43 protein-coding genes and 1 pseudogene (2 of these 44 running past the window's edge) are annotated in these 57,671 nt (G+C 47.3%); 22 read left to right on the top strand and 22 right to left on the bottom strand.

Translation table 11 applies throughout. The features are described from left to right. The 3 genes from H6F56_RS09075 to H6F56_RS09065 all read right to left on the bottom strand — a co-directional run. A protein-coding gene (locus H6F56_RS09075; RefSeq protein WP_190667000.1) for a glycosyltransferase crosses the window boundary here: on the bottom strand, positions 1-92 show its beginning. It extends 1,150 nt beyond the left edge of the window; 92 of the gene's 1,242 nt are visible here — the first part of the coding sequence; its start codon is at positions 90-92; its stop codon lies beyond the left edge, outside the window. Positions 93-229: 137 nt separating this feature from the next. Next, the gene (locus tag H6F56_RS09070) at positions 230-1,939 is read right to left on the bottom strand and encodes a glycosyltransferase family 39 protein (protein WP_190666998.1); all 1,710 of its coding nucleotides are present in this window, start codon (positions 1,937-1,939) and stop codon (positions 230-232) included. A 20-nt stretch (positions 1,940-1,959) separates the two neighbouring features. After that, on the bottom strand, positions 1,960-3,171 hold the full coding sequence (locus H6F56_RS09065) for an acyltransferase family protein (RefSeq protein ID WP_190666996.1): 1,212 nt from the start codon (positions 3,169-3,171) through the stop codon (positions 1,960-1,962). Between the two features lie 127 nt (positions 3,172-3,298). Between H6F56_RS09065 and cofH the strand changes: the two genes are divergently transcribed. The 5 genes from cofH to H6F56_RS09040 all read left to right on the top strand — a co-directional run bounded on the left by cofH (position 3,299) and on the right by H6F56_RS09040 (position 9,536). Further along, on the top strand, positions 3,299-4,453 hold the full coding sequence (gene cofH / locus H6F56_RS09060; protein WP_190666994.1) for a 7,8-didemethyl-8-hydroxy-5-deazariboflavin synthase subunit CofH: 1,155 nt from the start codon (positions 3,299-3,301) through the stop codon (positions 4,451-4,453). A 254-nt stretch (positions 4,454-4,707) separates the two neighbouring features. After that, a complete protein-coding gene (locus H6F56_RS09055; RefSeq protein ID WP_190666992.1) occupies positions 4,708-6,525 on the top strand; it encodes a DUF3352 domain-containing protein in 1,818 nt (605 codons plus the stop codon). Positions 6,526-6,658: 133 nt separating this feature from the next. Further along, complete coding sequence (locus H6F56_RS09050; protein WP_190666990.1) at positions 6,659-7,543, top strand: ABC transporter permease; 885 nt, start codon at positions 6,659-6,661, stop codon at positions 7,541-7,543. 126 nt (positions 7,544-7,669) lie between these two features. Further along, entirely contained in the window at positions 7,670-8,230 is a 561-nt protein-coding gene (locus tag H6F56_RS09045) for a hypothetical protein (RefSeq protein ID WP_190666988.1), read from the top strand. 373 nt (positions 8,231-8,603) lie between these two features. Next, positions 8,604-9,536: an ROK family protein gene (locus H6F56_RS09040; RefSeq protein ID WP_190666986.1), complete on the top strand. Its 933-nt coding sequence runs from the start codon at positions 8,604-8,606 to the stop codon at positions 9,534-9,536. An 11-nt stretch (positions 9,537-9,547) separates the two neighbouring features. Here the strand turns inward: H6F56_RS09040 and H6F56_RS09035 are convergent, their stop codons facing one another. The 4 genes from H6F56_RS09035 to H6F56_RS09020 form a co-directional block, all read right to left on the bottom strand. Further along, positions 9,548-10,306: an ABC transporter ATP-binding protein gene (locus tag H6F56_RS09035; protein WP_190666985.1), complete on the bottom strand. Its 759-nt coding sequence runs from the start codon at positions 10,304-10,306 to the stop codon at positions 9,548-9,550. Between the two features lie 58 nt (positions 10,307-10,364). Beyond that, a complete protein-coding gene (locus tag H6F56_RS09030; RefSeq protein ID WP_190666983.1) occupies positions 10,365-10,919 on the bottom strand; it encodes a hypothetical protein in 555 nt (184 codons plus the stop codon). Positions 10,920-11,014: 95 nt separating this feature from the next. Continuing rightward, complete coding sequence (locus H6F56_RS09025) at positions 11,015-11,452, bottom strand: DUF4079 domain-containing protein (RefSeq protein WP_190666981.1); 438 nt, start codon at positions 11,450-11,452, stop codon at positions 11,015-11,017. Between the two features lie 87 nt (positions 11,453-11,539). Further along, positions 11,540-11,932: a DUF1830 domain-containing protein gene (locus H6F56_RS09020; protein WP_190667168.1), complete on the bottom strand. Its 393-nt coding sequence runs from the start codon at positions 11,930-11,932 to the stop codon at positions 11,540-11,542. Between the two features lie 365 nt (positions 11,933-12,297). Between H6F56_RS09020 and H6F56_RS09015 the strand changes: the two genes are divergently transcribed. After that, positions 12,298-13,866: a photosystem II high light acclimation radical SAM protein gene (locus H6F56_RS09015; protein WP_190667166.1), complete on the top strand. Its 1,569-nt coding sequence runs from the start codon at positions 12,298-12,300 to the stop codon at positions 13,864-13,866. A gap of 117 nt (positions 13,867-13,983) precedes the next feature. Here H6F56_RS09015 and argC read toward each other — a convergent pair whose 3' ends face one another. Further along, the gene (argC, locus tag H6F56_RS09010) at positions 13,984-15,042 is read right to left on the bottom strand and encodes an N-acetyl-gamma-glutamyl-phosphate reductase (protein WP_190666979.1); all 1,059 of its coding nucleotides are present in this window, start codon (positions 15,040-15,042) and stop codon (positions 13,984-13,986) included. A 471-nt stretch (positions 15,043-15,513) separates the two neighbouring features. Between argC and H6F56_RS09005 the strand changes: the two genes are divergently transcribed. Beyond that, positions 15,514-15,750 carry a hypothetical protein gene (locus tag H6F56_RS09005; protein WP_190666977.1) on the top strand — a complete coding sequence of 79 codons (237 nt, stop codon included), beginning with the start codon at positions 15,514-15,516 and terminating at the stop codon, positions 15,748-15,750. Here the strand turns inward: H6F56_RS09005 and H6F56_RS27300 are convergent. Beyond that, positions 15,685-15,915 (bottom strand): annotated as a pseudogene (locus tag H6F56_RS27300) (DNA methyltransferase); the annotation flags it as partial. The gene H6F56_RS09005 and the pseudogene H6F56_RS27300 overlap by 66 nt on opposite strands. Positions 15,916-16,689: 774 nt before the next feature. Here H6F56_RS27300 and ribBA point away from each other — a divergent pair. Continuing rightward, complete coding sequence (ribBA, locus tag H6F56_RS08995; RefSeq protein WP_190666976.1) at positions 16,690-18,384, top strand: bifunctional 3,4-dihydroxy-2-butanone-4-phosphate synthase/GTP cyclohydrolase II; 1,695 nt, start codon at positions 16,690-16,692, stop codon at positions 18,382-18,384. 41 nt (positions 18,385-18,425) lie between these two features. On the opposite strand, the gene H6F56_RS08990 is transcribed toward ribBA, so the two are convergent. From H6F56_RS08990 to H6F56_RS08980, 3 genes are all read right to left on the bottom strand, one after another. Next, positions 18,426-18,743 carry a glutathione S-transferase gene (locus H6F56_RS08990; RefSeq protein WP_242031922.1) on the bottom strand — a complete coding sequence of 106 codons (318 nt, stop codon included), beginning with the start codon at positions 18,741-18,743 and terminating at the stop codon, positions 18,426-18,428. Between the two features lie 29 nt (positions 18,744-18,772). Beyond that, on the bottom strand, positions 18,773-19,441 hold the full coding sequence (locus H6F56_RS08985; protein WP_190666974.1) for a glutathione S-transferase family protein: 669 nt from the start codon (positions 19,439-19,441) through the stop codon (positions 18,773-18,775). Between the two features lie 363 nt (positions 19,442-19,804). Next, complete coding sequence (locus H6F56_RS08980; protein ID WP_190666972.1) at positions 19,805-20,008, bottom strand: hypothetical protein; 204 nt, start codon at positions 20,006-20,008, stop codon at positions 19,805-19,807. A 415-nt stretch (positions 20,009-20,423) separates the two neighbouring features. Here H6F56_RS08980 and H6F56_RS08975 point away from each other — a divergent pair, with 415 nt between their 5' ends. The 3 genes from H6F56_RS08975 to H6F56_RS08970 are packed head-to-tail and all read left to right on the top strand — an operon-like array spanning position 20,424 to position 23,122. Next, the gene (locus tag H6F56_RS08975; protein ID WP_190666970.1) at positions 20,424-20,990 is read left to right on the top strand and encodes a hypothetical protein; all 567 of its coding nucleotides are present in this window, start codon (positions 20,424-20,426) and stop codon (positions 20,988-20,990) included. Positions 20,991-21,000: 10 nt separating this feature from the next. Further along, entirely contained in the window at positions 21,001-21,132 is a 132-nt protein-coding gene (locus H6F56_RS26810; RefSeq protein WP_255513700.1) for a hypothetical protein, read from the top strand. 43 nt (positions 21,133-21,175) lie between these two features. Further along, positions 21,176-23,122 (top strand): peptidoglycan D,D-transpeptidase FtsI family protein, encoded by a 1,947-nt coding sequence (locus H6F56_RS08970; RefSeq protein WP_242031921.1) that lies wholly within the window; start codon positions 21,176-21,178, stop codon positions 23,120-23,122. Between the two features lie 86 nt (positions 23,123-23,208). On the opposite strand, the gene H6F56_RS08965 is transcribed toward H6F56_RS08970, so the two are convergent. Both H6F56_RS08965 and H6F56_RS08960 read right to left on the bottom strand, forming a co-directional pair. Then, positions 23,209-23,913: a cobalt-precorrin-8X methylmutase gene (locus tag H6F56_RS08965; RefSeq protein ID WP_323798033.1), complete on the bottom strand. Its 705-nt coding sequence runs from the start codon at positions 23,911-23,913 to the stop codon at positions 23,209-23,211. 48 nt (positions 23,914-23,961) lie between these two features. Further along, positions 23,962-24,705 carry a DUF1868 domain-containing protein gene (locus tag H6F56_RS08960; RefSeq protein WP_199312686.1) on the bottom strand — a complete coding sequence of 248 codons (744 nt, stop codon included), beginning with the start codon at positions 24,703-24,705 and terminating at the stop codon, positions 23,962-23,964. Positions 24,706-24,779: 74 nt separating this feature from the next. Here H6F56_RS08960 and holA point away from each other — a divergent pair, with 74 nt between their 5' ends. The 4 genes from holA (at position 24,780) to H6F56_RS08940 (ending at position 28,812) form a co-directional block, all read left to right on the top strand. Next, on the top strand, positions 24,780-25,766 hold the full coding sequence (gene holA, locus H6F56_RS08955; protein WP_190666967.1) for a DNA polymerase III subunit delta: 987 nt from the start codon (positions 24,780-24,782) through the stop codon (positions 25,764-25,766). 345 nt (positions 25,767-26,111) lie between these two features. Continuing rightward, positions 26,112-26,597, top strand: a complete 486-nt coding sequence (locus H6F56_RS08950; RefSeq protein ID WP_190666965.1) for a DUF4168 domain-containing protein — start codon at positions 26,112-26,114, stop codon at positions 26,595-26,597. A gap of 493 nt (positions 26,598-27,090) precedes the next feature. Then, positions 27,091-27,765, top strand: a complete 675-nt coding sequence (gene surE, locus H6F56_RS08945; protein WP_190666963.1) for a 5'/3'-nucleotidase SurE — start codon at positions 27,091-27,093, stop codon at positions 27,763-27,765. A gap of 111 nt (positions 27,766-27,876) precedes the next feature. Next, complete coding sequence (locus H6F56_RS08940) at positions 27,877-28,812, top strand: NAD-dependent epimerase/dehydratase family protein (protein WP_190666961.1); 936 nt, start codon at positions 27,877-27,879, stop codon at positions 28,810-28,812. A gap of 111 nt (positions 28,813-28,923) precedes the next feature. Here H6F56_RS08940 and H6F56_RS08935 read toward each other — a convergent pair whose 3' ends face one another. Further along, positions 28,924-29,955 carry an S-layer homology domain-containing protein gene (locus tag H6F56_RS08935; RefSeq protein WP_190666959.1) on the bottom strand — a complete coding sequence of 344 codons (1,032 nt, stop codon included), beginning with the start codon at positions 29,953-29,955 and terminating at the stop codon, positions 28,924-28,926. Between the two features lie 397 nt (positions 29,956-30,352). Continuing rightward, complete coding sequence (locus H6F56_RS08930; RefSeq protein WP_190666957.1) at positions 30,353-31,303, bottom strand: DUF2382 domain-containing protein; 951 nt, start codon at positions 31,301-31,303, stop codon at positions 30,353-30,355. A 744-nt stretch (positions 31,304-32,047) separates the two neighbouring features. On the opposite strand from H6F56_RS08930, the gene H6F56_RS08925 reads away from it, so the two are divergent. After that, positions 32,048-32,662 carry a hypothetical protein gene (locus H6F56_RS08925; protein ID WP_190666955.1) on the top strand — a complete coding sequence of 205 codons (615 nt, stop codon included), beginning with the start codon at positions 32,048-32,050 and terminating at the stop codon, positions 32,660-32,662. 69 nt (positions 32,663-32,731) lie between these two features. Here H6F56_RS08925 and pgsA read toward each other — a convergent pair whose 3' ends face one another. From pgsA to H6F56_RS08905, 4 genes are all read right to left on the bottom strand, one after another. Then, positions 32,732-33,274: a CDP-diacylglycerol--glycerol-3-phosphate 3-phosphatidyltransferase gene (pgsA, locus tag H6F56_RS08920; RefSeq protein WP_190666953.1), complete on the bottom strand. Its 543-nt coding sequence runs from the start codon at positions 33,272-33,274 to the stop codon at positions 32,732-32,734. Between the two features lie 227 nt (positions 33,275-33,501). After that, the gene (locus tag H6F56_RS08915) at positions 33,502-34,128 is read right to left on the bottom strand and encodes a sugar transferase (RefSeq protein ID WP_190666951.1); all 627 of its coding nucleotides are present in this window, start codon (positions 34,126-34,128) and stop codon (positions 33,502-33,504) included. A gap of 602 nt (positions 34,129-34,730) precedes the next feature. Beyond that, positions 34,731-39,803, bottom strand: coding sequence for a hypothetical protein (locus H6F56_RS08910; RefSeq protein ID WP_190666949.1), 5,073 nt, complete (start codon positions 39,801-39,803; stop codon positions 34,731-34,733). An 831-nt stretch (positions 39,804-40,634) separates the two neighbouring features. Then, the gene (locus H6F56_RS08905) at positions 40,635-45,584 is read right to left on the bottom strand and encodes an eIF2A-related protein (RefSeq protein ID WP_190666947.1); all 4,950 of its coding nucleotides are present in this window, start codon (positions 45,582-45,584) and stop codon (positions 40,635-40,637) included. 191 nt (positions 45,585-45,775) lie between these two features. Between H6F56_RS08905 and H6F56_RS08900 the strand changes: the two genes are divergently transcribed. Beyond that, positions 45,776-45,964, top strand: a complete 189-nt coding sequence (locus H6F56_RS08900) for a hypothetical protein (protein ID WP_190666945.1) — start codon at positions 45,776-45,778, stop codon at positions 45,962-45,964. Positions 45,965-47,250: 1,286 nt separating this feature from the next. Continuing rightward, a complete protein-coding gene (locus H6F56_RS08895; protein WP_190666943.1) occupies positions 47,251-47,394 on the top strand; it encodes a hypothetical protein in 144 nt (47 codons plus the stop codon). A 90-nt stretch (positions 47,395-47,484) separates the two neighbouring features. Here the strand turns inward: H6F56_RS08895 and H6F56_RS08890 are convergent, their stop codons facing one another. Together H6F56_RS08890 and H6F56_RS08885 are read right to left on the bottom strand one after the other, a co-directional pair. Continuing rightward, entirely contained in the window at positions 47,485-52,251 is a 4,767-nt protein-coding gene (locus H6F56_RS08890; RefSeq protein WP_190666941.1) for a hypothetical protein, read from the bottom strand. After that, entirely contained in the window at positions 52,248-53,606 is a 1,359-nt protein-coding gene (locus H6F56_RS08885; RefSeq protein WP_190666939.1) for an AAA family ATPase, read from the bottom strand. Before H6F56_RS08885 ends, H6F56_RS08890 begins: the two co-directional genes overlap by 4 nt. 598 nt (positions 53,607-54,204) lie before the next feature. On the opposite strand from H6F56_RS08885, the gene H6F56_RS08880 reads away from it, so the two are divergent. From H6F56_RS08880 to H6F56_RS08865, 4 genes are all read left to right on the top strand, one after another. Continuing rightward, complete coding sequence (locus H6F56_RS08880; RefSeq protein WP_309236478.1) at positions 54,205-54,708, top strand: GbsR/MarR family transcriptional regulator; 504 nt, start codon at positions 54,205-54,207, stop codon at positions 54,706-54,708. A gap of 5 nt (positions 54,709-54,713) precedes the next feature. Beyond that, the gene (locus H6F56_RS08875; RefSeq protein ID WP_190666938.1) at positions 54,714-54,854 is read left to right on the top strand and encodes a hypothetical protein; all 141 of its coding nucleotides are present in this window, start codon (positions 54,714-54,716) and stop codon (positions 54,852-54,854) included. Between the two features lie 141 nt (positions 54,855-54,995). After that, positions 54,996-56,570: an efflux RND transporter periplasmic adaptor subunit gene (locus H6F56_RS08870; protein ID WP_190666936.1), complete on the top strand. Its 1,575-nt coding sequence runs from the start codon at positions 54,996-54,998 to the stop codon at positions 56,568-56,570. A gap of 246 nt (positions 56,571-56,816) precedes the next feature. Further along, positions 56,817-57,671, top strand: partial view of an ABC transporter permease gene (locus tag H6F56_RS08865; protein WP_190666934.1) — the 5' portion only. 363 nt of this gene lie beyond the right edge of the window; 855 of the gene's 1,218 nt are visible here — the first part of the coding sequence; it begins with the start codon at positions 56,817-56,819; its stop codon lies off the right edge, out of view.

Raw genomic sequence — 57,671 nt, 5'->3', positions numbered from 1 at the left:
TCGCTGTTATCAGTGAGCCTTGATGCCATTTGAGGAACTTCTAAAGATCCTGCCGGCATAGGTAAAAGAAACTTGGATTTGCTGGCACTCATGTCGATTTTACATTTTAGATTTTAGATCGCCGCTCAATAGAAAAACAAAAAAAATTATAATTTTCTCGACTTTTAGATCAAGAGAAAATCAATTTTTGAAAAAGCAATTAACCAAAGATGATAACATTAAAGAAGCTTTAATGATCGGCAGAACGAGTGTAAAGGCTGAGTCTGAATTCATCAAGATCCATCGTCCCTGAGAGAGACTGCTGCTGAATCAGTTGAAACCGGCTGTTTAACACCTGTTTAACTTGCTGTCTTTCAGCCTCAGTTGCCGGCTTCGACCATACCGGCATCGCACTTTCTAGCCAGACAATACGAGAATATCGCGAACCCTCAGACTTGAGAACCTTTTCTAATGTATTGGGCAACTGGTTAGATTCTTGCGCCAACAGATTCACCGGCATTGTCGGCGAAATATAATAAGCCAAACGCATCACATGACCCCAAGCTTGAGAGTTCATCGCAATTAAGGTAGGCGTAGTGGGTTGCTGTGCGATAACATCGGCAATTTTATGGAAGACCCAGCGCTGCCGCAAACTATAATCGCCAATACTGACGCTCAAATACAATAGCAATAACACTGCCACTGCTGGTTTGCGCCAGCGCGAGGCAGCCTTTTCCACCCACACAGCCAGCAACAGCAAGCAGCCTGGTAAAACCCAAATCATACTGCGTCCCCAGCCAAAACCCACGGTAAACTTGCCGGTGACGATATCAACTGCCAGCGCCAGCAATAGGGGCAGCAAGCTTAATAATAGTGAAAGTTGAACGATGGGAATTCTCCCTCTCTCTCCCCTTGCCTGACGCCACAGACTCACGATCACCCCAGCAAGCACCCCCATTACACCCACTCCCACGATCACACGGCTTGCCGGTGGCAAACTTGTTACCCAGTCTCCTAAGAGTAGGTGAGTCCCCAAGGTTTGGGCGACATCCTGAAAATGCTGTATGATGCGGGCAATCAATCCTGCCGGTGCGTTAAACCGCTGAAAGTCGGCGTTGCGGAGTTGCTGGCGCGTGCCCCAAAGTATCCAGGGGACGGATAATAGAATGCCGGCGGCTAAATTTAATGCGTGTTGCCACCACCGGCATCTATCTAAATAAATCGCGATGATTGCTAAAGTAATGATCCAGTAAATATATAAATAAAATGTCAATATTCCTGCGGTGACTGAGGCAATTAACAAGATATCCCAGAAAAATATAGGAAATTTTGTTGCCGGCATTCCGGAATTTTGAGATTTTTGATTAATTTGAATTTTAATTCGTTGAAGCAACGCCCATGTGCTGAGGGAAATCCACAAAACGAGTGGTGCATACATTCGCACGTTTAGGGAGTGAAATAAATAAAACGGATTTGTTGCTAAAAGCGCAGCGAGTAAAAGTCCGCCACGATGTCCTAAAATCGTTTTCCCCAATCCATAAGTGCATCCAATTGCGGCAATACTTAACAAAGCATTCAGGCTACGCATAGCGATTTCACTGTTTCCAACAAGGCGTAACCAAAAATGCTGACTGAGAAAAAATAGAGGTGGGTGAGGTTCTCCGCCAACTAATCCTCTTAGCAGGCTAATGAGAGTTTTTAGGGCCTCTGGAATTGTAATTTCTGCCGGCAACTTTAATAATGAACTATACTTCGATAAAATAACCGGCGTCTCTTCTGGGGATTGATAAGCAAGTTTTTGTCCTGTGGATAGCATTAAAGATAGAATTTCATCATACCAAAATTCACGAGTTCCTAAATTAATCAAGCGCAGCATAATCCCAATGGCAATGGCTGCGATGAGTAAATGTTCGAGTGACGGGTGAAACGGCTGTTTATATAGAGAGCGACTTTGATTCATCACGGCTTTTAAAGGTAAATTTAACTGCTGATTTTCAGCGATGTTTTTTGGCTAAGCAATCGGTAACTATAATCAAATAATCCTCCTAAACCGCAGGTAATTGCTACAACGATAAAAAATCGCAGCCAGTAAAACGAGAGTAGAGGAGTTAAAATTGCCCACAGCGCAACCATAAAGTTCATATGGGAGAGATAAATACCATAAGAAAGGTTCCCAAGCGTTGCTAAACCGGCTTTCCCCCACGGAATTAGACTCATCGTTTGAAACAATAAGCAAAATTCTCCAACGCCTATCAAAATATCTGCGGGAATTCTGAGAACCATCCAACCTTCAGAGGAAGCCCAATCAAAACCCACACCCACAACCCACATAAGTGCAGTTAGCCAAATCCAGCGTTTTTCCAGTAGTAATTTTTGACTCCACCGGCACACCCCCTGAAAATTTTTCGCCGCCGGTTCTAAAAGAGTTACCGCAAGTACAATTCCAAAGACAAATCCAAAGAGACGCGTCGGAAAAAAAGCGCCACGCAATAAAACATCTGTCGCTATTTCATTTAGGGAAAGCCCAATAATTAACGTCCGGTATAATAAAGTGATTACCAAAGAAATAATAAGTAAACTTGACCATCCCCAACGTTTTCCAACCCAAACCAGTAGCGGAAAAATTAAATACAATTGAACCGCTAGTCCTACATACCACCAAGCTGCATTCAGAAAGAAATAGTAATCTAAACTAAAATTTCGCAAAGTTGTGAAACTCGCAAAACTTGCCAAGATTGGATCAAATCCCCCTCGATTTAATACCTCACGCCCAAAGGGAACCCAAGCCGGCTGCACCCACGCCAAAATCAGCGCCAAACCATGCGCCAACCAATAAAGCGGAAATAATCGCCAAAGTCTGCGTCGCCAAAATTTTAAAATATCAAATATGCGAAACGTGTTGCCGGCACCTTTCCCCCCTCGCCACCAAGAAGACGCCAACCCAAAACCACTGGCAATAATAAAAATATGAACCCCATACTCTCCCAGCAAGCAAAAAATATTTAAGACTGCCTCTAATAACCCCTTGATCCCCTGATTTAAAGATGCCGTATAAACCTGAGAAAAGAGCAACCAGCCTTTAGAATAGCCCCATAAATGATAAGTAACAATTGTAAAAATTGCCCATCCCTTAAATGCCGGTAGCAGTTGGCTTAGACGCTGGTAATTTGGCGGCAACGTTTGACTGATCATAGTAACAAAAACGTTTTATCCTAACAAGTTATAACGAATTCTAAATTTTGCAATTCCCTAACCTCCGCCTCACCCACAGAATAGCCTGCCAAAATAAAAGAAATCATTGGCTATTTTCTAAAACGCTGTGAAAACTCAAACTGTTGATGCAATTCTAAACCGTGCCTTAACCGGCACCGATATTTCCCCCGAAGAAGGAGTCGCACTCCTGAAACAAACAGAACCGGCAGCCATCGCAGCCATTCGCCAAACCGCCGACGAACTCCGGCGCAGACAAGCCGGTGAAACTGTCACCTACATCATCAACCGCAATATTAACTTTACAAATATCTGCGAACAGCACTGTAGCTTCTGCGCCTTTCGCCGCGATGACGCAGAGGAAGGCGCGTTTTGGCTGGATGCCGGCAAAATCCTCGAAAAAGCGACAGATGCAGTGCGACAGGATGCCACAGAAATTTGTATGCAGGGGGGATTAAACCCTCAAGCAAAGGTTGCCGGTTCCTCTTTGTCGTTTTACCTGCAATTGGTGAAAATAATCAAAGATGAATTTCCCCAACTGCATTTGCACGCCTTCTCTCCCCAAGAAGTGCAATTCATTGCCAGAGAAGATGGGCTGAGTTATGCAGATGTCATCGTAGCGCTGCGGGATGCCGGTGTTGGTTCAATGCCAGGAACCGCTGCAGAAGTGCTGGAAGATCGGGTGCGGCGCATTATCTGTCCAGAAAAACTCGATAGCAACACCTGGCTAGAAATTGTAGAAACAGCTCACCGCTTGGGTTTGCCGACAACAAGCACCATGCTATGCGGACATATTGAAACCCCAGAGGAGCAAATCAGCCATTTAGAAAAATTGCGTCTACTTCAGCAAACCGCCATAGACCGGCAATATCCCGTCCGCATCAGTGAATTTATTCTCCTGCCTTTCGTGGGAGAAATGGCACCGGCACCTTTGCGGCGTCGGGTGGGACGCGATCAGCCGCTTCTTGCCGATACACTCCTACTCACAGCCGTGTCTAGAATCTTTTTAGGAAATTGGATAGCCAACCATCAACCCAGCTGGGTTAAACTCGGTCTTGCCGGCGCGACAGAAGCCCTTAAATGGGGTTGTAACGACATTGGCGGCACCTTAATGGAAGAACACATTACCACAATGGCCGGTGCCCAAGGCGGCAGTTGTCAGACAGCAGAAGCCTTACAGGCAGCGATCCACTCCTTGGGACGTCCTGACCGGCAGCGGGATACATTGTATCGTCCTCTGTCAGTTTTGAGTGCTGGATGCTGAGAGCTGAGTCCTGAGTTCTGAGTGCTAAGTGAGGTAAAGAAAGACTTTAGTCGCACAACTGATGTTGTGAGTGGTTCGTTTAAAAGCGGTGTTGGCTTCAACACCGCACGCCTCTTATCTTCTCCCCACAGCGTTTATTGAACCAACTGTATTAAGGGTTGGAACCGGGCGAGATTGATCGCCATCAATTCCGCAGACCCTGGTAAATTGACAATTGCACCGGCTACCCTGTCTGAGCGACCATTTCTGACTCTATGATTGACAAAATAAAAACTGCATTTGAGAAACCCAACTCTGCCCGCCTGCTGACGGTGGGGGCTGCCGTCTTGTTAATTGGTGGCGGGATCGCAGCTTATTGGGCATTGGTTCAAAAAACCCCTTTAGGAAATACCCCTGTCGGTTCCACCATTGTCCCCCAAGACGCATTTGCCGCCGTTTCCCTAAGTACCAATCCCGGTCAGTGGCAGCAGTTGCGACAGTACGGCACCCCAGAAAGCCGAGCACTTCTTGATGGACAACTGGCCCAGTGGCGCGATAACTTGTTGAGCGTCAATGGCTACAACTATGAGAAAGATATCCAGCCTTGGGTAGGGCGAGAGGTAATGATTGCTTGGTTATCGCCTCAACTCGTCGCCTCAGCCACCTCTCCTGCCCCCAATGCCGCAGCCTCCATCGAAAATGCCCTCATGATCGTGCTACCCATTAGCAACGCAGGGCGGGCGAAACAACTGTTAGAAAAACCTAAACCCCCAGCCCAGGGTCAGTGGGTTGAGCGCACTTACAACAACATCAAAATAAGGGAAATACAAGGCGCGCAGGCTCAAAGATACTCAGCCGCGATACTTGATGATCGCTTCCTCGTCGTTACCACCAACCCAAGAGCAACAGAACTGGCAATTGATAGCTATAAAGGCGGCCCCTCCCTAGCTAGAACCCCTGGATACCGTGAAGCGTTAAATCAAATCGAGACATCTGGGCCATTCGCCAGAGTTTATATCAATGTGCCGGCGGCTGCGGATGTTGCCGCCATTCATTCCGTGCGAACGATTCCTCCGCAAGCTAGGGCGCAACTGCAACAAAATCAGGGAGTCGCCACAACAGTTAACCTGCAGCCTGAAGGCATAAATCTTAAAGCGGTTTCTTGGCTAAAACCAGATAGTGAGAAAAAGCAAGCCGTAGAAAATAAAGCCCAGGGAATGCTCAGCCGGCTGCCGACAGACACCTTAATGATGGCCTCGGGCAGCAATTTGCAGCGGATGTGGCAAGATTACACCGAAGGTGCCGAAGCCAACCCCCTGACACCCTTCGACCCTCAATGGCTGCAAAAAGCCATCACATCTAACACCGGCTTGAATTTAGAAAAAGACTTGCTGGCATGGATGGCCGGGGAATTTTCCTTTTCCCTAATTCCCGCCGCTCAAGGAACGACGACACAGTTTCCGGCTGGGCTAGTCTTCATGGTGCGTTCAAGCGACCGCCGCGCCGCAGAGAATGCCCTCAAACAGCTAGATCGGGTGATGAGTGATCGATACAAATTTAAGGTTGAAGAGGCGAAAATTGGCAATCAGCCGGTCGTCAATTGGACTTCCCAATTTGGTGCCTTGACACTTACTCACGGTTGGTTAAATGGCAATGTTGCTTTCTTGACAATGTTTGCGCCGGTTGCCGGTGGCATCGTTCCCAAACCGCCAACCCCTCTAGCAGCTTCTGAACAATTCCAAAAAGCTGTTCCCACAGAACTTGAATCCACCACCGGCAACTTTTTCATTGATGTAGATCGCCTGGTAAACAATAAACAATTTTTCTTCCCAGAACTGCCGCCGGCGCAACAAGCCGTCGTGAATGGGATTCGCACCGTTGGGCTAACAGCAGCCATTAGCAACGCACGCAGCACTCGCTACGATATCTTTATGATGCTGAAACAGCAAGGCAAACCAGGCCCATTTCCCAGCCCTTCCAAAGCTATCCCCTCTCCAACGCGCATCAGTCCGCCCAAACAGCAGATAAAACCCAGTCCATCGCCCACCACTTTGCCGGCAACGCCCCAAGCGTCTCCGAAGCCGTCTCCTTAATTGAGAGGGTGATGGGGTAAGGGGGTGAGAAGTAAAATTTCTGACTTCTTTAACTTGTGGCGAAATCTTGCTGAAGACTGATTCAGAATTCTGTCAAAATAAGCAGCGTATCTTGCTGAGAGTGAATATCTAGATGGCTCCTAACAGACTGCCCCTGCCTCAATTCTTGCGTCGTGCCGGTAAATCCAGCCTTTCGATGCAAATGATGGGGGTGGGTATTGTGCTGACACTTCTATTTGTCTTTATTGCCCTCTTAGCACCGGCTTTCCAGAGTTGGGGGTGGCTGCAAAACCCAACAGAATTTCTCAGTAACCCCATCCACCAACCTCCCTCTCCCGGCCATTGGTTTGGCACCAGCAGGCAAGGTTATGATGTGTTTTCACGCACCCTATTCGGCAGCCAAGCAGCGTGGCAAGTCGTAATTTTGGCAACAGCACTCAGTTTAATTATTGGCGTCCCCCTTGGCTTAGTCAGCGGTTATTTAGGGGGAAAAGTGGATCGGGTGTTGCTATTTTTTATGGATACAATTTACACCTTACCCGGACTGCTGCTATCAATTACCTTGGCGTTTGTTGTCGGGCGTGGAGTATTGAATGCAGCGATTGCTTTGAGTATTTCTTACATTCCCCAATACTATCGCGTTGTGAGAAATCACACCCACAGTGTCAGAACCGAACTGTTTGTTGAAGCTGCCCAAGCAATGGGCGCATCTACCTGGACAGTTCTCACGCGTTACTTATTTCTTAACGTCATTCAAAGCGTGCCGGTGTTATTCACCCTCAACGCTGCTGATGCCATTCTGACATTAGGAGGCTTAGGATTTCTCGGTTTAGGTTTACCCGAAGAAACAGCAGAGTGGGGACACGATTTGCGGCAGGCGCTAGAAGCACTTCCCACTGGCATCTGGTGGACGGCTTTATTTCCAGGTTTAGCAATGACACTCATGGTTGTCGGGTTGTCTCTGGTGGGTGAAGGGTTGAACGAGTTCGTCAATCCTAAATTGCGGCAGCAAAGTTAAGACAGACAAAATTAAATGGGGCAGGGGGTAAGGCTGCGTCAACCTCTAGCCTCTACCCCGGAAATATCACACCGGCTGTTGTATCTCTATCTAGCCTCAGAGTGATAATTTCTTAGGAATATGTCAATGCAAATTAATCGATCTCTCCTAAAAGCCGCTATTTTTTTAGCCCTGGTTCCTGTCGCAGTGGCAGGAATGTTATGGTCTTTTAAAGAACAGCAAACTCGCCAGCAACTCAGTCCCAATTCCAACACCAGCACCGCCAATTCCTCTTCAAACCCAGTCAAACAGTCGGTTCATCCAGACGAACCAATTGATGATACGCTCAATCAAAGATTTACATTTGAAAATTCCTTAACCAGAACTCAACAAATTAAGGAAGCCCTAGAAAGCTTTCGGCAATTAACAGATACCAGTAAAGCAAAACTGGGAAAATCTGCGATTGCCACAGTCAAAAACACAGATCCAGAAACGCAAACTTTGGGATTTTACAATTGGGTTGGCTCAGTTGAAGGAACCCTGATAAAACAAAACTACCAACTCAAAAAACTAGAATTTGAACTCGCACAAAAACAATATCAAGACAAAGAAATTAGCCAAACAGAACTAGACAAGAAATCAGCCGATTACCGCAAAGCCGAACAAGAATTTCAAACATTTTTGAAAAGCTTCACTATTGCCGATTAAATATACCCCTTCAAAAACAAAAAAAATGCCTTCAAAACAGCCAACTCTAAACCTCATCTGCGTTTAATCAAAAAACCCAAACCTCAGCAACCAATCCTAAACCCATCTGCGTTTATCTGCGGTTAAAAAATCTTAATTCCAAAATCTCTGCCACTCACCCTAAACCCATCTGTGTATGCCTGACGGCACGCTACGCTATCATCTGCTGTAAAAAAAATAAACCTTGACATTTTAATAAGCTTACTATCTCATCCAACAAACTAAACCCCTAATCCCAGCTTCAACCCGTTATCTGAAAACCCACTCAAAAAAGCCAGATAAATCTAAAATCTAAAATCGTACAATAAGGCAAAAGCGATTACAGGTTGCACTTATGAGCGCAGACGCCGGCGTTGTAATAAAAAAGGGCATCAGCCCAGAAGTCATTGGCATAGATTTAGGGGGCACAGCCATTAAATTGGGGCGATTTAGCCCAGATGGTAAATGCCATCATTCCTTAAGCGTGGAAACACCCCAGCCGGCAACACCTGAAGCAGTTTTAGGCGTCATGGTGGACGCAATTGGGGAACTAGATCCAAAGGGCAAATGCGTGGCCATCGGCGTTGGGACACCAGGGCCAGTCGATATCGGCTCTCGCGTGGCCAAAGTCGCAATTAACTTAGCCGGCTGGGAAGATGTCCCCTTAGCTGACTGGTTAGAAGACAAAACCGGCAAACCGACAATTTTAGCCAACGACGCCAACTGTGCCGGTTTGGGAGAAGCTTGGTTAGGTGCCGGTCGCCAGTTTGACAACCTCATCGTCCTGACTTTAGGCACTGGCGTTGGCGGTGCCATTATCCTTAATGGTGAGCTATTTGTGGGCCGCACCGGCGCTGCCGGAGAGTTGGGTTTAATTACCCTAGACCTTTACGGCCCAGAATGCCACAGCGGCAACCGGGGTTCTTTAGAGCAATTTGTTTCAGTTCAAGCCATTCGCCGGCGCACAGGGCAAGAACCGGCAGAACTTGGCCACATGGCAAAAGCTGGCAACCGGCAAGCATTAGATTTTTGGGAAACTTACGGACATCATCTGGGTGCCGGTTTAGCTAGTCTCATCTACGTGCTCACCCCAGAAGCGATTATTATTGGCGGCGGCATCAGTGCCAGTGCTGAATTTTTCCTGCCGGCAACCCTATCAGAAATTGAGCGGCGAGTTCTGCCGGTGTGCCGCCCAGGTTTACAGCTATTAACGGCTGAATTGGGGAACCAAGCCGGTATTGCCGGTGCCGCGAAATTGGCTTGGCAGGTGGTTGGGGCTAAGGGTTAGCCCTTCAATGATTAACTCCACTCTTGAGCTTCTCTGGCTTCTGCTTGGATGAGGGTTTGGCGCAGCTGAACCCAGTCAATTTGCTGCGCCGGCATATCTTGAATGAGTTCCCCCTGTTGCAGGTAGAGGATGCGAGTGCAAAATTCTTTGGCCAAATCCAGCTGGTGATTGGCCATTAAAATTGTTGTTTGTGTGGTTTCCGCCAGTTCAGTGAGAGTCGTGATCAACTTCGCCCCCCTGCCGGCATCAAGGGCGGAAGTTGGCTCATCCAGTAATAAAATTTTCGGTTGCAACGTCAGCGCCCTGGCGATGGCAACGATCTGTCGCTGCCCTGCCGATAGCTGCACTTCTGTGCGCCCCAGCCACTCATTGGGAATATGCAGACGCTCAACCCAAGTTAAGATGCGTTCGGTAATCGCTTGTGCGCTCATGCCTTGCAACTTCAAAGGATACTCTAGGGCATCTCGCACCGGCATCCCTAAAAGTTTGGACTCTTGCAAAACCAGCGTCACCTGCCGACGCAACTCGATTGTAGGGATTTGCCGATAAGCTCGATCTTCCAGATAAATCGCTCCCTGAGTGGGTTCGCTGAGCCGGTTGAGCAGCCGTAACAAGGTAGTTTTCCCGGCCCCAGATGGCCCAATCAGCGCCACTCGTTCTCCTGGTTTAATTTCAAAGGAAATGTCTTTGAGCAAATAGTGCAAACCCACGGAAGCAGTCACGCTGACTTGATCAAGCCGCAATTGGGCGCTTGGGACAGTTGATACCATGAAGGGTTAGGTTGAAGGAGAGAAACTTCTAAAGTAACTTGTCAAACCTTAAAACTTATTAATGTATCTGGGTTTGTGCTGTCCAAATTGTCCAGATATCTACTAGCAAGAGCAGCAATGTAAATCCTAACAAAATTAAATACATCCAAGGCTGCGCTAAGGGACGAACATCTTTTGTATCAATGCCGGTTTTTGCTTCGACTAGCTGAACTAATTTAGCAAATCCCACGACACGAGCCGGCAATAAATAGCCTTGACCTGATTTACTCAAGAAATAGTAAACCAATCCACCTTGGCCGGTTGTTCGCGGTTTTAGTGCCTGTACGCCTGCCCAGGGTAATGACCAACCTTTGCGAAAAATTTTGGGCACCCAAGTAGGATAAGTTACTTGAATGCCTTGCTCATCTAATATTACGCGCTCACTTAAGGCACCATATAAAACAACGCCACCGAAACCTAACGCTACCCACAAAAGTGCCGGCGGGACGGGTGCACCTGTGAGTTGAGATAAAAACGGTAAGGGAATTGTCAGGGCAATATATAAACTTAAAAGGGTCAGCCGAATTAAGGGAGAGATGCGGAAGATTGTCGGCTGAGATTGTTCGCTGTTCATGATTAACTGTTCATCATTTATTCTATTAAAAATTGGGCGTGAGGTTAAGCGCATGGAAAAAATTCCAATGACTCATTCTTCACACCCAATTTGCATTAAGGTAAATATTTTTGCACCACAGTCCAGCCTGTCCATGTAACCCACGCAAACGCAATAAACAAGACTGCATTTGCGCTGATGTGAACTGTTCTAGCCCAAGGACGCCCTGGGCTAATTTGTGTTGCGCTCCAGGCAGATATTAAAACTAAACCCACTACCGTTAAACCGGCTCCAAAGTGAGCTGAGTGGTTTAAAGTGCCATAATGCCCTAGAGTGCCGACAAGGCCAATCCCTAGTAGTAAAAGCACCAAAGCCACCATGATGCCACCAATGATGTAATGCCCAGATCTCAGCCAACGCGGACGCCGGTTCCGAGTTTGCCGCGCCTGAAACATCCAAGTGCCGGTCATGGCAAGTAGCAAATAGGCAAGTATGGAAAATCCCATAGACCAAGCCGCTATTTTCCACAACCAGATAAAGGAAGGCAGGTTCAAAGCGTTACACCCATCAAATCAGCCCTCGCATCATAGCAAGTCATGAGTGAGCGAGTCAGCCCTCGCGGGGAATATAAAAGTTAGATTTTAATCCACTGAAGTTAAAGCAGCAGCGATTAAAGGTTTTGCAGCCCCTTTAGCTTTATTGGGAGATTCGAGGCTGGGTGAAAACTTTTTTTCAGTGTTTTTCGCTTCCTGAGTAGTTTCGACAACGACATCAGTATTTTCACGTATACACAAACGATTACATGGTATCTTATCGGATAGAATGGCACTAGCCATCATACCTGTATGAATTTCTAATACTGCTTCGGGAAAAGATTCAAATACTAAACGCTGTCCGGGAAAGACAACTCGCTCAAAGTACCAGTTGGGAATATTTGTGATTCGGGCAATTTGAATCTTGCTGGTAGCATTGACATAGCAGCAAAGAATGTGGCCGACTTGGCCTGAAGGAATCGGGTCGAGAATTTGTGCCATAACGACTGAAGGGTTTTGCACCACAGCGACTTACTTTCAAACATTAACACTGCGCGATCCCCGGGAGTTGTAAATGCGGCTACCAACTGAACTGTATCGAAGGATTTCTTCCTTTTGGAATAATAATTTTATATTGTCTTTAGACTCATTTATCTTGACATATTTGATTAAATATGCACCTATGGATCATGAGGTGAGTGTGAGTTAGAGAAAATCCCCACCGGCAGTCAGTTTCCAGCGAAGTCTGTTGAAAAGAAGTTGACGATCCAAGTCAGGACAGTGATTCGCCCACATAAGGGGACAGTAAGTGGTATTGTAAAGTTATATGAAAAAAACTTTCATAAATGCTTAACCCCCAAGCCGGTATGGAAAATCGCATTCTCTACGTCCGCCTGCCTTGCAATCCCATCTTCCCCATTGGGGTTGTTTACCTGGCTGATCACGTCCACAAGCTGTTTCCAGAAGCCGAACAGCGAATTTTTGACTTGGGAACAGTACCGCCTTTAGATTTCGCCGGCGCGTTAGATGCTTGCGTCGATGAATTTCAGCCGACGCTGCTGGTATTTTCTTGGCGAGATATTCAGATTTATGCGCCAGTGGGTGGACGAGGCGGCAATCCTTTGCAGAATGCTTTTGAGTTCTACTACGCCAAAAATCCTTTTGTGAAACTGCGAGGGGCGTTAGGAGGACTGCGGATCACCACGGCTTACTATACTGAACTATGGCGCAACCAAGGCTTAATTAAGCGGGGGCTGCAACGCGCTCAAAAATACCGCTCAAATGCCCGTGCGGTTGTCGGTGGAGGTGCGGTAAGCGTATTCTATGAACAGTTGGGGCGTAGTCTGCCGGCGGGAACCATTATCTCAGTCGGAGAAGGTGAAGCGCTGCTGGAAAAACTGCTTGCCAATCGAGATCTTAGTGATGAACGCTGTTATGTGGTGGGAGAAACCAAACCGCGTGATCGCATGATTCACGAACAACCAACTAATATTGAGAAAACGGCCTGTAATTACAACTATATCGAGAAAATTTGGCCGGAATTTCAATATTACTTGCACGACGAAGATTTTTACGTTGGGGTGCAAACCAAGCGCGGTTGTCCCCATAACTGCTGCTATTGCATTTACACGGTAATTGAAGGCAAGCAGGTGCGAATTAATCCAGCCGATGAAGTGGTGGCAGAGATTCGCCAGCTTTATGATCGCGGAATTCGTAATTTTTGGTTCACCGATGCTCAGTTTATTCCGGCGCGTAAATTTATTGATGATGCCGTTGAACTGTTGCAAAAAATTATTGATGCCGGCATGGATGATATTCACTGGGCAGCGTATATTCGCGCGGATAACTTAACGCCCGAATTGTGCGATCTGATGGTGAAAACCGGCATGAATTATTTTGAAATTGGCATCACTAGCGGTTCCCAAGAACTTGTGCGGAAAATGCGAATGGGTTACAACCTTCGCACCGTATTGGAAAACTGCCGCGATTTAAAAGCTGCCGGTTTCAATGATTTAGTTTCAGTCAACTATTCGTTTAATGTCATAGACGAAACTTATGAAACGATTCGTCAGACAATTGCCTACCATCGGGAATTAGAGCGTATTTTTGGGCCGGATAAAGTTGAACCGGCCATTTTCTTCATCGGCTTGCAACCCCACACCCATTTAGAAGAATATGCCTTTAAGAAGGATATTCTCAAACCGGGTTACGATCCGATGAGTATCATGCCCTGGACAGCTCGAAAATTGCTTTGGAATCCTGAACCATTCGGATCGTTTTTTGGGGAAGTTTGCCTGCAAGCTTGGCGTCAAAATCCTAACGATTTTGGACGGGAAGTGATGAAGATTTTAGAGGAAAAGCTGGGTTGTGCGGATTTGGAAGAAGCTTTATCTGCGCCGGTTGATGTGAAGGAGAAACAGTTGTTGCCGGCTTAATTTGCTGACAAAATTTTAACGATAAAGTCGTAGGGGCATAGCATTCGGAGAATAAAACCTGGGACTTAACTCAAAATTTATAATCCAAATGCTATGCCCTTCGGGCTGCAAATTGCGCTACGGATAAAAACCCATTTGGGGCAATCCGAGGGTTTCTTCCCAGCCCATCATTAAGTTAAGACATTGCAGCGCTTGACCGGCTTGTCCTTTGATTAAATTATCAATCGCTGACATAACAATCACCCGATCTGTGCGGGGATCAACTTCAACACCGATGTAACACAAATTTGTGCCGGCAGCCCACTTGGTTTGAGGATAAACACCATTGGGCAGTATCTTCACCCAAGGAGAAGATCGGTAAAAAGCGGTGTAAATGGTAATTAAATCTTCTCGCACTAGCCCAGGATCACGTAGTGTGGCGTAGACGGTAGACAAAATCCCGCGCACCATTGGAATTAGGTGAGGGGTAAATTGTACCAAAACTTCGTGGCCGGCGAGATCACTACAAATTTGTTCAATTTCTGGAGTATGCCGGTGACGCGCCACTCCATAAGCCCCTAAAGAATTATCAGCTTCAGCGAGCAACATACTTGTTTTCGCTTGTCTGCCACCGCCAGAGGTGCCAGATTTTGCATCAATGATCACCGTTTCGCTTAAAACTAATCCTTGCTTTAGAAGGGGTGAAATCGCCAACAAACTAGCCGTGGGATAGCAACCGGGACAACCGACTAATTGAGCTTCTTTGATACGTTCGCGGTAAAGTTCAGGTAAACCATATACAGCGTTGACAGCAGTTTCCCCATCTGTGCGATCTCCGCCATACCATGTCTTATAAGTGTCTAAATTAGAAAATCGGTAATCAGCAGAAAGATCGAGAACTTTGCACCCTTTCTCAATAAGTGCCGGTGCCATTTTCCACGCTAAACCATTTGGCAGGGAGAGAAAGACAACTTTACAGCGTTCCGCAATGGTTTCTACATCCACTGACTCGATCGCCTGGTTCACAAAATTACCGAAATGGGGATACAGATCGGAGAAAGATTTGCCGGCGCTGCTGTCACCTCCCAAATAAGCCAGTTTAAGTTTTGGGTGATCCATCAGCAAGCGCACCAACTGCACTCCCCCATAGCCTGACGCGCCTACAATGCCAACCGGCAGCCGTTCTAAATCATCCATAATCCTTTCTCCTTATAGCGTTTTCCTAAACGAGAGTTTAGCTTTTGCTGAATTTTATACCAGGTTGACTTCTCAAAAGCGTTTTACAGAAGCTTTTGCTTCTACTGCGACAAAGAGTAACACTTAAGTCTGTGGATTTGCAGTTATCATAGCCCGTATATTTTTGGGGTGAGAGTACGTCCTGAGCTTAAAGCATTTAGCAGTCAAGGTCATGAATTGGACATACGAGGTGTTTGTAGCGAGAAAAGTTATCTCAACTAGCCGGCGTGCGCCTTAACTACATTGTTAGTGTTGCACACAGCCAGAAAAATGCTACATTCTTGAATTTTGTGCCCTAACCAAAAGCACTAAGAGTGCCCTCCTATTTTAGATTTTAGAGGCTCAGATTGGTCGGTAAATTCGTCTCCCACAACAGAATTTATAACTTTTGGGTGAGCATTCCCCCCCCTAGGGATGCAACCGCAACAGAAAATGATATCACTCAGTGAACGATTGAAGGAACTTTGGAGAAAGGTATCTTTTTTTACAGGATTTCAGCAGCAAGTTTGCTTAGGTAGCAGCAACCAGCAGCCACAAGCAAGCACACCCGGATATCAAGCATTCTCAATGGCGGGAATTATCGCCTTTACAAATATTGCCGGTTTAAAAATCAAGATTATTGGGATGGCTGAATTTGCTTTTGTCGTAAAAAATTCTCAAGTCAGTTAGGGTAATCTCGCAGTCGTCTTGGCAAAGCTCAACGCCAAGGGCCAGAAGTGATAGCATTAACGCAGCAATAGCAATCGTTCCAGATTCCATAAATGAATCAAAAATAAGCTCTTTACGGTTATAAGTGGCTTGAATTATGCGTGCTATAAAAGCCGATGGAAATTGATTGGGGTAAAATGTTCTTTTTTTTTAGGGTTTGTTTTTCTATAAAGTGATTTTAGGAAATTACCAACATCTGTAAGATTTTTCTTTTAAGGTGAATTTAAAAAAATTATTATAATGTTTTTCCTGAAATCCTAGCGCTTGTCAAGATAAAAATGCAAAGCTTTAGAATGTCAAATTACTTTTGATTTTAGAGTAAATAACTTATTGTCGGCAACTTCAACGTCTTAAAGCCAAAACATCTCCTGATTAGATTAAAAAATCTACTGCCAAAAAGGTAAGTTATTAAAATTGCCGGAGCATACTGGGGAAGGGAGAGAGCATTCAAGTTACGCTAAAAAGCGCCTTGGTGAGAAGTGAGTTGGCAGATTTTTGCAATGTAACCCTCACACCCATTTAAATACGCATCAAGGGGCAGGGGCTATTTATAGGCTTTCACAATGTTAGACGGGAAGCTAGTTACAGTTAAACCGAGAAAATTATTAGGCAGTTTTGACATTGCCACTAAGCAAGTAATGTGATAAATCAGGCAATTAGGAGCTGGAAAAAAAGGGTTGCTCAAAAGCTTAACGATATCAGTCAAAATGAGGAAAAGCCCCCGGCCCAAAAAGTTTATCCGTTCCAACACACAAAGTATTCCATATAATAACTAGCATCCGGTCGCCAGCCCCAAAAAGCTGTTAAACAAGCGTTTAATGTTTACAGAGCCGGTAAAAGGGCTACAATCAAAACATTAGGCTATAGAAAACTTTACGACTAATTGGCTGGAACGTCTCTGTGGAATCGCCGCAACATCCCTCAACGCAATTTGTGAAATTTGACTCGATAGACGCCGCCTTGGCAGACCTGAAGGCCGGCAGGTCGATTGTAGTAGTCGATGACGAAAACCGGGAAAACGAAGGCGACTTAATTTGCGCCGCCCAGTTTGCCACACCGGACATGATTAATTTCATGGCGGTGGAAGCACGGGGTTTGATCTGTTTGTCCATGACCGGCGATCGCCTGGATGAACTAGATTTGCCCTTAATGGTCACCAAGAACACCGCGCAAGATCAAACCGCTTTCACCGTCAGCATTGACGCCGCACCCAACCTGGGCGTGACCACCGGCATCTCAGCGGAAGACCGCGCCCGCACCATCCAAGTGGCCATCAACCCAACCACGAAGTCTGAAGACTTGCGAAGACCGGGCCATATTTTTCCCCTACGGGCGCAAGACGGGGGCGTATTAAAACGGGCCGGTCACACAGAAGCTGCTGTGGACTTGGCAAGACTCGCGGGTTTATATCCTGCCGGTGTCATTTGCGAAATCCAAAATCCTGACGGTTCGATGGCGCGGCTGTTGGAGTTAGTCGAATATGCAAAAAACCGCCAACTGAAAATCATTAGCATCGCTGACTTGATCAGTTATCGGCTGGAACACGACCGATTTATTCGCCGCGAGACGGTGGCACTTCTGCCAACCGAGTTCGGTCAGTTTCAGATTTACGCCTATCGCAACCTGCTGGATAATACCGAACACGTCGCCATTGTTAAAGGAGATCCTAAAGAGTTTCAAGACACCGGCGTCATGGTGCGGGTACATTCCGAATGCCTCACCGGCGACGCCTTGGGTTCCCTGCGCTGTGACTGCCGGATGCAGCTACAAGCGACACTGAAAATGATTGAGAATGCCGGTAATGGCATTGTCGTCTACTTGCGCCAAGAAGGACGCGGCATTGGGCTGGTCAATAAGTTGAAAGCCTACTCATTGCAAGATATGGGGCTGGATACGGTGGAAGCAAACGAACGCCTCGGTTTCCCCGCAGACTTGCGTAATTACGGCGTAGGGGCGCAAATGCTCAACGATCTGGGCGTCAAGAAAATCCGCTTGATTACAAACAACCCGCGCAAAATTGCCGGCCTGAAAGGCTATGGTTTAGAAGTGGTAGACCGGCTGCCGTTGTTAATTGAAGCGAACCCATACAACTGCACCTATCTCAACACAAAAGCCGAAAAATTAGGGCATCTACTGTTGCAGACTTATCTGGTGACAGTCGCTATTCACTGGCAAGATGAGTTGCTGCCGGCAACCGAACGTTATCAACTATTGGAAAAACTGCGGCATTTAGGCAATGTTCATAACCTGTTGCTGCAAGAAGAAGCGCGTCCTGTCACTATTGCCTTGTTTGGTGAGCCGGCGCTGACGTTCCATTTAGGCTTTGATCAAGCAGATCTGGCTGCATCAGATTGGTATGAGCAACCCGGACACCCTTACGTGCAAGCGATTGCCCAAATTCTCGACAGCCTAGCCGGCTGGCCGCAAATCCAGCAATTAGAATTTTTGGTGTCTGCCGGTGGCGATCCCCTAACCAGTTTAGGTGTGCAATTAGACCGTCAGATGTTTCCCCACAACCATTTGCCTTCCTCTGTTTGTGAGCATCTAGAACTGCAAAAGATTTACACGTTTACTCAAGAAAAAACTGCCGAGTAGCAAGTTTTAGGGCGCGTGAGTCACGCTCCCTAAAATGCGGTCTAAGGCACGATGTTAAACGGAATAATCGTACGAATCAGTCGGCGAACACGCAGCTGGAAAATGACGTGCCGCACTTCAGAACTTAAGCGAGGTGTTGGCCCAGTTTCTAACTGAGCTTTTAGTTCCGCATACTCAGCCGCCGTGAGGGGTTTGCCGTCTATCGGCGAACGTGCTTCGGTAAAAATTTCTGTCCGTAAGATTTCTTCTGGTATTTCTTCTACCGGCGGCAAAGAAAATGCCGGCTCAACCCTTCCCAGCGTTAGCCCTAGCAAAACACCAACACCGGCACCAAATTTAAGTAATGGGATGCGCTTCATTGTTGTCCCTTCACTCGTTACCTTTTCTTTTATAATCCAGGCGGCAGCGGTTCGCCGCAGATTTGATGGATTTGGCTGATCCGCTCAAACAGCCAGGGATAATCTTGCCGGTATTGGGGAATCAGCGCTAAGGGGCTTAGCAGCGCGGCGGCTGCGATATCTGCAACACTCAATTGATCCCCAACTAAATAAGGACTGTTCTGCCACCGGCTAGAGAGTTCTTCCATTGCGCCGGCAAGGCGATCAGTTGCTCGCTGCACAGATGCAGGCTTAATGGCATACTGCCGGCGCACCACCCCAATTACTAGCTGGCTAAATAACGAGGGGTCAATCTGCTTGCCGGCACCCGCCCGAAAATCGTAATAAACAAAGCGAGTAGCTGTGCCGATGCTTTCGTCAAGCCAATCTTCCAACATCAATGCTTCTGTTTGCTGCCGGTGATCACTTAACGAAAGGGGCGGATCAGGACAGTAACCTTCCAGAAACTTCAATATTTGCGTCGAGTCTCCAATTGCTGCCGGTGCGCCCTCAACTTCCGGCAACAAGACCGGCAGCGTCGTCAACCCTGTCAATGGCTTGAGCTTAAGGGCGTGTGCTCCAGGGGTTAAATTTTCAACTCGGTAAGCTATCTTTTTGTAACCCAGAGCTAAGCGAGCCTTGCGGCAGTAATGAGAGGTACTAAATTGCAGTAAAAGCATTCAAAAAGTTTAACAGCCAACCCAGTTGTCTATCCTATTGTCTTTTAAGCCGGCATTTGCCAATCAATTCATTAAACTCTTTTAACTAGCAATTGATGGCGATGATTTTTTTATGTAAAAAAAGCGAAAATAGCTAGGCTTGATTCAGGCGAATACAAGACTAGCTGATCTTAGCTGCTGAGTTAACAGACTGTTATTCAACAATTAGGTAACTTTAAACCGTTAGATGCAAAATACTGGCCATCCTGCAACTAAGCCAAAGGAAATAGTGAGGAGCGATTGCCAGCCTATTACCTTTCAAACTTCCATGCCAAAGCTGCTACCAAACTTAGACGCTGGAAGTTTAAATCAGCCTGTCTCCAACTAGGGAGTTTTTGCGGGAGGCTTAGCCGGCGAGGTTGTCGCCGCTGGAGACGGAGACGTAGCCGGTGTAGTGGCTGCAGGAGAAGAAGTTCCTCCAGCAGGAGTTGTCGTCGTGGCATCTGGTGTATCAGCTCCCTCACCGCAAGCTCCGAGAGCGGCGGCCAAGGTAAGAACTAAAGCGAAACTAAAGAATTTTTTGTTCATAACACTCTCACACGCCGATCACCCCATCCTCAGGGATGGAAGAGGCGTTTCCTCCTAACTAAGGTTTACAACGCGCAGTTTTCGAGCGCTTCTCAGCCTGGAACCCGGCAAAACCGTCATGTTCCACTCATCAAGCGCTTGCGGCAATAATTGAAATCCGCTAGATGAATAAGATACTCTATTTAACCAAAAATTTCACATAAATTCATTTATTTTCCCTGAGATGCCCTCTCTTACCCGAAGAAATGATCTTGTTTAGTGCAAAAACAGCCGGGTGCTAGGATGGTTGTGATTAATTTTTGAGGTGTTGTGGAGAAAACTAGCCAAACGGTGCTGTGATTGGGTGATATAGGATAATTGTCATCAATTCTGTACCCCTGGGTGGGAAAATCTCTACTTGATATAGGTGAAGTCTATGTCTGTTGCAATGATCTCGACGAATTCTACCCGACGATTTCGGTCTATAAAATCAGATATTACCGGCTCGAGTGCGAAAATTACGCCCATTACTCAAACAAAACTAACAAGCGTAGCGCCTTTAACCGGCAACCAAAGCGTAGCGCCTTTAACCGGCAACCAAAGCGTTAAAATTCTGCCGACTCCAGGCAATACCCCGTTATGGTTGAGCTGGCTCGTTCGCGTACAGCAGAGTTCCTCACTTTTAACGTTAATCTCAGTGGCCGCGTGCTTAAGCGTTTATGGATGGACAGTTTATTGCCAGCAGGTGTCGGGAAACGAGTCCCGCAAGCTCAATAATCTGCGCCGGCAAGAGCAACAGCTAGCAGCCGCCAATGCCGTTATCAAACATCAAATTGCCCAGCAGGCAGAACTGCCGGGGAGCGAATTAGTCCCGCCAGATCCGAGCCAAATCATTTTTCTAGAGCCAGCACCACCCCGCACGAAGCCGGCAATCCCTCCTGTACCTGATCCACAGTCGTCTGCCGGTTCAAAAGAGGCAGTCAAAACCCCATTGGGTTACTAAAATCGTCAGTGTGCTTTGTCCTGTATCAAGCGCCCCCATCACTGTCTGGGAAAACTCAAACCAGCAGTTGCCGGCTGAAAACGCAGCCGTCGTAAATTCGAGTGCTAAGGGTGCTTGGAGTGCGGCACTGTTCCACCTGTAAAGGACAAATGTGCAGCAAGAAACCGTGAGTGAGTGAGCGAACTATGGACTCTACAACGCCACCGTCCTCAGAAGGTGTGGGCCGGCACAAACGCCGATCCAAGAAACGCCAGCAGACACAACCCGATCGCAAACCCTTCCAAGAGCGCATCGGCGTAAGCGTTCGCCTCTCTGATCCCAAAACCCGCCACCGTCAAGAAGCAGCGCCAAGCTCAAAACGAAAGCAGCGCCGCTCCTCAACCAAGGCAAAAAATCAGGGGGAAATGTCCCTACCCGCCTCCTCCCAGCTGGCCAACCGCTTTAGATTGATGGTGGTTGGGGGAGTTTTGCTCGTCGGCGGACTGGGGTTAGGGCTGAATTTGTTTAAGTTGCAAATTATTCAGGGACAGGAGTTAGGAGAACGCGCCCAGCAACAGCAAAAAGTCGCTCCACCCGCGCCAATCCCGCGACGCCCAATTACTGACCGCAATGGCAATTTATTAGCCATTGATCGGCCCGTCTACACGCTCTATGCCCACCCCCAAATGTTTAAAAAGCCGGCGGCACAGATCGCAGATCAACTGGGTCGGATTTTAGATCGCCCAGCCGGCGAATTAGAGGGGCTGTTCAAAAGTGGAGATACCGGCATTCGCGTTGCTGATTTCCTCGCGCAAGAAGTGGGAGATCGCATCGCTACAGAAAGCATCGATGGTTTAGAACTGATTCAAAATTTCACCCGGCTGTACCCTCAGCAAGACGTGGCAGCGGAAATCGTGGGCTACATAGATGTTGACAAACAAGCTCAAGCCGGCGTGGAATATAGCCAGCAAAACTTGTTAGAACGCTCGGTTCCAGAAGAGGATCTCGAGGAGACAAGCGATGAAGAAAAGACACCGCAAGCAACCGATTCTTTGCAGCCGGTGGATGACCTACACTTGCAGGTAACAATTGACACTCGCTTGCAACGGGCCGTTCGCTCAGCCCTCAAGCAGCAGATGGAACAGTACCGCGCCCCACGCGGAACCGTGATGGTGATGGATGCGCGGGATGGTTCGCTGCTTTCCCTGGTTTCAGAGCCTTCCTACGACCCCAATAAATACTACAACTTCGATTTGGCACGGTTTAAAAATTGGGCGCTCACAGATATTTATGAGCCTGGATCAACCTTCAAACCGATCACCGTTGCCATTGCCCTAGAAGCCGGTGCCGTCCAGCCCAATAGCGTGTTTAATGACGAGGGCTTAGTCTACGTGGATGAATGGCCTATTGCCAATGCGGATTACGAGTATGCCGGGGGTCGGGGAAGTTTGACCCTCACAGAAATTGTGCAGTATTCCAGCAACGTCGGCATGGTACACGTTGCGGCTCAAATGCAGCCGGAGGTTTTCTATAGCTGGCTAGAACGTCTGGGGCTGGGCCAACCAGTCGGCATTGACTTGCCTTTCGCCGTCCCCAGTCAGATCAAAAGTCAAGTTGAGTTTACCGCCTCGCCAGTGAACTCAGCGACCACCGCGTTTGGCCAGGGGTTTGCGCTGACTCCTCTGCAATTACTACAGTTGCATGGCACTCTGGCGAATGGGGGCAAACTGGTGACACCCCACGTTGTGCGTGGACTTTATAACACTGCCGGTGAAGCGTTCTGGCAGCCTGAGTTACCGCTTCCCCGCCAAGTTTTTTCCTCTAAAACGACGAAGACGGTGTTAGCGATGATGGAGGAAGCTGTTGTTGATGGAACCGGCAAAGCCGCACAAATTTCTGGCTATCGCATTGCCGGCAAAACAGGAACAGCTCAAAAGTCAGACGGTTATGGCTACTCTGACTATGCCAAAGTGGTTAGCTTTGTGGGCATCTTTCCGGCTGAGGCACCCCGTTACGTTGTTTTAGCTGTGGTTGATGAACCGGATGGAGGGAGTGGCGGCGCTGTGGCGGCACCTATTGTGAAATTAGTGATAGACGCTTTAATTGCCATCGAAGGCATTCCGCCTTCGCAAGTGGAACGAACCCAGAATTAAAAGAAGCCTCTGGGCATCTGTGATCCCAAAGCCGGTTTTCAGAAGCTACTAATAATCCTTGCCTGTTTCTCACCCTCTTGTCCCACTCAGCACTCAGCACTCCCCTTCTGCCCCTCTCCCCAAGCTAAAACGATTAAAGCGTTGAGGATGGCGGCAGCAACCGGCGAGCCACCTTTACGCCCCTCTACGCGAATCTGGGGCACCGGCAACTGGGCAAGCGCTGCTTTGGACTCGATGACTGAAATAAACCCAACAGGTGCTCCAATGATTAATGCCGGCAGGGTTGGGGCGGTGGTGAAATGGGCGCAAAGGGCGAGTAAGGCAGTGGGCGCATTCCCAATCACAAAAATAGCATCTGGCCATTGTTCCAAACATTTCAGCATTCCGGTTTCGGTACGCGTTTTACCGGCAAGCGCCAACTGTGCCTGTTCAACGGCACTGATCAGCGGGTTGCCAAAGCTTTGATTGACAGAACTTATCACCCCCTGTTTCACCATGCTGACATCTGTGACGATGGGAACCTGCCGGCGCAGTGCTGTGACTGCCCCCTCGATTGATCCCGGACTGAAGTGAATCAGTTGTTTAAATTCAAAATCTGCTGTGCTGTGAATTACCCGCCGCACAATTGCATACTCAGCGGGGCTAAAGTTGTGTTCGCCAATTTCTCGGTCAATCGCGGCGAAGCTTTGTTCCATGATCGGATGGATGGGCAACATATTGTTGGGAATGGGAAGGGAAAATAAAAAATGGGGAATGGGGCATTGTTCTTTTTTCCATGCCTCATTCCCCATTGCTTAGATATGGCGAGATCCTACATCAAAAGTCCCATGACTCATGACTTAGAACTCTACAGCCGGCCAATCAGACTCACGATAGTAGCGCGTCATGTCGTCAAACTTCCGAAGTTCGGCGCGGCGCACCCGGAGTTCGTGGGGTTCCTCGTCAATCCAGTGCTGGTTGTACTCATGTAGGAGGACACTGAGGCGTTCGCGATCCAGATCGGGACTCACTTCACCAAAGTAGCCCAAGGTGACATGAGGGGTGAAATGATACTGTTGCTCAATCCCCAAACCAATTAAACCGGCATTTTGATACATTGCTCGGCGCAACTTGACAATCCGATCATAGGAGTCCTCGTCTCTGGGCACTAAACAAACGGCTATGGCGCGGGTTCTCACCATTAGCCCTAGTATCTGCCAGCGGATCTGAGCGTTCCCCCCAACTTCAGATTCGTACTGCTTAAAGCTTTGAGCGATCTGATCACGTAGTTGCTCTTCAAATTCCGGATTTTTATTGGCGTGCCGGTAGGCACTGTCCCAAATCAAGTCTCCTAAGGTCAAATGAAAGCTTTCAGGAGGCACCGGCACCAATAAGCCGGTGTCTAACTGCTGCAACAGATGTTGTTGACAGCTGTGCAAGTTAGTGTAAAATTCAGTGTTCTCCGAGTCATCTTCCCACGGTGGTGCTGTCACTGTATAGCCTGGAAACGGCACGGGTTGCCTGTCTCCAGCTGATGTGGGTTGAAACTTCGGAGACTCCTGAATGTGCTGTAGCCCGGATAGATATGTTTCTAGCTGCATCATCCGCGCTACCCGATTTAAGTAAATCTGATAGGTATCGTCCAATCTCGATCGCCTCACGATCTAAGGTACTCTTTATGCCAATTTACCTCTATTGGGGAGAAGATGACTTTGCGATTGCTAAAGCTGTTGACGTTCTCCGGGATCGCGTCCTTGACTCTAATTGGGTGAGTTTTAACTATGATAAAATTCCACCCGACCAATCGGATGCTGCGATTGTGGCACTTAACCAAGCTATGACACCGGCGTTTGGTGCTGGCGATCGTTTGGTTTGGTTGGTTGATACGACGCTGTGCCAACAGTGTTCTCCTGAGTTGCTGGCGCAGTTGGAACGGACGCTGCCGGTGATTCCAGAGTCTTGTGTGCTGCTGCTGACGACGCGCAACAAACCTGATGGACGCCTCAAATCGACAAAGCTGCTGCAAAAATGTGCCGGCAAGAATGTGCGGGAATTTGCGACAATTCCCCCGTGGAAGACGGATGAGCTGGTGAGACACGTGCGTGAGGCTGCCGATGATGTTGGGGTGAAATTGACGGGGGACGGGGCAGAAATGCTGGCGCAAGCGGTGGGGAATGATACGAGACAACTTTATGCGGAGTTGGGGAAGTTGCGGCTTTATGCTGCCGGCAGAAGTAATCCAGTAATTGGTGCGCAAGATGTGGCGTCGCTGACGATTTCTAGTACCCAAAATAGCTTGCAACTGGCGGCTGCGATTCGCACGGGAGATGCTGCAACGGCTGTGGCAATTGTGTCAGACTTAATCAATCGCAATGAACCCGGTTTGCGGATTGTAGCGACGCTGATCGGTCAGTTTCGGACGTGGTTGTGGGTGCGGCTGATGATGGATGCCGGTGAGGCTGATGAGCGAATCGCACAAGCGGCAGAGGTGGGCAATCCCAAACGTATTTATTTTCTGCGTCAAGAGGTTAAAAATCTCAGGTTTGAACAATTGCAAAAAGCTCTGCCGGTGTTGCTAGAGTTAGAAATCAGTCTGAAGCGAGGGGCGGAAGAAATGCCGGCTCTGCAAACTAAAGTCATTGAACTCTGCCAAGTTCTTTCATAAAGACTTTATCAAAGCTTTTTATAAGCTTCAACATCTTTTAGATATGGTAGAAAAAGATACCTTATATTGCGTAAAATCTCTAGACGAATATTTGTCTAAAAACCCTGGAGAGTCGTTAGGGCTTAACTGCTAGTGCAGATAGCTGTCCAAAAAGCACTCTTGCCGGCAGTCAGCTTTGTCTATAAAATCCAGAGCTATTACAGAGAGTTTTGTTGAGTCACGGCCACGCCTGTGAAAATCTCCAGATTTTTATAACTTTCGGAAGTTTTAGCCTGGAACTTCCCTCTCGTAAAATAGTTCAAACTTGGTATCGGGTTTATTTCTAGTTTTTTGTCCCACGCAATCATGATTAATTTCTTCTATCACGGTTCTCAACTTCACATCAGCCGATTACTCTCGAAATGTCTAGCAGTCGGCATTCTTTCCACAGTGGGTTTAGTTTCCGGGCTGATTCCTGGTTTTTCTGCCGGCTCACCTGGGTTGGTGTTTAGCACAGCAGCACAGGCTCAAGTCAATGAGACAGAGATAACGAGCTACGCTCGAACTGTCTTGGCTCTTGAAAAAGGCCGGCAGCAAGCTTATGAAAAAATTAAAAGCACGATTGGGTCTAATGAGGTTCCCAATATTGTTTGCAGCCAAGCCGGTAGCATTGATTCACTTCCCCGAAATGTGAGGGATATTGCAGTGAATTACTGTAATCAATCGAAGCAGATTGTTGAAAGCAACGGCCTAACAATTACCCGATTTAACGCCATTACTGTGAGCTTACAAAATAACTCGACTCTGCAACAGCAAGTAAAAGACGCAATGCTTCGTCTTCAACAAAAGTAGGCGGTCAAGAAAGTTGTAATTTTGAAGTAAATCGGGGCTAATTTTTTGACAGTTATGATTGATTTTGGCTCAAAGATGCTAATGGTCTTGACATAACTTGTCTGTATAGTCGGCTAGCTAGATTAGCCGCAAGGTGCGCTATCAAAACATAATTTTATTGGGGCGATCCTCTGAATTGCCCCATTGTTTTTTAGAGATTTTAATATAGTTAAAGCATTCGCCTTCATGAACATAAATTAGGCGACATATTTTAATCCAGTAAGGCTATAACCAGATAACAATCTAAAGTAATTTTATAGATAAAAATTTAAAATAAATTTTGTTTTTTTAAAAGCGAGTAGTGCTGTAATATGATTTCGTAACGGAAAACAATTTTGATGCCGGCTGCTATTTCTGTGGTGAAAGACTCTCGCCCATTTTGCTAATTCATAGCTAATGCTTTTTAACTATGAGAAGCTTAATAATGGCTTTACGACTCAACGTACTCACCTAAATGCTAATTCTAACTAACGACGACGGAATCGACGCCCCCGGAATCAGGGCACTTCAGAAAGCGGTAAACGACACCGGCATCATTGTCGCACCCAAACAAGAATGGTCGGGATGTGGGCATCGAGTTACCACAACTCAAGCGATCCACGTTCACAAACGCTCTGAAACTGAGTATGCAATCGCCGGCACTCCTGCTGACTGCACCCGCCTTGCGATTACGCATCTTTGCCCTGATGTCAAATGGGTGCTGTCTGGCATCAATGCCGGCGGCAATATGGGTGCCGATATTTACATATCAGGAACCGTCGCCGCCGTGCGAGAAGCCGCCTTTCATCGCATCCCTGGAATTGCTGTTTCCCACTATCGAAAAGGCAAACAAAATGTTGATTGGGATGTAGCTGCCAAATGGACGGCAAATGTATTAGCTGATTTATTCAACAGAACCCTCGAACCTGGAAATTACTGGAACATCAATCTCCCGCATTTACTACCCGGAGATCCCGATCCAGAAGTCGTGTTTTGTGAGCCTTGTTCGCATCCGTTGCCGGTCAATTATCGCATCGAAGGCGATAACTTTTATTACTTCGGAGAATATGCAAATAGAAAGCGCACCACCGGCACTGATGTTGATGTCTGCTTCTCTGGTAAAATTGCTGTAACTCAACTGCGACTTTAATAAAATGCCGGCTTCGCGCCTTCCCATAATTGTTAAAGTCACGAAGAGAGCTAACTTCCTGTGTAATTGCTGTGGAAGTGGCGTAATTACAAATCAAGAGGATTGAGGAAAATGCGAATTCTAATCATGGGTGGCACCCGGTTTATCGGGGTTTATTTAACTAAAATTTTGGTTAAACAAGGACATGAGATTGTCTTATTTAATCGCGGAAAAAAATCGGCTCCCGTTGAAGGTTTGCAACAAATTCACGGGGATCGTACAGATGCTGCACAACTAAAAGAAAAGCTTGAAAAAGAAGAATTTGATGCTATCTTTGATAATAATGGCCGCGAACTGAGTGATACCCAACCCCTCGCAGAAATATTTAAAGGTCGGGTGAAGCATTTTGTTTACATGAGTTCCGCCGGCGTCTATCTCAAATCTGACCAAATGCCGCATAAAGAAGGCGATCCAGTTGACCCAAAAAGCCGGCACAAAGGCAAGCATGAAACGGAAGCCTATCTCACAGAACAGGGATTACCGTTTACCTCTATTCGCCCTACTTATATTTACGGCCCACAAAATTATAACGATCTAGAAGCCTGGTTTTTTGATCGCATTGTGCGGGATCGCCCTATTCCTATCCCTGGAAATGGCACTCATTTCACACAATTCGGTCACTGTCAAGATTTAGCCAACGCAATGGCAGCCGTACTCGGCAACGAAAAAGCCATCGGACAGATTTATAATGTCTCAGGCGATCGCTATGTCACCTTTGATGGTTTAGCCCGTGCCTGTGCAGAAGCAGTCGGTAAATCACCTGAGTCGGTGCAACTGGTGCATTACGAACCCAAAAAGTTTGATTTTGGCAAACGCAAAGCCTTCCCCATGCGCGTTCAGCACTTTTTTGCCGATGTTCACAAAGCCATGAGTGAACTGAATTGGCAACCAGAATACGAGCTAATTGCCGGCTTAAAAGATTCCTTCCAAAATGATTATCTAACAGCCGGTCGCGAGAAAGCCGAAGTTGATTTCTCCACAGACGACGAAATTCTTTCGGCTTCTTAAAAGCTAACCGGCAATGGAACTTAAACTTACAAATCCGTTGCCGGTGGTTAGCCTATCATTGAGTTCAATGCAAATTCAGCGGAGTGCCGACTAGCAACACCCCTGACAAACTTACTTAGGAACTTGGGCAGCTTGGTTATTTTTAGCACTAGAATCAACAATGTATTTAGAAGCCGCAACATTCTTAGGAAGAGCTTCCAACTTACCTTGATTAACTAAAGCTTGATGAATGATTGCCGCAGCCGCCGCCCGATTTAGCAGCTTATCAGGATTAAAAACCTTTGCATCTGGATAGTTGACAACTATATTGGCTTGAGTCGCAGCAGCTACATCATTAACCGCACTTTTAGGGATTTTCCCTGCATCTTTGTAATACAACTTAAGCACATCCGCGGCTGCCAGCTTAGCATTTGCCTTTGGCTTACTGACAACTGCTGCTGGAGCGGTACTCACAGCTTTCTGAGCCGGCTTCTGCGACGAAACAGCAGTCAGAGCTTGCTGAATCGGCTTTTGCGAAGCTATCTGTAAAAACGGTGTCATCATTGCAGTCGATGCGATTGGAAACAGCAAGGGGTTCCCAATGAATCGACGTTGATTTTTTTGAGGAGTAGAGGCTGGATTTGCCGTTGCCGCTGAAATTGGAGCTGGCGTTGCTTTAGCGGTCGTTTCTGGTTGCTTAGAGGACATATCCAGTCCCTTCATTAAAGCAACTAACGCTTCAGTTCTAGAAAGCGGCTTTTGCGGAAGAAACTTATTATCGGGGGTGCCTTCCATAAAGCCTGTTTCGTAAGCTTCTTCAATAGGAGGCGCTGCCCAGTTGCCTTCAGGAACATCTTTAAAAGCACTTCCACTGGGAATACTTCTCACCGGCTTTTCCTCGAACGCTTGGCGGATCATTGCCGCAAACTCATCGCGATCTACTGCTTTCTCTGGTTTGAACGTTCCATCCCTATAACCCGCAACCATGCCTTTATTCGCTAAGGCTTGAATAAATGGAGTCGCCCAGTAATCTGGTTTGACGTCACGAAATGTATTGTCTCCAGAAACTTGAGCGGTCGAGACCAAAGCTATCGTTGCCTCGCCTATTATCCCAATTGCTAGCACTAATGCGCCAGCTGATATACCCGCAAATCCTTTATTCATCAAACATCCTCCTTAAATGTCAAGTTGTCATTATGTAGCAAACGAGCTTCGTGAAAGCTTTGAGAATGAGAATTTTTAGAATACCTTACCATTAAAAAGCATTTATTTAATATTTAATTGGCGTAGGGTTTCCTAGTTTTTTCCCAGAATTTTAGCGCTAAGTAAGGCACCCTCAATCAACATGAGCTTGGTAAACTTATTAAAAGCCACTTTAACAAAGCTGTGTTGCCAAATTGGCTACTTTTTAGAAAACTTTCCATCATACTGTGCGATTGTATTCCCCTACTTAGCGCATTCATCCCAACTGAATGGTGAGGAAAAACAAAAATTGAGCAATGATGCCGGCAGTTATTTAATGCCGGCATCACAACTCAATTCAAAACCTCAAAAACGTAACTTAACGGTCAGTTCTGGGCCGATTATTTCGCTCCACAACCGGATTCCCTTCCGTGTGCACCTCTAATTCTTCGCGACGCAGGACTTCCTCAGCCTGTACCATGTCCCGTTCAGTTTCTTTCCTAATATTGACTTCCTCGCGCACAAAAGCTTGCTTTTTGATATCAGCAACTTCTTCGTAAAGTTCAACTCGTGCGACTTCGCCTTCATGGAAATCAACGCTACCCGGACTCACGGCCTGTCCAGCATTAAGCTGTGTTCGCTCAATAACAACTCGATCTTTCTCCACCGGCACGGCAGCACGTGCGACTTCGGTTTCAACGCGCTTGCCAATTTCTACCGCACCCGCCCGATGCCGACTTTTATTTGCAACCAGCCGTTCTTCGTACAGCCGCAGCTTTTGATGATCTTGCTCGTTCATCTGGTAAAGCGTGGGTTCTCGATCATAGTTGTAAAGCGTGGCTTCATCAGGAGCTGAACCGAAGGGATTGGCAACAGTTTGTTCTGAAGTAACTGGAGTGGCAACGGATCTAACTCGCGGTGCTTCCAGCTGCGCTGATGTTTCTACAGGTAATGATCCTTCTACGCTGGGAGTCCGGTAGACACCGCGCACTCGCTCTTCGTAAGCGTAATCAACGGTCATGCTTTCATCGTACTCAGGCAAGTGCTCCGCTTGCTCTTTGCTCACCAGCCCCATCGCATAAACCCGTTGGGCGTTAACATCCACACGGCAACGACCGACTGGCAGCAGCACCTTTTTGCCAAAAATCCAAAAGCCGGTATCAATAACCAGATACCGGAAGCGCCCCATTTCATCTACTAAGGCGTCATGAATCTTACCAATTTTCTCATTTGAGCTGCCGGCATAAACATCCAGCCCTTTAATGTCTTCGCCATCAAAAGCTTGTTCGCGATAGCTAGGATTAAAATCCTCTAGTTTGTAAAGTGGCATTCTCTTATCTTCCTCTTTTTATGCTTTAACCTCTGCACTTAATTTATCTGGCTCTCCCTCATGAGCCTTCCTTCTTAGGGCTGATTCATCAGTGCCGGTGAAATAATAAGAACAGTGAAGAAAAAATTTTATAAATTATTTTCAATCTTGTGATAGATTGACTTCTCTGCTTAAAGTTGATAGATGAACAGACCTTCAATTATGTAAAAGCTTTCTCTTATATCCTAGCTGGCAATTTTTCCCTGAGCCGATAAAAGAACACATCTCAAACACTTTTTTTGTCGACAAGGCACAAATTCAGATACAGAAACATTAAAAAGATTCACTGCTCAATCGTTCAAAGCGCTAAATTGCTATTGAAAAGTCTTTCAAATTAACGGCTTTATACTTTGACTGATTGCTATTTTGCTCAGAAATGCTTAAATCTCGCCAAGGTAGCTTTGAGTTTTTAATTAAAAATCTTTGAGAAAGGATTCGGGCATAAGCGTAGCGTAAATTTCATTAATTCAATAAGCTTTGTATCAATAACTCCGCAAGAATTCAATACAAAACTCCAATATAAGTCTATCTAACGGTAGATATTTGATTGAAGAAAGCGCCCTTAGATAGGCAGGCTGTTCAACTTCTTCTTCTATCTAGCGATAGATATACCAGACTGAAATTATACCTAAAATTAAGTATCCAATAAGATTGCTCTAATTGGAAATAGACAATATAGCAGTAGTGAAATGGGGTAAAGAGTTTATGTCATACTCAGAGCGCACAGAAAATAGAGTAGGTGAATCTGTTGTTGTAAATCCGGTCGTTGACTACCACGATCGCGTCAGATGGGGTCCGATCTTTGCGGGAATTGTCATTGCGATTAGCACCCAACTGGTTTTAAGTGCTTTAGGCGCTGCAATTGGGCTGGGTGCCGGCGCGTCTGGAGCGGATGCCGGTGATGCTGCCTTGGGCGTGGGCATTTGGGCAATCATCAGTTTGCTGATTGCTTTATTTCTTGGCGGTTGGGTGATGGCCCGCACTTGTGGCCCGATGAACAGTAAAACCGCTCTGTTAAATGGTGCCATTCTTTGGGCAACCACTTTAGCAATCAGTTCTTGGTTGCTGGCGAGTGGAGTATCGGGAACCTTCGGCGTTGTCGCCTCGAATGCTGGAGAAATCATTAACCAGGCGCAACAGTCCGGTGGTGCTAACGTACCCAACAACGCCCCCAATATCAACAACGCTGAAGCTCGCAACATTGCCGGTAACACAGCCAAAGCAGCTTGGTCCTTCATCTTCGGCTCTTTGTTAGGGTTAGTCGCCTCAATGATTGGCGCTTCTGTGGGAGCGAGAAAACCGGGCGTGCGTGCCGTCTAACAAAGATTAAAATCTTTAGTTTCAATCGACACAACTACACAGTCAGAAATTTGCATCAGCAATCAGTCATCAGCTGTCTAAGGTACTGCCGGCAGCAGATGGCTGATTGCTTTTTGGGGGGAACAAATAAATCGCGCCAGAAATTAAAGTGAAAGCGACGGAAACCCAAAAAGCAATGAGGTTAGGGGTTTTCCAGCTATCAGGCGTTGGTGCAAGCAAAAGCGCGATTGCCAGAATTTGGCTCACAGTTTTGAGCTTGCCCCAAATATTGGCACCGGCAATCGTTTTTTGATTAACCCGCCAACCGGCTATCGTTAATTCCCGCGCCAAAATTAAAAATACGCCCCATGCCGGCACCCAATTAAGTTCTATAAATGCCAGCAAAGGCGCAAGTACAAGCAACTTATCCACCAAGGGATCAAGAAACTTACCCAGATCAGTAATTTGGTTGAATTTTCGAGCGACATACCCATCTAGCCAATCTGTGCCGGCAGCCACCAGAAAAATGGTTAAAGCAATCCATCGGTGTGCTGGCGTTGGGTTGTGCAGCAAATAAAGGAGAAAGGGAACTCCTAAAAGACGAGATAAAGTAATCCAGCTAGCAAGCGTCATTAATTTTTAAAACACGGCGACTGGCTACCAGCTTATATCAATTTTGGAGTTTAAATTTTAGAGATGCTGGTAAAAGTTTGAGAAGAAAGCTTCCTGCCCGCCCAATACTTTTATACAAAAGCATCCCAAATAGACTTTTACTGACAACTCAGCACTTAATAAAAAAACCTGCAAGCGCAGGTTAAACGAGAACTATATACAAGCCTTGCGATTACTCTTTGCTGTGCTTAGCAAGCGCCACTCTTATTCAAAACAACTGCAATTGTCTTTAATATCAAGTTGATGTCATAAACAATTGACCACTTCCGTTGGTAATTCAGATCCATCCGAACAATCTCTTCAAAATCTTTGACACAGGAGCGACCGTTCGCTTGCCATTCGCCGGTTATACCAGGTTTAACATTCAGGCGTTGCCAGTGATGGCTTTCATACCGCTCAACTTCGTCGGGAGTCGGGGGTCTAGTTCCTACCAAACTCATATCACCGATCAAAACGTTCCAGAATTGCGGTAGCTCATCTAAGCTAGTACGTCTGAGGAACCGGCCCACATGGGTGATGCGGGGGTCATTCTCATTTTTAAAAATATGCCCATTCGCTTCGTTATTCACTAAATGCTTGAGCCGATCTGCTCCTACAACCATTGAACGAAACTTCCAAATTCGGAATTTTTTCCCTTTATAACCGCAACGAATTTGGCTGTAAAGTATCGGGCCTGGATTGTCTAGCTGCATTAAAAATGCAACTGGAATGGCAAAGACAATAGCGATTGCTAAACCAACTAAAGCCCCCAAAATATCAAGCAGGCGTTTGGCTTTATTCGTTACGGATGGATGCAACTCTTGCTCATACGACATCAGCTCATTCGTAGAGTTACACCTAGACGGATGGCTCGATAGGGAAGTGGAGAAATTAGAAGTAGTAATCACGGCTGGGCTACAACTTGTATAGAAATCAGGTGTTCTTAGGCTATATATTAAGGGACTTCCAAGATAAAATCCCTGTGATAAATACTGAGATTTACGAAATCTTTGAATTAGCAACGGTTTTGTAAAGTTCTCATGTTTTTCTCTAAGAAATTCAGGAAATTACCGGAAAGAAGTCGGAGTAAAGAGGTTAGTTTTCCGCTTGGGTTCTTTTCTGAACGATTGAGGATTATCCTACAGGAACTAGCAAATCCTGTTGTTGCCAAATTGCCAATTACTCCCTCCTCCTTTAAGAATAAAAAGGGTTATAGGGTGAGGGGGTTATAGGGTGAGGGGGTGAGGGTTCAGGGGCAAAAAAAGCTGATTTTGCGGGTAAATCGGGTTTTTAACCGTTGAGCAAAACTTTCAAGATTCTTGTCAAGGAAGCCTGCGGTTTCTGATGAATCAGTTCTAATCAATCAGATTTGATGCTAGTTATGAGAAAAATTGAGCGGGGTTGAGACAACCCCGTCCCTATAGCCGGCGGTAACAGCTCACCAGTCTTGAGCACTTACGTCCAACAGCGATGCAGATTTTTGGAAACGCTGCCCCAAATCCACCGTAAATGGCTCCTCTAATTGCTGATAGGTGCCGGCCACCAACTGATTGAAATAGGTTCGCAGTCGTTGAAATTGCTGAGGGTTCGGACGATAAGTTTGATTATCTTCCTTATAGAAAAGGGGAGCGGCATTAAGTCCGAGGAAATCAGGATCTTGCCGGCACTCCTCATTCAGCAGCACTGCATCGATCTCACTTGGCAATAAACCGGCAGGCAGCGCACCCTCAAGGATCGTAAAAATACGCGCCTGACAAGCACGAGTATTAATTCCTCTGCGTTCGAGTAACCGCACAATCTCCGCAACATTACAGGCAGAGTTCGGAAACGCACTCAGAAGTTCTCTTAGTAAAAAGAAATCGCTATACTGCTGCCGGTGGATATCAAAAACTTGAGGGTGGAGAGGCAACGCAGCCAAACCGCAGGCGATGCGACTGCAAGCCGGCGGACGGCGATCTTGATAAGTATCTTGAATAATCGTGGCATTCGGAAGTTTTTGCCGTAACCAGCGAGCGATCGCCGGCAGAGAAGCCGTGGCACCCGTACAAATCGCTTGGTCGATGGCCACCGGCTGAATGCCGGTCTGGCTCAGCAGGACATTCAGCTCTCGATTCAAGCGCTGAACAAACGGAACAAACACGCGGCTTTCCAATTCCTTGCGAGTGCAAGTCCAGCGCTGGTTTCCAAGCTCCAGATTAAAGCGATCTTGGTGTTGCAAAATCACTTTCAAATGCTTCGCCGCTTCTAAAAGCGCCTTTCCCTCCGCTGAACCGTGCAAAAGCTGCTGCAATTGATAGCGTTTGTGCAGATCCGGCTGACCGGCTTGGGGTAAATCTTGTAAAGCGGGAAACGTAAAAGCTGTTTTGCCCCTCGGTTCACTTTTTAATAGCAATTGGCAAATAATATCTTGGTCAATTGCATCACCGGCATAAGGACAACTGAGAAAGTTAAAGTCACTGTAGGTTAAATCTTGCAGATTGGCCGGCAAATTGACCAGCGCCAATTCCGATGTCACCGCACCGGCACTTAAAATCAGCGTCTCTCCCAACGAGTCCGCATTAAACAGATCAAGTTTTTGAGAAACACTGCTGGGCACGCTTAACGTTTCACCGGCAGCGCCCCGCACAACCGACAGCACCGTTGCGATCGCATCCTCAACCACAACAACTTGCTCTGCGCGACGCACCAACCCAGCACCCAGCACAGCCTCTCGTAAATTAAAACTGTAGCTATCGGGCCACTGCGCCGGCTGATTTAAAAACACCCCCGCCAACTGAGTCAGCGCCGACTGAAACGTTGCCGACTCCAGACCGGCAGCACCCGTTAATAAACCAGTTTCTGGAGGATTCTTGAGGGGATTAAGCGTTGCCAGCAGCGCTGCCAGCGCTTGTTGCAGCCAGCTTAGAGGAATTTCTTCGCCGGCAGACCACTGTAGAACCGGCTCCCACGGCAGCGCTGAGTGACTCAGGGCGTCTTGGTCAATTTTTGTGCCGGTCATGCCTAGCTTCAAAAAAGGCTTAAAGTCCTCTAGCTGCATCCCCGTGCTGTTCTCAGTTGCCACAGCCCACTCAGCACTCATATCTGGCCGGCTGACAGCCGTGGATAAGCGAAACAAACGTTCCACCGGCACTCCAGATTCGGCTGGTTCCGTTGCCATCCAGTAAACCGGATAAACTTCACAGCTTTGACGGTTCAGCAGCGCTGCCGATAGTCCTGTTGAGCCAAAATCAATGCCAAGATACCAGATTTTTTCCCCTGGCTCCTCTTCAAGCACAATCGCCGGCGGTTGCGCTTTTGCAACGGGTTGAATTACTTCCTGCGTTTCAGCAAGCCGATTTTCTGCAATGCCAGCCGGTTCAGGCGGGGCAAACTCAAAGACTTGCAGGAGGTTTGCCGGCTTTAAATCCTTTTTTTTTTCACTGCTGGAATCTGGGGGGGCCGGTTCCACAGGTGGCAGGGCTTCATCCGCCAGCATATCTGTCAAACTGCCTACTGGGCGTGGTTTCTCAGACTCACGGGACGGTGGGAAATCTTCAGAGGGACTTGTCAACAGATTGTCAAGGGTTGTGGTGCCTAGATCCTGCGTCGGGAATGCTTCCGTCTCCGTGACACTCGGCTCTGAGGACACCGGAAAATCCTCACTCAAGCTGGCAAACAGATCATCCAGGGTTGAGGTGCCCATGTCGTCGGGGGAAACGGTGCCGGTGGGAGCGGGATTCCAATTTTGTGGCTCAAATAAATCGGGTGCCTCTCCCTGAACGGGTGCCGAGGGTTCCTCAGTCATGCTGGCAAACAAATCGTCAAGAGTTGAGCTGCCGGCATCCTCAGCAGACGCTGCGCTGCTGATTGCCTTTGGGGTGCTATCGGTAGACTCAAATAAATCTTGGGGTGCCGGCGAGGCGGTTGCCGAACTCATGCTGGCAAAAGCCTCTTCCAGGGTCATGTTTGGCGTGTTTCTGGGCGCTAGGGGAGGATTAGAGTTTGGCCAGTCTGCCGGTAGAGCCTCGCTCTCACCGGCCAACTCGGCAAACCAATCATCTACACTCGCTAAAAGTGCTTCTTCTTCAGGTGTTGCTGCCAAGTCCGAAACACTCAGCTCATCCGGTGATGCCCCTAAATTTGGGCTGCTTGTCGGTGCCGGCGCTTGGGAAACTTCTATTTCTTCCGCCCACTGCCCAAGGGTGGTGCTTTCCCAATTTTGTTGGGGCAGGCGTTCCGGGGGCGTGGGTGTCGGTTCGAGGGGCGATCCTGCTTTCTCAGATGTCCGCTCATTCACAGCCACGTCTAAATCTGCCGGCACATCAAGCGCCTCGGCACTAAAATCGTCAAAACCTTCCAGGCTGAAAAGATCATTCTGGAGTTGCTGTAGAGTTGTGATCTTGACGGCAAGATCACGATCTGGATCTTCTTCCTCTATAGAAGTTGGCAGCAGATTTTCATCGGGCGAGGCTGGGATGTAGCTGTCTGCCGCCCAGTCATCAAAAAGACTTAAAGCGTCGGGTTCGTCACTGGTTTGCGCTGCCGGCTCTTTTTTAGCTTTGCGAGGTGTTGTATCTGGGGGTTGTTTAGCGGCTAAGGGGGCTGCCGGTTCTGGGAATAAGTCCGAGGGCGTTTCCTTCACATCTGAATTGTCTGCCCCATTTGCAGCAACCTCCGTCACAGATGCCGATCCGGCAACAACTTGTGAGGTGTTGAGATTGACCTCTGCTGGTTTTTCTTCAAATAAATCTTCAAGATTCTCAGGGCTTTGATCCGCTGCCGGTTCGTCCTCAAAAAATAGAAATTCTTCCAGTGACTGCGCTGCCGGCTCGGTGGCTTGAGCGGGTAAGGATGTCTCAATGCTTCCCTCAGCCGTTTCTGTAAAGCCTTCAAACAATGCTTCTTCAAATAAATTTAAGCCGGCACTTTCTGACGGGGCTGGGGCTGCCTCTGCCGATTGGGCCGGCACTGCTTCTTCATCAACCCCAAATAAATTGTCATACAGATCGTTGAGCTGTTGCTCCATGCCGGCTGAAACTTCCCCAGCAGTTAACCCAGCTTCTGTTGGGGAAGTTTCAGGGGTGGGCGCGGCTGTTTCTTGTTGCCATTCTGCGCCCAACAGATCCACCCAAGCATCAAAATCTTCTTGCTCTGTTTCTGTAGCTTCAGAATTAATTGCTGTTGTCGGTAAGAGGGCATCGAGTGACTGGGTGGAGTTGGCAGATCCCACTTCCAAATCCATCAGCAATTCTTCGATAACTGCCTGATTGTCTGGGACGCTGGGCGCTGGTTCTACAAAAGAGAGGGCTGCCGACTCTAACTCTACTGGGCTTTCCCGCTCAACCGATCCTTGACTTCCCCCTGCAGGGTTTTGATCTTGTCCGCTTTTGCCCCCTTTCTGTGCCGGTGTTGCGGTGGATTCAACGCTACGTCGTTTTGCTTTAGTCTGGGCTTGTGCTTCAGTTGCTTTTGCTTGTGCCGGTGGTGGAGACAGCTCGCGCTTTTTCTTAGCCTCGCTGGCCGGCAATTTCGCTTGTGAAGCTGTTGGGGAGGGAATTTCGCCCGATGCCGGTTCTAGATTCGCTACCGGCGTTGGTGATTGCAAAAAGCCGGCTGCTTCTTGTCCTAACTTTAGCGCCAGGTGATTAACCAAGTGAGTAAACATGGTTTCACCCTGCTGCCCCAAGTTGTGCATCTTTTCCAGTCCGGTGGACAAAGACTCTTCATAGCCGTGAACATTCCGCAGCAGGGCTTCAAAGACGACACTGATAGTAGAATCAAGCGTCATTAATAGCTCGTCGCTTTTTTGCTGGAGCGCCTGCATTTGCTCTAGGCGTTGGCGTGGGTGAAGGGGTGCGGCAGAAACTTGCCGGTATGCGGCGGATGGGTCCCATACGGGGATGTAGGGACGTGGCTCAGGTTCACCCGCTCCTTCTAAGGCAGGGTTTTGGTAGCCGGCGACCGATTCATAATTTAAAAGCTGGTGTTCGATATTATTGAGCGTCTGGCTGACTTGCTGAGTCAAACTCTCGTGTACACGCCCCATCAACACTTGCAAAAATTCTGAAATGATTTGCTGCTGGTAAGCCGACTGCTGGGCGAGGGTGTGCTGCTGCTGTCGCTGTGCGTCCAGTTGCCGGATTTCTTTCAGCAGGGTGTTGCGTTCGCGCTGCAAGGCTTCTACGTCTGCCTGCAAGGGCTGCATAAGGTTAGCGCGTAACCCCATCATGTCTTGCACAACAGCTTGTAGTGCCTGTTCAATGGAAACCGGATCGGAGGTGCTTTGTGGTGTTGGGGAACTTTGAACCGGCTGGATGTTTGTTGCCGGCGGTGCGATGGCGGTTTGAGCCATGAAGTCATTGGCAGCGATTTGTTGCCGCAGTTCTAGCAGATAGCTGCGAGTTCGCTCTAGAACCCGACGCGAGTCTTTTGCAGTTTCTCCCATCCACGGCAAGCGCGAACTCGGCTGCCGCAGCACTCCGTCAATATCAGCGATCAGTTCTTGAATTCGATCCAGATGAGAACTCACCATAGAACCCCTGGCTAGAACGCGCGTCAGCTAGATTTAAACTCCCGGAACCCCGGCTGTCACTTTCTATCATGCTAGATTTCCCTCAAGTTTTGAGTGATATTTCCCGCTTGTAGGGGCGGTGATAGCCGGCATCTAGCATGAGTGCCGGTTGAGTATACTATACTCTATGCTTCTGGCCAAGTTCTTTGTGAATGACTGGGAAAGGCGAGAAAGGTTTTTACAGATTTAAACAGATTTAATCGGATTTTTTTGGTTAAGCCGGTGGCGCGGAGGGGTCGGTGTTTGCCAGAGAGGGGGGATAAAATCGGGTCTAAGCTTATATCCGGCACTTGCAATTCACTTGAATCCCTGATAGGGATTGAAACACAGGGGATTGATGCAGCTTGCAATTCACTTGAATCTTTATCAGGGATTGAAACAACCAGACAACATCGTCTTTAACTACACCGTCAACTTGAAATTTAATATAATTACTAAAGGAGATTAAAATTTATAATTGCTTGGCTATAACGTTTTTTAGAAATATGATTGCAAGCTTATAGCGTGGGTGAAGTAGAGTCTGGGTGCAAACTGTATATAACCCAAAATATTAACCGCTATAAACGTTAAAAAGAGACTCCAAAAAACCTATACAAAATTATTTTTATGGGAAAATATTGATTCATTAAAATATATTACTCAGATAATAGATATTAACCTGAATCTCTGCCTTAACTTGCCACGCTCGCTTTTTTATGACGGGTTTTAGCCAGTTCCAGGAAATACTCAAACCCTTTGAAATAAGCCGCTCATTTCCTTTTTATCTGGCTCGGTTATTCTGAATACTACTAGCTAGCGTGGTGCTACCCGATCACAAAGCTGACCTTCGCTTTCACTGCCGGCATTATTCGTCAAGTAATCCTTCAGCCAACCGCAACCGCGCACAATTAGACTGTCTAAATCCAGATCGCCCACACGCCATAGAATAACAGTTTTGTCGGAGCTGGCTAAGGCAAGGGTTTGGCCGTCGGGGCTAAAGTTCACACTATTAACCACATCGTCTAAGTTGAGCGTGGCAATTAAAGTCCCGTCTGTGCGCCAGAGTTTAACCATTTTATCCGCACTTGCCGTGGCAATCGTTTCACCGTCGGGGCTAAATGCAACGCTGTTAACACTGGCATCATGCTGGAGGGTTTTCAGCAATGCCCCATTTTTGCTCCAAAGCTTAACGGTATTATCTGGACTTGCACTCGCAGAGGCAATCATTTCACCGTCGGGGCTAAAAGCCACACTATTAATACTTGCCTCATAGTTGAGCGTTTTGAATTCCTTACCGGCCTTACTCCAGAGTTTAACCATTTTGTCCGCGCTTGCCGTGGCAATCGTTTCACCATCGGGGCTAAATGTCACACTATTGACTGCATCCTTATGCTGAAGCGTTTGGAGTTCCTTGCCGTCTTTGCTCCAAAGTTTAACCGTATTATCTGCACTCCCAGAGGCGATCATTTCACCATCGGGGCTGAATGTCACACTATTGACTGCATCCTTATGTTTATCTAAATTTTTGATTAAAGTGCCGTCTTTGCTCCAGAGTTTAACGGTGCTGTCTGAACTCCCAGAAGCAAAAAACTGACCGTCAGGACTGAAACTGACTGAATTAACGGCATCTTCATGTTTATCTAAATTTTTGATTAAGGTGCCGTCAATGTTCCAGAGTTTGACGGTGTTGTCCCAGCTGCCTGTGACGAGTCTCTGGCCATCGCGGCTAAAACTCACACTGTAAACCCAGTCACTATGCCCAACAAGTGTTCTGGCTAAAGGGGTGCTGTCGCGACTCCAAAGTTTAACGGTTTGGTCATCGCTGGCAGAAGCAATAGTTTGGCCGTCTGGACTAAAACTCACGGCCCTTATAACATCTTGATGGCCTCTTAAGGTTTTCAAGACGGTGCCATCAATATTCCAGAGTTTGACGGTGTTGTCTGCGCTGCCAGAGGCCAGGGTTTGGCCGTCACCGCTGAAACTCACGCTGTAAACGACATCACTGTGCCCTTTGAGGGTGTTGATCACTGTGCCGTCGCTAATACGCCAGAGTTTAATCGTGTTATCGGCACTTGCAGAGGCGAAGGTTTGGCCGTTGGGGCTAAAGCTAACTCTGTAAACGCCTCCTGTATGCTCTTTATTTAAAATTTTGAGTTCTTTACCGGCCTTGTTCCACAGTTTAACGGTGCCATCCACACTGGCAGAGGCAAGGGTTTGGCTATCAGGACTAAAAGTGACATCTACTACCCAGTCTTTATGTCCCTTGAGTGTTCTTAGCGCTTTGCCGTCGAGATTCCAAAGATTAATCGTTTTATCGGTACTGGCGGAGGCAATAATTTGGCCATCGGGACTGAAACTAATACTGGTAAAAAATACTTTGTTATTTGTACCTTTGTTATTTGTACCTTTAAACGTTTTAAGCAATTTGCCATCCTTAAGACCCCAAAGTCTGATGGTATTGTCATAGCTGGCAGAGGCAATTGTCTGACCATCCGCGCTAAAGGTAATGCTTGTAACATTCCCATCGTGGCCGGTTAAGGTTCTCAGCAATTTGCCATCGGGCCGCCAGAGGTTGATGGTGCTGTCTGCACTGGCAGAGGCAATAGTTTGGCCGTCGGGGCTATAACTAACGCTCAAAACGTTGTTTTTGTGTCCCACTAAGCGGTTGCTTTCTTGGACTCTAGAAACTGTTTGTCTGAGTCGTTGGGCAATCTGACTTTTAATTTCTGCTGATAGGGATGATGTCTCCTTAGCAGATTGACCAATCTTGACGCTGTTTGCCAAGACGCCTAGCTGATCGTTATCAATCGAGAGGACAAGCGCTTTAGATGCGGATTGCAATGCCTCAGTCTGGGCTTTTTCTGCTAATTCCCTTAGGTAAAATGCGATTGCAGTCATGCCAGCCAGCAATACAAGGCCGGCTACAGCCGCTCGAAGTTGCCATTTCTGATTACGGTTGAGTCTCTCTTCCACTTGACTTTTTTCCTCTTTTGCTTTTGCTAATTGAGAGAGGAGTTCTTTATCTCGTCGTAATTTCTCGATTTCATCTTGGTTTAGTTTATTTTGCTTTTGGAGTTCTTCAAATTCCGCCTGTCTGTCAGATTTTTGCTGCTGGCGGATGAAGGCAACCAGATAATCGTGAACGAGCTGGTAAAGCTCTGCCGGCACTTCTCTTAATCGAAATATTAACCCCGATTCTACTAAGATTTCTAAGACTAAATCTAATTTGCTGGCTTCTTCAAGTGAGGCTAAATCGGCGGCTAATTCAGCGCGAGTTTTTAGGGGGCGGGTATCATTTTCATCGGTAAGGGAATACAGCACAAATCTAGCGGCGTTTTCATTTTCTTGGCCACAATCTTCGATGGCTTCTTCTAAAAATCGCTCTACCAGTTTTTGCTTCGGGCCTTTTTGCTCGTAGTCTTCGAGGGTAGTGATATTTTCTGCTTGCAGTTGCGACCCAACCACTTGCAATTCTATGGGACGGACTTCCCCAGTTTCACTTGCCAAATCCCGCACTAATTCCTGGATCAGAGCCGGCTCTAAATAAAACTGCGCTCTATCGGTTAAGTTTTTAATAACTTCTGTGGCATCTTTTGGATTAAAGTTACCCAAGTAATAGAGAATATCTTTGCTAAGAATATCGTTATCAATTGCATCCAGTCGAGTGAGACGGCTGCATTCTAATAAATAATGTAGGTAATCTTCTCGTAGGGCAATAATAACTTTGACATAGGGAATATTCAAACAAACTCGCAAAAATTCAAAAAATTCTTGTCGTTTTGCTTGTTCTTTCCAAACAAAGAAAAATTCTTCAAATTGATCAAAAATGAGAACTGTTAATAAATTGCGCTCACCATTTTTTTGTAATTGTTCCAGAATCGATGCCGCTGAATTGAGTGTGGCTGGGTTAGAAGTTGGGGAAAAACGACCGTTTTTCAGCGTCTTTAGTTCATGAACTAAAGTTTTCCCCAATTCCGCGATCCAGTCGGTGTAGACTTGCTGCACCACCGGCAAGGCTTCACGAGTGCCAACGTTGGTTTGTTTTAAAGCCGGCACTAACCCTGCCATGACAATCGAACTTTTGCCCACCCCAGACTGACCATGAATAACGGTCAATTTATTCTGGGCTGTGCTCATTCTGGTTAGCAAACGCTGGACATCTTTCTGCCGCACAGAAGCCGTAATATCTTCAGTAACAGTTGCAGAAACCGGCTCTAAGGCGGGATTAATCGCGTGCCGTTGCGGTTGCAGCCGGCCTGCCCCGATAAAGGCGCGGAAACCATATTGTGCTTCTATGGCTCGCTGTTCTTGCTTAATATGAAAGGCGTCTAAATACCGGCTTTGCTGAAAGTACAGCTTTTGCAACTTTTCCAAGATTTGGAGATACAGTTGCGGATCATACTGCGGCTGACTTTCTTGGCGGGCTGTTTCGAGTCGAGCAACGGCTTCAGAATGCTGGCCCAGCTCATCCAGGGCTTGGGCCAAAAGCAACAGATATAAACCCCGGTGATGTGGCCCGGTTGCTGCGGCTTGGGCCACTTGTACTGGGGCAGCCGCCTGAATGGTTAAAGCTTGCTGGGCGTATTGCTGGGCCTGTTGCCAGTTAGACTGGTGCAAGGCGACTTCTGCAAGAAACCCATAATCTTGAGCCAGTTGAACTTGATGCGTGCCGGTTTGATGCAGTTGCAAGGATTTTTGAGCGAGCACGGCCAAGTCTTCCCAGGCTTCTAAATCTCGCAGCACTTCGCCTAGCTGGTTGATAAATTTAGCGACTAAGTCCTGATGCCCCGCCTGTTCAAAAACCTCGATGCACTGTCCCAGGTGGCGACGCGCTTCTTGCAAGTAGCGCCGGCTTTCCGCGCGATGCCGATCTGCTTGTCGGCGATAACACAGCCCGATATGAAATAGTACGACTCCCTGCCACTGTCGATCTAGCGAAAGCTCAGGGCTGTGGTAACTAATCGATGTCGGGTGAGGGGAAAGCGGGATTTGGGTGAGTGTGGGATGGTGGTTATTGACTTGTTCCTGCCAGAAGTTCAAGCTTTGCTGATAGTGTTCTAGGGCGGCTTCTATTTGGTGATTGGCATAGTCATCACGGCCTAAAATAAATTGCAGACCGGCTTCTAAGGCGGGTTCTAACTTAACTCCGCGCTTTTGTAACTCGGTGCGGGCTGATTTCAGTTCTGAGGAAGAAGGGGAACTGAGGATGGTGGAGTTGGGCAAAAATTGGCCGGCACCGGCATTCAAAACCGCAGAAAATACCCGTTCTGTGTTTTGCCGGATGAAATCGATGAGTTCTTCTGCGGTGAGGGCAAATTCAAAAGCAGTGGCGTAGGTTTCAAAATCGGGTGCTAAGCGAATCAGCTTTTGCAGCACTTCGTCATTGACCCACAATACCAGGGGAAAGCGAAAACTTTGGGGAAATTCATCCCGAACTAAATTGGTTGAGGTGAGGACTTCATCGATGGCACTGACTGACTCTAAGCCGAATACCATCAAAGCTTCCGGTTGTTCTTTAGCCAGTTCTGTCTGGATGGTGGCGTAGAGCATCTTCACAGATGCCGGCAAGAACAGCTCTTGAATTTGAACGGGACATTGCTCCCGCAGCTTTTCTACGATACGCCCTCGCAGGGTTGCGTAGTTGCAGCGCGCTAAAATTAACGAAAATTGCCCTTCTGAAAGGGTCAGCGCTCGGTTGAGCGTCCGCAAAGCGCTATTGTTTTGTGTGGCGATATCTTCGTGTTGCCGGTGCGGATCGATCATGCCTTAAATCCCTTTGTCAAAACCGAATTAATCTGAAGTTAGCACCCCCCTTGTATGCGCTCGCTCGGTCTGCGGTCAGTCATGTTTTATTATTCCCACAACAACATACTGCCTAAAGCGCGTTGAATTTCCTGTTTTACCTATCACGCCTTGTGACTGGTGTGTTCAGGCAATAAGTTCCACTTATTTTAGTGATTTGTTTAGCCTGTGCAATCTTTGTATTTGGCTCAGCTCAAGTCATTGCAGCGTTTCTTGATTGCAGCTTTTCAGCAATTAAACTCAGTGCTGCCGGTTTGCTTTGCGAACACCGGGCGAGAGGAGAAGTAAGTTCGGCTGCTCTTGCCGGCACGCCCATCAACATTTTAGCCCGATGGGAGTAAACTCGAAATTCACCCTAAAAAGGGATCAGCTAAAGCACATTTAATTTGTCTTGCCGGCGAGGGGACTAAAATCTGCGAATTCCTCGCTCCATCGCCTGTAAAGCGGGCGCACACGTGGGTACGCCCCTACAGTTTCTCTTAATCTCAATCAACAAATTAAATAGATAGCCGCTCATCAGCGCACTTCCCCCGTTTCTGCCTTTGTTGGTTGTTCCTGTCTTGATTTGGATGCGAGTGAGGTACACTCCAGACTGGCTATTTTAGAACTTAGTATAAAAAGTCTGCCGATTGTTTAACTGCACTCTCAACCCGATTGGCGCTGGGATTAACCGGCAGCCGGTTGGCGCAATCTCAGAGAGAGCCGACTTGAATCCTGAAATAACTTTTTAACTTTGCAGCAATCAAAAATTACTTCAAAATTGCTAATTTTTTGCATAAACCAATCCTGAAGTTAGAACCCTCAACACATCTTAGTCTATCCAGTTTTAACCGATTGAATTTTTCCACTTAGGTTAGGTTCGTTGCTTCACTCACCACCACAAACTCACTGACGAGAAACCCGTGCCGCATCAGATATCACAATTTATCCCCAATAAACGGCACTCTCTTGTTTTCCGCCCAGTTGCCACGGGTGCCGACAAAATGGGCAGAGGAAAATTGAAGCTGTCTTTACCGACTCTTGCTATTGATTGCAAAACCGAGCTGTCCAACATGATCATCTTACTATTGCCGGCCCAGCTCCGCTCCACACCCAGCCAGGGCAGCATCGGCAGCGCTATCATCAAACTAACTATTTGCTTTCGCATATTAACGATCTCCTTCTTTGTGCGAAAAACGGATAGAGGCTGTGCCCTTGGTTTTTGATTCTTCATGGCTTTTCTCAGTCTTTTTATTAATTTAGTAGATTCGTTGGGTTTTCCAAAGATTGCTTGATGCCAACAGCTACTGAAGCCCTAAAGTTGAAAGATGCCTTAAATATTCCCTCACTTTGTCTTTTACTTTTTTTTACGTGTCCCCTCGCATTACTATCTTCAACAACGACAACAAATCGGGAAAATTACCGAGAACGCTCTGGTAAAATATATTAACTTTTTCTACCTAATTCCATTGTCTCTCTTCTGGCGAAAGATAGCGTAGTAACTATGACACTCCCGGCAACGGATAATAGGCACTGTACTGAAAGAGTACAGTCGGCAACGCTCCAACGTGCGTATCTGCTGTCTCCAACCCTGATCAGGATTGGAGTGCGAAGCATTTAGACGTAAGACGGCAACCGGCAGCCGGTGGTGCCTGTAAACAAAGGCACCGACCGAACATCAGGACGGTTGAGCAACTGTTCCGTAATTACAGAACTCGCTCGCTCTGCATTCGCGTGGCGATGGGGAGTTCTGCCACCGGCAACCTTACGTTTAAGCGGGTTGCCGGTATGAAGGTAAAAAGGTTACACAGCATTCACGGGTTTACGTCTCATAACTTATTTCTCACGTCAAATACGGTATCCGTTCAATGGCAAAACGCTTTTAAGTCTCGTTTGCCATTCCCTCACACAAATGTCGCTCACTCTCACTCACATTGGGATTGGTTCTTAGATAGTCACTGAGCCAATTGCAACCGTGCAGCAGTAACTCATCAAGATCCAAAGCTTCGGGTTCTAGGCGATCAAGACTCCAGAGTTTCACCGTTTTATCAGCGCCGGCAGAGGCCAAACTTTGGCCGTCTGGACTAAAACTTACTTGTGAAACCGTATCCTTATGACCCCGCAAAGTTTGCAGTTCTGTCCCATCTAAAAGCCATAGTTTGATAGTTTTGTCTGCGCCGGCAGAGGCTAAAATCTGGCCGTCTGAACTAAAACTCACACTCAAAACTGAATCTCGATGTCCCTCAAAGGTTTGCAAGAGCGTTCCATCCAAACGCCAAAGCTTAACAGTTTTGTCCCAACTGGCAGAGGCCAAAATCTGGCCATCCGGGGTAAAACTCACATCCCAGACGCGATCGCTATGACCTTGCAACGTTGTCAAAACCGGCTCTACAGCGTCCAGGCTTTCCAGGTTCCACAGCTTAACCGTAGAATCCCAACTGGCAGAAGCTAATGTCTTGCCATCCGGTGAAAAACATACACTCCAAACGTTGTCTGTGTGACCTCTCAGGGTAACCAGCAGTGTGCCATCAAGACGCCACAATTTCACGGTTCTGTCCGCACTCGCAGACGCCAAAATCTCACCATCCGGCGAGAAACAGACGCCACCGACCCAATCGTGATGGCCGGTAAGCGTTGCTAAGAGTGTGCCATCAACACGCCACAGTTTCACGGTTCTATCCGCACTTGCAGACGCCAAAATCTGCCCATCTGGGGAGAAACAGACGCGCTTCACCCAGTCGTTATGACCGGCAAGCGTTGCTAGAAGTGTGCCATCCAGACGCCAGAGATTGATCATTTTATCAAAGCCGGCAGTGGCGAGTGTCCTGCCATCTGGAGAGAAACCCACACTCATCACCCGATCTAGATGAGCGATATTGCGCCGGCAAGCCAGATCAATCTGCCATAGCCGAATCGTGGTATCTGCGCCGGCAGAAGCCAGGATCGCCCCATCTGGCGAAAACCGCACGCTATTAACTTTGTCAGTGTGACCCTTAAAAGTGGCGATAGCGGTTCCGTCTAGCTGCCAAAGTTTCACTGTTTTATCCCAACTGCCGGTGGCTAGTATCTCCCCGTCTGGAGAGAAACCGACGCTGGAAACCCAATCACTATGGCCGGCAATTGTAGCCAGCAATGTCCCATCCCTTCGCCAAAGTTTGACGGTTTTATCGGCACTCGCGGAAGCCAGCAATTGCCCGTCAGGACTGAAACTCACCTTCCAAACTCGGTCGCCATGACCGCTGAGGGTGGTTAGTAATGTGCCGTCAAGTTGCCACAGTTTCACGGTACTATCTGTGCCGGCAGAAGCAATTATCTGGCCATCCGGGCTAAAACTCAGGCCACTCACCCAACCTTGATGTCCCGTGAGGGTGGTTAGCAAAGTTCCATCCCGCTGCCACAGTTTCACCGCCATGTCCTCACTGGCAGAAGCAATCGTCTGGCCATCCGGGCTGAAACACACGCTAAAGATGCGCTCACTGTGGCCTCTAAAAGTGGTAATCACAGTGCCATCTAGCTGCCAAAGTTTCACTGTTTTGTCCCAACTGGCAGAGGCAATAATTTGACTATCTGGACTGAAACTGACACTATTTACCCAATCGCTATGGCCTTGAAAACTTAGGATTTGGCTGCCGTCAAGTTGCCACAGTTTCACCGTTCCATCCCCACTCCCAGAGGCTAGCAGCCGGCCATTAGGGCTGAAACTGAGCTGAGTTACCCAATTTTGATGTCCCTGCAAGCGATTGCGTTCTCGCGCTTCTGAGATAGCTTGCCGCAATATCTCGACTGTTCGCTGTTTAACGTCTAGGGGGGCGTGTGTCTGTTGCAATTGTCTGCCGGCTTTGACGCTGGCGACTAATGCTGCGAGTTGATCATGTGATAGCAGTAAGACTTGAGATAATGAAGAAAGTGCTTCAATTTCCGCAATTTCTGCCCGATTTCGTTCTTGCTGTTCTTGAGACAGTGCCTGTCTGAGCTGTTCTTTTGTTAATCGCAGTTCTGCTTGCAGTTGCGGGTGTTGGCGCTGACGAATTAAACTAACTAAATAATCGTGAACGAGTTGATAAAAATCTACCGAGACTTCTTTTAATAAGGAAACGATTCCAGATTGAACTAAAATTTCTAATACTAAATCTAATCTTTCGGGTTCTGCTGCTAAATCATCCGCTAATTGAGCGCGAGTTTTGAGGGGGCGGGTGTCGTTTTCATCGGTGAGAAAATACAGCACCATTCGGGCAATATTTTCGTTTTCTGGGCCGCAGTCTTTGACGGCTTCTTCTAAAAACTCTGCAACTAATTTTGCTTTCGGCCCTTTTTGCAGGTACTGCGCTAGTGTTGTAATATTTTGCGCCTGCAGTTGGGCACCCACTACCTGTAACTCTATAGGGCGAACCTCGCCACTTTCTCCCGCTAGATCCTGCACGATTTGCTCAATTAAGGCCGGCTCTAAATAAAATCGGGAGCGTTGCGTCAAACTTTGGATAACGGCTTTCGCATCTGCCGGCGTAAAATTTCCTAAATAATAAAGAGTCTCTTTACTGAGAATATCGTTATCAATAGCATCCAGCCTGGTGAGGCGAGTACATTCCAATAGATAATGTAAGTAATCCTGCCGCATGGACAGCACGACTTTCACAAAAGGAATATTTAGGCACTCGTTTAAAAAAGTATAAAATTTCTGTCTTTCAGATTGAGATTTATTTGTAAAGAAAAATTCTTCAAATTGGTCAAAGATTAAGACTGTTAAGAGATTGCGTTCTGCATTTTGTCGCAATAATTCCAAAATTGCCAAGGGAGAATCCAGCGGCTCGTTAAATTGAATACCTTTAATTTCTAAGAGCGCATCTGATAACTGCCGGCCTAATTTGCTGACCCAATCGTTATAAACTTGCAGCACCACCGGCAAGGCGTCTCGCGTGCGAATACAACTTTCTTTAAGAGCAGGAACTAAGCCGGCAGTAATAATCGAAGTTTTGCCAACACCAGACTGCCCGTGAATCACCGTCAGTTTATGCTGAGGGCTGCTAATTCTGGTTTTTAAACGATTGACATCCTGTTGCCGGCCAGACGCTATAATTTCGCAGGCAACGGTGCCTTGATGTGCCGATTCTACCACTGCTGCTAGATTAATTGCCGGTTGTTGAGGTTGGAGCCGGCCAGCCCCAATAAAAGCCCGTAACCCATATTGCTGCTCAATAGAACGCTGTTGTTGCTTAATCCAAAATGCCGCTCGATAGTGACCTTCTTCAAAGTACAGCGAGCGCAATATTTCCAAAAATCGAATGTAGCGGAGGGGGTCATATCGAGGCTCACTTTCACTAATCGCTGTTGTCATTTCAAAAGCAATCTCTTCTAAACTGTTATGCGCTTCTTGTCGCTGCCCCAAATGCCGCTGCGCTTTCACGAGAAATAATTGGCAAACTTGCCTCCAAAGTAAGGGAAATAACTCTGGATTTTGAGTTTGGCCGACAACATCGTTTAAGATTTGCAGTGCGAGTTCAGCTTGTTGTTTGGCGTCTTCCCATCGAGCGTGTCGCAGGGCAGATTTTGCGAAAAACGCATAATCTTGGGCTAACTGAATGGAATTGCCAAACATCTGATGGAGTTGCAGGGATCTGTGGGCCAGGACTTCTAGCGATTCCCAAGCAGATAATCGCTGCAAAACTTCTCCAAGGTGGCTAATAAACTGTGCAACTAAATCTGGACGTCCTGCTCGCTCCAAGATATCTACACACTGTTGGAAATAACGTCGGGATTGTTGCCAGTATCTGCGCTTTTGGGCCGGCACCCGATCAGCAGTGCGGCGATAGCACAGTCCGATATGAAACAGCAAAACACCCTGTCGCTCTAAATAAGGAGCCGGTTGCAGGGAACAACTTTCAGCAGATGTCCCTGCCGACTCCTCTTCCCTAGGCGTTTGCCAAAAGGCTAAACTTTTTTGGTAATGCTCGATTGCGTCATCAATGAGATCACGCGCGTAAGCATCTCGACCCAGAACAAATTTCACACCAGCTTCTAACGCTGAATCTAACTGAATTCCACGCCGTTGCAAATCTTTCAAAGCTGACTGAAACTCTAAGCAACTGCGCTTACCTAGGAGGTGGCAATTGGACAAAAAGTTGCTAGCGCCTGTTTCTAAAACTGCACTAAAAATTCGCTCAATTTTGTGTCGTAAAAAATCAATTAATTCGTTCGTGGGTAGCGCAAATTCAACCGTTGTTAGCCAGCTTTCAATATCAGGTACTAGCCGAATCATCTTGGGCTGAATTTCATCATTAACCCATAATAAAAGCGGAAAATGGCAGTGTTTGCGAAACTCCTCCCGGTCAGCATTCATTGAGGTTAGCACTTGCTCAATTGCTCTCACCCCATCTAAGCCAAATACCATCAATGCCGGTGGCTGAGCGCTGCCGAATGCGGCTTGGATCGGGCTATAAAGTGTCTGGACTGTCTCCCCTAAGACAAGTTCTGGTATTTCTATGCCACATAGTATTCGCAGCAGCCGAACCATACGCTCACGCAAAGATTCATAGTTGCAGCACACTAAGATCAGTGAAAATTGATCTTCACTGAGTGCGATTGCGCGGTAGAGGGTTTGCAATGAACCCTCGTTACCGGCCACAACTTCTTCATCTTGGTTCGGCTGCATCATGACTTGAATTCTTTTGCTTCTGCCAAAATCGGATTGATGTCGTACCAGTGCCCTTGATCGTTGCGGTATTCAAACACAAACATACTGCGGAGCAAGATTTGATATTCTGTTTCACCCCTGACGCTTTTTGTTCGGGCCACTTGACGCAGTAATTCCCATTCATCGGGTTCAATTGCTCGCGAGAGTTCGTTGCAGCGTTCCTGAATAACGCTTTCTAACCGCTGACGCGGGATGGGTAGATCGCCTTTTTGAATACAGCGATAGAGTAGCCCTAATAAATTCCGAACATGACCACCACTGACACGGCACAGCCGATCTAAGGTATCAAGGCTATCAAAGATTTCTGTTACTAAAGTAATGCGTCGATCTGGTTCGACATCCGGAAATGCACGCGCGAGTACCATTTGCCGCAGCAATGCCACGCCTTCGGTGCAGTCCAGCCCATCGGATAGCTGTGCCGGCACCATTGGCAAGACTTTAGCATCTACACCCCCCCCCAGGCGAGACATCAATGAACCGTAATCATTGGAGAAAGTTAATACCAAGGGAATCGTATAAACCAGGTGACAGTTGAGTTTGCGTAACTGCTCACCGCGATCAACAAAGAGATATTCTGGCTGTGTTCTTCCAGATGGCAGCCGGCGCGGATCAACCCGATCCAGGTTATCGACAATCACCACCAGTCCTTCTCTTCCCCGCTGTCTGAGTGAGTGAATGGCCGGTTCTAGAAGTTCTTGGTTAATTGATTGCAGAATGCTATTGGTGCGCGGTTCGAGGTATTCCCTGAGCCGGCTGCGGACATCGGGGCTTTCTTTGGCTTGTGCTGTGATCTTGCCAATTCCAAATGCCAGTGAAAACTCTCCATCTGTGCCGGCACGCACTTTTCCCACTCCCGGCAGCGAGGCTTCAGCGGTTAAATCGATCTCGGTTTGCAGAAGATCGGCTGCACCTTTAAGTAAAGATCTAAAGCCTTTTGGTTTCAACTCGATCTTCAGTTTCTCAATACTTTCACTAACTTGACGAGCAATCATCAGCAAAATATCGCTAACATCAACGTCTACTAATTCCAAGTCTTGATTGGACTCGAAATAAACGACGTGAAATCCCTGTGCTTCTAATTCGGTTCTGAGTCTGAGCAGTTCTGTAGATTTCCCACAGCCGATATGACCGCTAAACAACTGGCAAGTTGGCTCATCGGCTTGCAGAATGGCGATGGTGCGCTCGATTTCTTCGATAATTTTGCTGCCTCGCACAGGGGAGAAATCTATGTAGTATTTCTCCTCTTCGGCATTTTTCATATCGATTGCTTTGGAGGGGTTACAAGCTTTATAAAATCTGCGTACATCCAATGCCATAACAATTTACCTTTCTTACTACGATTAAATTTACTGCGCTGGGTTAGTTCAGCGCTCTTTATTAATTTAGGATGCTTGTGTTGCCATAATTGTTGCGAATCGATTTAACCGACACTGAAGATTCTGACAAAACCAGTCCAACCTGCCAGCCAGTATTCATTTTGCCTTTGTTTTAGCCCTTGAGCACCTTTCGGCTGTGACACTCTTGCAAAAAGTCGGTTAAGTCTTACACAGCCGGTGCCGATATCAAAGATTTGGATAAGACCGGCTCGCCTCACAAAAGCCGGCCTACAGGCGCTCTCCATGACCAAGGGTGGAAGCATTGCCTGCGCCCCAAGCATTAAACTGCTTTCTGCGGGACTGACACCCGGCAGAGTGGCACCTTGGACTACGGCCTAATTCCCGTAGCGGTTTAACTTTAACAAAGCGGGTTAAACACCTGAATTTACTGAGTGATTAACCTAACCGCTTACTGTTGACATCTTAACAAAAATATGACTTAAAGCACAAAGAGAGTTCTAATCGTTCAGTCTTGACTGAACATTCAGAAAGATGTTAAATTACGGATGGGTTCAAATCCCTGGCAAAGGCATAACGTGTGGACGAAGAGCAACGGCAATTTGAATTGAAGCGGTTTGTCGAAGAAGTGGGCTTATTGTTCGAGTTCGCCGGTCTACCTCGAATGGCCGGTCGAATTTTAGGCTGGCTGTTGATTTCAAACCCGCCGCACCAGTCTACAGGCGAACTAGCCGAGGTTTTGCAAGCTAGCAAAGGCTCGATTAGCACCATGACTCGGCTGCTGATTCAAGCCGGCTTAGTAGAGCGCACGAGCCTGCCCGGAGATCGCCGGGACTACTTTTGTATCAAACTGGGTGCTTGGTCAGCGTTAATCAAAGAACGAGTTGCTCGAATCACAGCAATTCGACAGCTAGCTGAACATGGGTTGCAACTCCTAGAAGGCGAAGATCCGCAGCGGCGGCAACGCTTGCAAGAGATGCACGACTTTCACGCTTTTTTTGAGGGGCAATTTCCAATGATGATTGAGCATTGGGAACAAGAACATCCCCCAAGAGACCGGCCCAATGTTTCGCAGAAGTCTTAAAAGTCATGCACTCAGGTGAGTCAACTGGAGGACGTGCGATCTGTGATGGGGAGCGTAAGTTGGAAAGTAAGCCGATGAGAAGGGTTCGCATCTTTGCCTCAGTGATTTCCATTCCAGAAAAAGTCGTTACAAATCGTTACAATTAATACAACTCTAGCCGCCGGCGTTGAATTCAGCTGATTCGCAGCCAATCGTTATGTCGCCTAGTTCGGCCCTGCTTTCCAGAGTTTAGAAATAATCCGACGAATTCTCGTTCATTTTTACTGATTGATTTCAGGAATACGGTCATGCAATTGCAGCCAGCAACGAATAAAGAATCAGCTCTCAAACAAGACCGGCAACTGCCACCAGAGCCGCCTGTTGATCGCTCAGGCAAGCCCAAACGAAAATGGATGCCGAAAGGGAAAGGTTGGGCAATCGGGCTGATTGCGGCTGCGTTGCTGGGCACCGGCGGCACGGCATTTGTGGCGTTGCGGAATGCCGCACCCAAGGCAGATATCAGCCAGCTAACCGTGCCGGTGGAGTCAAAAAATCTGACAGTGCGGATCGGGGCGAGTGGGGCAGTGCAGCCGGTGCAGCGGGTCAATCTTAGTCCGAAAACACAAGGACGTTTAGCTGAATTATATGTAGAGCAAGGCGACAGCGTGGAGGCGGGGAAAGTCGTTGCTCGCATGGAAAGTGCCGAAATAGAAGCACAACTAATGCAGGCACAAGCGCGGCTCTCTAGCGCCAAAGCCCGTTTGCAACAGCGGCTGACAGGGAGCCGGCCAGAAGAAATCGTCCAAGCGCAGGCACGTCTGAACCAAGCGCAGGCGAGTTTAGACCAATTGCGAGCCGGCAGCCGTTCTGAGGATGTTGCCGAAGCCGAAGCCGGTGTAACGAGAGCACAGGCGCAAGTAGAAGAGGCGCAATCGCGGTTAAACTTGGCTTCCAGCAATGTCAGGCGCAACCGGGAACTAGCCGACGTGGGGGCAATTGCCAGAAAAGACTTGGATCAGTTTCTCGATGAAGAGCGTAGGGCACAAGCAAACCTAGAACAAGTGAGAGCCGGTGTTGCAGAAGCAAACCGTCGGTTAGAAAAACTGCAAAATGGCACCCGCCCAGAGGAAATTGAACAAGCCGAAGCGGCAGTGGCAGAAGCCCAAAGCAGTTTAGAGCAGCTGCAAAATGGCACGCGCCCAGAAGAAATTGCTGCGGCTAAGGCAGATGTTACCGAGGCGGAAGGGCAAGTGCGCTTTTATGAAGTGCAATTGGAAGATACAAAAGTTCGCGCTCCCTTTGCTGGGATTATTACGCAGAGATACGCCATAGAAGGTGCGTTTGTGACGCCGGCAACCTCTGCTTCTGACGCGTCTTCGGCAACGTCAACTTCTATTGTTGCCCTCGCGAGGGATTTGGAAGTCTTAGCCAAAGTCCCCGAAGCAGATATCGGTCAAATTAAAGCCGGTCAAACGGTTGAAATTGTTGCCGATGCTTATCCTGACCGCGTCTTTAAAGGTCGCGTTCATTTAATTGCCCCGGAAGCCGTGAAAGAGCGAGATGTCACCTTATTCCAAGTACGGGTGAGCATAGATGCCGGCAAAGATCAGTTACAGTCGGGAATGAATGTAGATATTAAATTTGTCGGCGACAATCTCAGTAATGCTTTGGTGGTTCCTACCGTGGCAATTGTCACCAACAAAGGGGAAACCGGCGTCTTAATTCCTGACGAAAAAAATCAACCTAAATTTCAATCTGTTACCGTTGGCTCTGCCATTGGTAATCAAATTCAAGTCTTAGATGGCGTAAAAGCCGGTGACCGCGTATTTCTTGAACTTCCCGAAGGTAAAAAACTAGAAGATGTGATCAAAACGATTAAATAAACCCTCATCCATATATCTCTAACAAAACCCTCAAAAAACCGCAACCAAACGCATCAAAACCCTTAACCTTATCTGAGTCATCTGCATTAATCTGCGTGCATCTGCGGTTTTTAAATCCTCCAAAACACTTTGCAAAAGCCAACAATCTTAATAAACTATCTGTGTGTATCTGTGGTTTTTTAATCCAAAATCGCTAACTTTTGTAAAAAGCCTAATCAATAACCAAAGAGAAATCACCAAAGAACAATGGATATTGTTGAAAGCGTCAAAATGGCAACCACAACGTTGCTCTCCAATAAACTCCGAAGCAGCCTAACCATGCTGGGAATTATTATTGGCAATGCTTCAGTAATTGCAATGGTTGGGATCGGAGAAGGAGCGCAAAAATTTGTTGGCGATCAGGTTAATTCTTTAGGCTCAAACTTGTTGTTCGTAATTCCAGGGAGTCCTGAAGCTCAAAGACGGCCTATTTACCCGCCCCAAACACTGGTACTGGATGATGCAAAAGCAATTGCTGAGCAAGTTGCTTCTGTTAGTGAAGTTGCGCCGACACTCAACGGCAGCGAACTACTTTCCTATCGCAACAAAAATATCTCAGCAACGATTATGGGAACCACGCCAGAATATCTTTCTGTCCGAAGTTTCGATATTGCCAAAGGCCGCTTTTTGATGAATTTAGATTTGCAGCGGCAAGAAGATGTTGTGGTTCTGGGTTCAGAAATAGCCCAGCAATTGTTTGGAAATAAAAACCCGCTGGGCGAACAGATTCGTCTTAAAAATGTCAGCCTGCAAGTTATTGGCGTGATGCAACCAAAGGGTTCAAGTTTTGGTGAAAATCAGGACATGAATGTTTACGTGCCAATTACCACAATGGCGCGAAGGATTGTAGGCCGGTCATCTCCTTATGGGATTCAGGTAACCTTTATATCCGTCTCTATTCAGGATGAGGCGAGTATGAAAAAGGCGCAGTTTCAAATAGAAAATCTACTGAGATTGCGCCATAAAATCATAAATGAAGATGATTTCACAGTGCGAAATCAGCAGGAGTTAATGAATACCTTGGGCAGCATTACAGGGGCGCTAACGTTACTATTGGCGGCA

This window comes from Microcoleus sp. FACHB-672 (genome assembly GCF_014695725.1).
Taxonomy (GTDB): Bacteria; Cyanobacteriota; Cyanobacteriia; order Cyanobacteriales; family Oscillatoriaceae; genus FACHB-68.
Note: the sequence above shows the minus strand (reverse complement) of the source record. Positions and strands in the feature narration are given on the sequence as shown.

Excerpts from the sequence above, each read along its gene's own strand:
- H6F56_RS08985 (WP_190666974.1), bottom strand. The coding sequence starts at position 19,441 with ATGCTTTTACTGCAATTTAGTACCTCTCATTACTGCCGCAAGGCTCGC.
- H6F56_RS09050 (WP_190666990.1), top strand. The coding sequence starts at position 6,659 with ATGGCTCCTAACAGACTGCCCCTGCCTCAATTCTTGCGTCGTGCCGGT.
- H6F56_RS08965 (WP_323798033.1), bottom strand. The coding sequence starts at position 23,913 with ATGGGGAATGAGGCATGGAAAAAAGAACAATGCCCCATTCCCCATTTT.
- H6F56_RS09065 (WP_190666996.1), bottom strand. The coding sequence starts at position 3,171 with ATGATCAGTCAAACGTTGCCGCCAAATTACCAGCGTCTAAGCCAACTG.
- H6F56_RS08980 (WP_190666972.1), bottom strand. The coding sequence starts at position 20,008 with ATGAACAAAAAATTCTTTAGTTTCGCTTTAGTTCTTACCTTGGCCGCC.
- H6F56_RS09040 (WP_190666986.1), top strand. The coding sequence starts at position 8,604 with ATGAGCGCAGACGCCGGCGTTGTAATAAAAAAGGGCATCAGCCCAGAA.
- H6F56_RS09035 (WP_190666985.1), bottom strand. The coding sequence starts at position 10,306 with ATGGTATCAACTGTCCCAAGCGCCCAATTGCGGCTTGATCAAGTCAGC.
- H6F56_RS08890 (WP_190666941.1), bottom strand. The coding sequence starts at position 52,251 with ATGATGCAGCCGAACCAAGATGAAGAAGTTGTGGCCGGTAACGAGGGT.
- H6F56_RS08930 (WP_190666957.1), bottom strand. The coding sequence starts at position 31,303 with ATGCCACTTTACAAACTAGAGGATTTTAATCCTAGCTATCGCGAACAA.
- H6F56_RS08885 (WP_190666939.1), bottom strand. The coding sequence starts at position 53,606 with ATGGCATTGGATGTACGCAGATTTTATAAAGCTTGTAACCCCTCCAAA.
- H6F56_RS08950 (WP_190666965.1), top strand. The coding sequence starts at position 26,112 with ATGATTAATTTCTTCTATCACGGTTCTCAACTTCACATCAGCCGATTA.
- H6F56_RS08990 (WP_242031922.1), bottom strand. The coding sequence starts at position 18,743 with ATGAAGCGCATCCCATTACTTAAATTTGGTGCCGGTGTTGGTGTTTTG.
- H6F56_RS09005 (WP_190666977.1), top strand. The coding sequence starts at position 15,514 with ATGATATCACTCAGTGAACGATTGAAGGAACTTTGGAGAAAGGTATCT.
- H6F56_RS08960 (WP_199312686.1), bottom strand. The coding sequence starts at position 24,705 with ATGATGCAGCTAGAAACATATCTATCCGGGCTACAGCACATTCAGGAG.
- holA (WP_190666967.1), top strand. The coding sequence starts at position 24,780 with ATGCCAATTTACCTCTATTGGGGAGAAGATGACTTTGCGATTGCTAAA.
- H6F56_RS08910 (WP_190666949.1), bottom strand. The coding sequence starts at position 39,803 with ATGGTGAGTTCTCATCTGGATCGAATTCAAGAACTGATCGCTGATATT.
- H6F56_RS09015 (WP_190667166.1), top strand. The coding sequence starts at position 12,298 with ATGGAAAATCGCATTCTCTACGTCCGCCTGCCTTGCAATCCCATCTTC.
- H6F56_RS08875 (WP_190666938.1), top strand. The coding sequence starts at position 54,714 with ATGCACTCAGGTGAGTCAACTGGAGGACGTGCGATCTGTGATGGGGAG.
- argC (WP_190666979.1), bottom strand. The coding sequence starts at position 15,042 with ATGGATGATTTAGAACGGCTGCCGGTTGGCATTGTAGGCGCGTCAGGC.
- H6F56_RS09045 (WP_190666988.1), top strand. The coding sequence starts at position 7,670 with ATGCAAATTAATCGATCTCTCCTAAAAGCCGCTATTTTTTTAGCCCTG.
- H6F56_RS08940 (WP_190666961.1), top strand. The coding sequence starts at position 27,877 with ATGCGAATTCTAATCATGGGTGGCACCCGGTTTATCGGGGTTTATTTA.
- pgsA (WP_190666953.1), bottom strand. The coding sequence starts at position 33,274 with ATGACGCTTGCTAGCTGGATTACTTTATCTCGTCTTTTAGGAGTTCCC.
- surE (WP_190666963.1), top strand. The coding sequence starts at position 27,091 with ATGCTAATTCTAACTAACGACGACGGAATCGACGCCCCCGGAATCAGG.
- H6F56_RS08905 (WP_190666947.1), bottom strand. The coding sequence starts at position 45,584 with ATGATCGATCCGCACCGGCAACACGAAGATATCGCCACACAAAACAAT.
- H6F56_RS09070 (WP_190666998.1), bottom strand. The coding sequence starts at position 1,939 with ATGAATCAAAGTCGCTCTCTATATAAACAGCCGTTTCACCCGTCACTC.
- H6F56_RS08925 (WP_190666955.1), top strand. The coding sequence starts at position 32,048 with ATGTCATACTCAGAGCGCACAGAAAATAGAGTAGGTGAATCTGTTGTT.
- H6F56_RS08975 (WP_190666970.1), top strand. The coding sequence starts at position 20,424 with ATGTCTGTTGCAATGATCTCGACGAATTCTACCCGACGATTTCGGTCT.
- H6F56_RS08870 (WP_190666936.1), top strand. The coding sequence starts at position 54,996 with ATGCAATTGCAGCCAGCAACGAATAAAGAATCAGCTCTCAAACAAGAC.
- H6F56_RS09030 (WP_190666983.1), bottom strand. The coding sequence starts at position 10,919 with ATGAACAGCGAACAATCTCAGCCGACAATCTTCCGCATCTCTCCCTTA.
- H6F56_RS08915 (WP_190666951.1), bottom strand. The coding sequence starts at position 34,128 with ATGTCGTATGAGCAAGAGTTGCATCCATCCGTAACGAATAAAGCCAAA.
- H6F56_RS09055 (WP_190666992.1), top strand. The coding sequence starts at position 4,708 with ATGATTGACAAAATAAAAACTGCATTTGAGAAACCCAACTCTGCCCGC.
- H6F56_RS09020 (WP_190667168.1), bottom strand. The coding sequence starts at position 11,932 with ATGGCACAAATTCTCGACCCGATTCCTTCAGGCCAAGTCGGCCACATT.
- H6F56_RS08935 (WP_190666959.1), bottom strand. The coding sequence starts at position 29,955 with ATGAATAAAGGATTTGCGGGTATATCAGCTGGCGCATTAGTGCTAGCA.
- H6F56_RS08970 (WP_242031921.1), top strand. The coding sequence starts at position 21,176 with ATGGACTCTACAACGCCACCGTCCTCAGAAGGTGTGGGCCGGCACAAA.